The sequence below is a fragment of the Coprococcus eutactus genome (assembly GCF_025149915.1).
In the GTDB taxonomy this organism is placed as follows: domain Bacteria; phylum Bacillota; class Clostridia; order Lachnospirales; family Lachnospiraceae; genus Coprococcus; species Coprococcus eutactus.
Genome location: NZ_CP102278.1, coordinates 1,770,418 through 1,828,088 on the forward strand (window position 1 = coordinate 1,770,418; position 57,671 = coordinate 1,828,088).

The window sequence follows — 57,671 nt, forward strand, 5'->3', positions numbered from 1 at the left end:
TGAAAATGCCACACCAAATGTTTTAAACGGATAGTCCGTTACATAAAGCATATTAAAGCTATCCGGATACCTTTTGTACATCATATCGAACAGTAACAACTCTGTAACCTTGATATTACACGGAATTATCACAATAAAAGCAAACAAAAATGACCACAGGCTTTCATGCCCGGATGTAAAGCCAACCATTCCAATCATAACAAAAAACAGCAATACTCCAATTCCGCCATCGATCAGATCCCGTTGAGCAGCTCCCGTATAAAGGAAATACCCACTGTTTACACCCAATATTAATAACTTAATTATATCAAACACCATAATCATCACCCCATCAATCCGACATAAAATATGATCAAGCTCCAAAATCCTATATGCCCTATAATCTGGAGAAATACTATCAATGTACACACAAGCAAAGCGCCGACTGCATGGATTCCCCTTTGAGCCAGAAGTTCATGCCTTGTATCACTGTCACGAAACAGTCGGCCAAAATAACTCAGTCCATAGGAAATGTGATTTGCATGCATCATTGCATCTAACACTTGGATACAATCCTCATGTAAAAATGACGGAAAGAAATGTACCGCGCACCTTATAAGAATGCCAAACAACATTCCGCTGACAATCCAATAGAGAATTGTATTTTCCGTGTGAAGCAACACTCCTGACAAAATCGAAGCAATCAAGAAGTCACAATATGCGCCGGCCAGCCTGATGTGCATCCTTCGGATTGCATAATATTTCCCGATAACCACAGAGTCATCTATCAGGTACCAATCGCCATGCAGCAACGAACCATTTAAAAATCCCTTATAAATGACACGGGCTCCGAACAACCTGCCGACAGCACCATGACACAAATCCCTCGGAAACCCTTCTAAGAGGAATACAACCACAGTACATAACATCATAAGTAAAAATCCACCAAGTTCCCATTCCATGTCATTTGCAGCAGCCGAAATCAACGCCCGAGGCAACAAGGTTGCTCCAAAGGAAAATAACATTACACCCAACAGGGATAACACGACTGTCCATAACATCGGATGAGCCGACTTACTGTATGTTCTCCACTGCTCTTTATAAGCCTTTTTTGCTTCTGTAAGAGCCTCCTCACATACGAGCTCCGTTACATATTCTCCGGTCTCGTCCACCTCTGTCTTTACGTGACCTGTCACACCCTTTTCTTTATCTATGCTCTCCTGAATCGTAGCGGCAAACTCCAATATTTCATGTTCTCTTATGTCCTCTTTCTCGATATATGATTCTTTCCACAAGCTGTTGCAGATATCAGAAGAACATCTGTCCACAATCGGATCGTTGTTTCCGGTCATACTAAACAGGAGACGTGCCTCATCCTGATTCAGTTCCCTCTCTTTACCCAGGAATTCATTGTGTAGCACTACCTTTCTACCACCTTCTGATATCTCGGGAGTGACCCAGCTGGCAATACAGCCATATTCTCCGTCTACATCTAATAATCTCATACGTCATCACCCCCCTAGTCTTCCTGGTCTGGATTCAGATAATTATACACGTAATTTCTATAATATCGCGTTTCCGTTTCACCTGTTAATTCTGCAAGAAATTCAAAACTTCTCTTGTCATCATCATTTTCATAGCCAAGAAGAGGATCTCCATTCAGATAACGTATATATGCAGCGCAATTATCAAACTTCCAAAAAGCGCGTTGCGTGTCTGTAAGTGTTATATAGATATCACAAAGTTCCTGCTGATAAATGTGATACACCTGATGAATCACCGCCTGGCAAGCTGTTTCAGAATCAGACAGACATTCTGTGCTGATATACACCGTGGATTGATCCGCATTATATTCATACTTCCCATACTCATCCTCGTAAGAATCATCGCTGAATACAAATTGCATCTTACTGCCAAGTCCCTGATCATTTGCATAGGCGTAAGCTACAGCCTGTAAAGTTGCCTCCTTCTCCGCATCGGAAATCGTCGACCAAATGCTGTCATCAATATTCTTGATGGTTTCGATATTATTATCCAGAGAATACTCATCTCCATATACATATGTTGGCTCATAGGCATCATCGGCTACAGCATCATAGCCGACTTTTTCATAATATGTGCTCTTGATCTCCGCGTCATCCATACACTTCACAGAGATTGGCATAAAAATGCAAGCTGTAACAGCCGCCAGGTAGGCTCCCAGCCAAGCGATCTGCAATCCCGGAACATTACCTCTTCCATCTACCTTTAAATCTCCATTGCTTGATTCATTTTTCTTCCGTCTAAATACAGCCAAACCCATACCAACAATCGCTACACACACCGCTATCGTCAGTATCAATCGGAATCTGTCTGATGACAGATAATCCATAAATGTCCAAGCGACATAAGCTCCAAGTCCGGCAAGTACATTCACACAGATATATTGCCACTTCCTGTCACGCCATGTAATCAGAATCCCGACTGCACAACTAATCAGCAGGCAGACTGCAAGACAAACCACCGACTCATCAAAGGCTGCTATCCGAATGAACTTTGGCAGGAAATGTAGCAGATCATATCCAAGCACCGCCGCAAGTAAGATATGCTCGACGATGTAACCTAATGCTGTACTTGTAAACGGCGATTTGTCCTCCGACACGGTATTTGAATCGTTTACATCATTTGTTGTTTCATTACTCATTGACATGATGTTCATCTCCCTTGTAAATTTCGATAAGTCTTTGTATCAGAAACTCCTTGCAAATATAGCCACGTCATGACTAATCAACTGCAAGCAGATTTCACGCGCATTCTCTTTTTCGCATCCCACCTCATACGATAAAGAGAATCTGTTTTTTGCTTTCACTGCTGCCTCAACCTCACAGGATTTTGCGAGCGAAGATATAAACATGCAGCCCTGTTTCTTCCTAATATCTTCTGCCATGTCCGTCAAGCAATCTCGAAATTCCTCATCGAATTCCGTAAGGAGCTCATGGTATACGAAGAACTTCTCTTGCTGTAAATCATCCTTCTTATCCAACACAGTTCTGAAAACAAATCTCAGGTCATACCATCTTGTATAAGTCCGATTTAATTCAAATCCACCAATTACCTTATATTCGTTCCAAGCAATATTATCGGATGCAATACGAATATGTACCGTTTCCCCACCAACATCCTTTAATGTATTAAACTGTCGAAGAAACTCCGCATATGGTTTCATTTTCAGAATCTCTGCCTGTGTCTTGCTTTCGTTTCCAAACATACGACCACCTCCTGTGATTTGAAGCTATAAAATATATCCTTGCTATCCGGCAAAATGTCGCATGAGTTCAATCAGAATTTTCATCGGTATAGCATACGTCTACAACATCCCCTATATTTTGCATGTACGAAACCCATGAATAAGTCGCGTATTCCTTTGCCGCCGCTTCAATGGGTTGCGATTCATATGCTTCATAGCTTGACTTGCCGCCTATCACATACGATTCATCATTCTTTATCCATGACTCCACATCTTTAAAACACCATAAGGACTTCTGCGACTCTGTCAGCGTTTGTGAATAAAGTTCCATCATGTCGTGCTCATATGCATGGTAGACTTCCTCAGCAATCACCATGAAAACCTCATCATTATCGTAATCAAGAAGTCCATCTTTTATCGTTACCTTTCTATTATTCGAGTCATACTGAGCCCTAACCTCGTAATACAGAGAGCTGGGAAGATTATCCGAAAACTCAAGGGACACGGTTTTTACGCCAAGATACTTACATTCACAATCAAAGATTGCTTGCACTGTTTCTTTTTTCTGCTCAGTAGTAAGACTTTGCCACTCATCATTATCGTAAATCTGTTTGATTGTATCAAAGTTTTTTTCAATACCATGATCTTCATAGTAATTTGTCGCCGCATAATCAAAATCAGCATTGCTTCCCATTGATTGATTCATTTGATTGCAATAGATTTCATACAATTTCATCCAATCTGTGTGACCCACTGCAAGCGGAATCAGGATTGCACAAACTCCACAGGCAATACAAGCATTCCGTCTAATAAGATCCCTGACGCGAATTCTTCGCGCCATCGCCAATCTTTGCCTGCTCACAGTCCTTGCTTCGGTATGTCTAAGGCAAATCCTTACGATTCCAACACCGGAGCAAATAGCAGCCGCAACCATTATCGCAATCAGAGTAGCGACAGAATAACAGCCAAGTTGAAAAATTACATATAGCCCACAGCCTGCCGCTATATTACAGACCACATTACCACAAGTCCTTCGAGCAGAAAATGTAACTGCTACTCCAATCGAACAGACTAATACCATGCAACCAAACAGCCAGACAGGTGAATCATCATACAGCGATGACGGCACGCTGGTGAATAGTGAAAGCCAGAAAAAATACCAAAATCCAACAAATCCGCCCACCAAAATATGCAATATTACATATAAAGATTTGCTGAGCGTTGACTTATCTTTCAGTCTTACTTTCTTTATGTACAGCATCATTCATTCCTCCAATCCTCACTCATATCACTCGTCTTCCTCCGACATCTGATATCCCGGAGCAATCACAAAATGCTTCCTGTCGATTCCATTGTCATCGTTGCATCTGAAATAATAAACGTCGACAAACCAAGAATCTTCAAACTCTCTGACATAGACAGAACACAGATTACCCACGCCATAATCAAAAGTCAGGCTGTCAATCTCTAAGAGTTCCGTCTCACAGTTATCCAATGCCGGATAGCTATCCTTGTCGATGGTAGGATTTTTGTATATAACTCTCTCGATTGTCCGCAAGCTGTCCAACATGAATCAGTCCTTTCCCATTCTCATGAATCTTTCTCTTTGTTATCGTTCAACCAAGACAGGAGCTCTCTCCTTTTAACAAAATCCGCCACCAACCTGAACTCAATTCCGACCACACCATACTTCTTTTCTTCTTCCTCAGAGTAATATGCCAGCATATCCCGGTAATCAGCTGCGGCACGATCATCCGACTCATACCCACACTTGGACAACGGAAGATTCTCATATAATTCCTTAAACGAAGGAAATCTGTGAATCTTCAAAACCTCAACCAAAAGCTTCTGATCCGGCTCACCAACCATAAAGAAATGTATTGCATCTCCTTCCCTGATCTGCGAACGCTTTTCATCGAAGAGCCTCAGTTCGATTGTCTTTTTCCCGGATTGAATCTTGCGAAACGGTTCCTTATTCAACTTCATTTCAAAGAGCTTCGGCCTTGCCGCTCTTTCTTCTTCCGTTTCTGACGCCCTTATCTTTTCCCATGTATAATCAAACGCCTCGGAGATTTGATTTGATACGGCTTTATCGGCAAGGGAAAAGCTATTAAAAAGACACCCAGGATCCTGCGGCAGTTCATACGGTATATCACACTTTTCCGGATTCAAGACGTATACGATTGCGTCAATCAGTTCGCCCTCGCAGTAGGCATTAACCGGTTTCTTTATGTATATATCCGGAACTCTTGCAAATTTATCGAGTGCTTCCTCTGCTGCCGCATCAATCTCCCATACAGACATGGTAACCGCATGCTTCTCGCTTTCCTCGATTGTGATGACAGACCGAAAAGCATATCGGAACCCACGAAGTGTACCGTCTCCGATAAGGTTTTGGTATTGTTTGTCTGTACTCAAGTACATATACTCTGACATATCCGGATCATACACACATACGTATTTCATACTGCTTCACCCTCCTCATAATAGACATCTGTATCTACTGCCACTCTTTATGACAATGGACTGATTTATGCTGTGCGCCTCCATGAATATATCATTCAAATGGTGCTTTCAACAGCATCTCATACAGCTTGGCTCTATCAGCCTTTGTTTGTTCTGATTCTTCTGTATCTTCCGACATATCGCTAACCTCATCAGTAGCCCGACACGGAAGCGGCAGATCAAAATTCTGTTCATATTTCCTCTTCAGCATATTCTTTTCATTGTCGTTAAGAAGCGAAGCAAAATCAGTAAACAGCTTAACATACAAATCCAATATGCCATCGTAAGAACCAATGCAGTCAAGAATCTCGTCAACGGATGCTCTTACAGCAGGCATATCATCCAAATAATCCTCTATTGCGAAATCCTTACCGTCCGAATGCATAAATGACTCCGCAATCACTTCGGCCAATGTTGCCTCTTCGTTGCTTCTACGCACACACAACCGCCGGAAATCCTGCTCCAGGATTTCCATACGAACCAAGTCCTGCCAGTGTCCGTGACTCCACAGTGACTCATGATCTCGCCCACATTCCTTAAGCCCAGCCTTTTCATAGCAATGTTTAGCCCGTGAATTCTCCGAGTTGAGCGTCAGTCCCACTCGGTGACAGTTCAACTCATCGAAACAATATTCAAGCATCAGCTTGATTGTCTCCGTGCCATACCCTTTGTTCCAATGCTCTGACTCCCCAATGAGGATGCCGAGAAAAGCGTTTCTGTTATGCTGCTTAATTGTGGCGTTCCCCAGCAACAGTCCATCCTTATCCGTGATATTGAATATAAAGCCGCGCTCGCTTTTCGCCCATTTCTCTTCCTCTTCGTAGCCGGCGACCGCATTATTCTTGCCGATAAAGCAATTGAAGTCAGGATTGTTTACCCATTCCGTATACTTTAAAATCGCCTCAGTGTCACGCCTGAATGTACATAAATCAACGTGCTCGCCACGCAATCTTACCACACTACTACTACACATAGTAATCACCCTCCTTTGTCATTTCCCGCACCAACTATGGTGTCATGTCGAATTCCTACTTCCGCCTACTCATTCTCTTAAATGGCACCAAACAGCCCAAGCACATGTTGTTTTTCTGCCAGGTTATTTATAATCTCAAGCGAATCCTCTCCGCATACCCTTGCGATTCTGATCTCCAAAGGCTTGAAATTGCTCATCAGCAACAAGTATGTCTTCCCCGCATCCTCCACTTTGCCGATCCAGATGAATTCCTTCTCGTCCTCCAGCTAGATGATCTCTCCGTTTTCGATCATGTCTTCACATCCTCCCTTATCTCCGCCGCCGGCACTCATTTGAGCCGGCGACTTGCATTTACCTAATCCAATTTAGCCGACTTTATAGCTTCCATAAAGGTATCAAAATTTGCGTCTTCATGATAGTCCAGCAAATGAATCAAGGTTGCTTTCATCAACATTGCCACATTCTCCCTGTCCTCCGGGATGACATGGTTCTCAACAGCAACACTAATCATCTCCTCGACAATGCTTGCCATTTCCGCAATCTGGCTTCCGAGGTTGCTACCGTCAAGCTCGACCTCAATTTTTGTTGCTTCCTTGTTGTCAGCATCATAATGAATATCACATAACATAACCAATTCCTCCCTCTACTCGTTAAGTCCGAAAATCTTTGCAAAGCTCTCTATATCTGTCCCTTCCCGATTGCTCATCAAGCTAATCAGTACATCCTTAAATGTTGTAGATGTCTCCTCCCAGTCCCCCGGCATGCAATGCTTAATAACCACAATGTTAAGAATGCCGTCGATGAGACTTGCAATGTCAGCCAATTCATCGGCAAAATCCTTCCCGTAAAAATCGGCATCAACCTTTGTTGCATCGAGATCTTTGCTGTCATAATGAATATCACAATCCATAAGCGTGTGTCCTCCTTTGAATTGTTTTCTATTATGTATATCTGCAAGCTTTCCGATTTTGTCGCATGTGCAGACAAATCTTTCGCTTAAACCTACAATATCACAACTTCATCGCTGGTTTTTTTAGGGGAATACTTATGTATTTCTCCGTCATCGTCCTTCAGCGCGCGCACGTTATTATCTTTTTACAAATTATGGGGTTGGGCAACACCCCTACGGAGTCTAGCGTCTCGTAAGGATGCCGCTCTTCTAAACCCATTCTTACTACCAATGGTCTCTTCAAGCTTTATGCCGCATACAACTTATCCCAGATCCAAGCATCGACGCCGACATCTGCATTTGATGTAAATACATCATCCGTTGCAAAAATTACATGTCCACATCCTTCAAAGCTGATAAAAGTATGGAAAGATTTCTCACCCTTCTCACTCTTTTCATCCTTCTCACTCTGATCGTCATCCTTCTGTTTAAATGACTCTCCGTCCATCTGACTCCCACTAACATGATAATTCTTGTCCATAACGCGTCCTCCTTTGAATTGTTTTCTATTATGCATATCTACAAGCCTTCCGATTTTGTCGCATGTGCGGACAAATCTTTTGCCTAAGCCTACAATATCACAGCTTCAGCGATAATTTTTTTTGGGGAAAAGCACACTTATAAACTCTATGACTTCTCACTGTCACCACTGTCATCGTCCTTCAGCTCATGCTTGTTCTTCCTACTATTAGCATTCTTTCCTTTGCTATTGCTTTTCTTGTGAATCTGCTCCCTTTTCTTTTCTATACGTTTGTCCAACTCTATCTCAGCAATCCGCCTGTCGATAGCCTTTTCCATTTCTTCAACGGTCTTTGGTGTTTCTATGTGTCCGTCCCTGAACCTGATAAAACGATTTCCTTTTTCATCCTGCATGACTCCGTTGAAATTCAACCGCTTCATCTTCTGATCATTTTCTAAACGCTCTTCCTCTTCCAACTGTGCAATTTTGCGGTCAATCTCAGCTATCATCCTGTCAATATCTTCAGGCGGAATAATAGGTGTACCTTTCTTTTCTCTGCCATTCATCTCGTCCTTGTTCAAATCGACAACTGACAGTTCCATTTCACCCGGTTCACATCCAAATGGCAGAACCTCGTCAGATTTCGACTTACCGTTTTCCTCCGCCATCTTTTTTTCCATCAACTCACGTTTCTGTTTGTTAACAATCTCCTGAAAATCTATCGGATTCAAAGTCTGTCTCTCCCTCTCACAGACATTGACATGCTGCGTCGGCGACACCGGATACGCAGATATATCCGGTAAATATCCGACAAATGGGCGAGCCCGTTCAAGAAGCAGCAAGACCTCCCCCTTGTCCTTATTCAGATACCTCAAGTGATCCATTGACATCAACGGGTGTTTTGCACCGGTCAGTTCATCGGAATACAAGCCGCACATAGCCGATATTCTTTGCAGCAGCATAATGTCAGTCGAATACAAATACACCAGATTTGCGCAGTTTCCAAAGATAATCGATGCCCCTTTATTCTCATACAAAAGTCTCAACTGATCCATGCTCTGACAAACAATCAGCCAGCGAATATTACGGCTTCTGCCGGCTGTAATCTTCCCGGACATATTGTTTATCGCTGCAAGGTTACCGAATTCATCAAGTATGAAGTTGATTCTCCTCGGCAATCTGCCGTCATACTCCTCTTCCGCTATATCAATCAATCTCTCATACATCTGATCTATGGTCGCAGAAATAAGCTTGTTGTATACGCTGCCCTCGTCCTTGGTGATGATAAATACCGCGCACTTCTTCTCCACGAGGTCTCTCACATCAAACGTACTGTTTGCGGTTGCGTCGATAATATCCTCGTTCAAAACGAACGGTGTAAGACAAGATGTATATACCGAATATAAACCACCCTGTGTGTCACTCGGAGCGTTAATCGCAGGAGCCGCCAGCTTGTATGACGGCGCATCCTTAGCACCCGGGCGATTATAGTACTCTTTTATGTACTTCGATCTCCCATATTTCCCATCGCCTTGTATGTGAAGGTCATACAGATGATTGATGGTACACTCCTTTTCAGGGAGCAACTCTGCCTGAAGTAAGGATAATCCCGTCATATATGAAGCAGCAGTGAGATCCCAGAACCTGTCTTTCTCGCTCTTACGATCAGAAAACATTGTCTCACTAAATGCCTGAAACATCTCTGCCGCTCTTGATGTATTTCCTTCCTTATAGATCTTAGATGGATATTCAAGCGGGTTATATCTATCTCCACGAAGAGGTCTTCTGTAGTCAAGCACAATGACCTCATATCCTTTCTTCTCAAGTTCTCTGTACATGTATCTGTTAATCTCACCTTTCGGATCGTGAATAACCAGGTTCTCATTTTTCCGTATGCAGGAAAGAGTATACGGCATCAGGATCTTACGAGTTTTGCCGCTGCCCGAAGCACCCACAACAAATGTTGAAGCCTCCGAATCGTCTACATATGCAGTCCTTCCGGTGCTGATAATCGGCACGCCGGCTCCCATAACATCGCCCGACTCAAAATTCACCTCTGTATATCTGTCCTTGATTTCCTCTTCCGATTCAAAACGGACTTTCTCCGTAACATGTGTCGCATTGACCATTATCTTCCACCTCCACTAATACAAAATCCAACGCTGTTCCCCTCAGATACCTTGATATCCGGAAGTGCGCTGCTGATTGCCCTTTCAAAACATTCCACATCTACATTTCCGATTCCGACCAGAAACAGTTCATACTGAATCCGCTTGGCAATCAGTTCCAATGAACTATATCCGTCGAACTCCGTCTGCTCCCGCCACTCTGACAGTGCCGCCTTGAATTTCTTCTTGTAGGTATCCGGAAGTGAGATATCCACGTCCGCAAGTTTCTTCCACACATAATCAACTGACATCTCCAAATCCGGATGATCGAACTCAACCCTTACCATGTGAAGTATACGGTTCAGCGACATCTCCAGCTTCTCTTTCTCCGTAAACTCCGGCAACACGTGGAATATAAAGTGCATGTTATCCCTGTTCTGTTCTACAAACTCAAGCAGAGTACCAAAGTACGGATTGGTAAACAAATCCCTGCCCTCAAAACGTGAGAAAGACAACAAAAATGTGCCATAAAAATTATTCTGCGTTGAAGCCGCCACACGTGGCGACGAGAAAAACAGATTGTACTCGCGCGGTGAATCATCACATGGAAAATCCAGTTCAAGGAAAGTACTCAATCCCCGAATATCATAGATATGATTCTCATCTATAATCCGGCTGTATACTTTCCCGTACTCCGTTGTGCCTGCACCGGACGGACTCACCAGCAGCAAATTTGGAACAAGCTGCTTGCAATATGCAGCATCCGATCTGGCAATCGTCTGAATCTGATACAAGGCAGTCTTTGCCTTCGCGTCAATATTTAATTTTTCAATATTTTTTTCAATGGATTCTTGTACTTTGTTCATAAAAAATGCGCCTCCTTCATCATCTTGTTTTTTATAACGTTTCGTAATTAGAAATCTTTATCTTATTATTCCAACCAGTACAAATCCGTCTGTGTATCCCCACATTGCTTATCAAGCTGATGGGCTACTACAATCGAATAAATACACCTCCCGATTCCATACAACCAGGCAAATGCAAGCACAGCGCCAAGTCCCAGCACAAGGAATAAGAGACACACGATGGTTCCCCACAGTGGGTTCATCAGCAGACTTGTAAACTGCCCGGAAAAATATGTCTTCAGCACCCCACCGATCAATTTAAACAGTACACTTCCCGCATAAAACGTGCCCACAAAGTAAAACGGAAGCAACAACATTTCCCAACATACAGAATCAGACCTGTACGCCCAAACAAGTGCAACAATAACTCCGATTCCAGCTGCAACTAATATACGAATAACCTCTCGCTTCATCATGTGTCTCATCCTCCTATCTCATGTCCAGATATCCTTCAACGCCATTGCATAACTTCACAAAGGCAACACCTACGGGTATCGCCGTTAAGTTCTCAGGCTTCAATCTGATATCACGGCTTTGCCTTACCGTCACATTTTTATTGTGCGTCGTAGGCGATAAAAATGACCTGCTGTTCCCTGTGCTGATATCACTGTAGAGTCGGTCATACTCACCGAAGTAGTATTCAGAGATTGCCCTTGCGCTGCCATATGCCGCATGGTTAAATGCCACAACCGAACATACACGGTTTGTCAGCCTCATGTTGTCCGCGTATTGCGTAATGTCTGCTCCGCTCAATATGAGTCGGACATTTCGGAAGTTGTCCCTGATAATCGGTGCATCTACATACACATCATCCAAAACCAGTGTGAAGTTCTGACCTTCCTCTGCTTTTTCCTGAACGATGGCCAGACATTGCTTTGTGATGGCCGACTGACTTCCATAGACAGCCTTGACAACTACCCGTCCATTTTGCAGTCCCGAATCAACAGAAGTTCCATTGGCATTCCCATGGCTGCGTGTCAATCGTTCTATCCTACACATGCCACGGACGGAGCTGGCCGCCATATGCCTGTCATATCTGCTGAGAAGATCCATCGCACGCTCTCTCTGTCCCCGGACGGAAAGCAATTCCTCCTGCCAGCCAATACCCAGCCAATCGATCTGACTTAAACTTGCAAGCGTAAGTGGTTTTCCAAGCACTTCACAAACCTCAAGCGCAAACGAAAAGAAGAAGGAAAGGTCATCATCTTTTTCGTTTTCAGTCAGAAGAGATATCATCTGTGCCTTTGTCATTCCCTCATAAATGTTATCGTGCCAGTTTTCAGCGTTAATGCCATAATGCCGCAGTCTCTCAACTGTCATGTACGGATTTCCATTATGCAACATTACCGTGCACCCCGGGAAAGCACGGACGATGCCTGTAAGGAACACGCTTCGTTCCTCATCCGTGCCGCCGGAAACCAAAATAGAATCACGGCTCACTCCATTCAAAAACTCACGCATAGGTATTCTGTTCCTTACAGGAAACGTCTGCCTCTTATTTAAGCCTGAAACATGTTTCGACAAATACATCTCATTACTAGCAAATAACGTTGATAACAGGTTTGCCATTTCAACCACCTCTCAATCAATCTGAAGCAGATATGTTATACCGTCTGCATTTTTCACATAACATTGACCTAAGCCAAGCCGATTGAAGTCTGCATCCTCTATAATGTAACCTTCTCTGCGCTCGCTCATGCATCCACCCGGCGAAAGAACCATATATTCTCTTGTTGTCTTTCCAAAATCTTCCTTAATGTAATTTCTCGTGGTCGGATCGTTTGCTCTGAAATACAGCTTATTACACATACCGGCAAGCATTGCAATCGCATCGTGTTCCCCGTATATTGATTTGAGCTGCTCAATACTTTGAAGTCCGACGATGACCATCAATCCTTTGGCACGCCCGAGATTCACAGCCTGTGCGATATCTGTCTTCCCCATCGTCACGAGCTCATCACATATCAGTATGGTTTTTCCGGCATTGTTGTTCTGGGAAAGTACTTCCTTCAGCATAAGATTTACCAGAGAACCATAAATCGGAACCTGGGATGCCTTATACGCCATATCATAGTTAATAAACAGCGCCTTCTTATCCTTCGCTCTTACAAACTCCCGAATCGAGAAATCCCCGTCGTCGGCAAAAACATCAATCAAGGTCTGCAAAGCGGTCGTGACCAGTTCTCCAAAGACACCTAACGCCTGGAGATTGTCGCCGTTTCCTCTGTTGCCAAGAATCATGTTTAATACCCCCGATTCTCCACAATCCTCGATCAAACGCATATAAGAATGTTCATCAAACTGCAGGAAGAAATCTCTTAATGCCCTGTTTGACCACTGTTTTCTCGCATGTAGGTTGTTCAAGCCCCGCTTGATATATGAAATGATTACGCAAAACATGAGTTCTCTCGCTCCTTGCACAAAGAACTGCTCCTTAGAGTCCTTCTTATCTGCAAAGAGATGAGCTACAAATTCGCGTGTATTGAGCTCAATCATATTCTTGTCATAGCCATCACTGAGGATATCCCGGAATATGCTCCACCTCACACTTCTATTTGAGTTCACTCCCTGTTCTATGACCAAATCACCGGGTTTCATCAAACTGTTGAAATCATTCTTTGCCTGGATGATGATCATGGAATAGTCTTCTATCATGTTGTACCGCAGATCCTTGATCATCTTGGAAAGGCAATAGCTCTTTCCGGAACCTGTTGCGCCTATCAGAGCTGTACCTTTCACCAGATGATCGGCGGTAAACTCCATATTCGCGAATCCGGTAGGTCCTGTATCAGCAATTCCAATCCCCGAAATCTTAATAAGCGGATCGTCGTATGTAGGCGACTCTTGCAGACCACTTGTACCTAAAATTCTCCTCACACTTTGTCCATACATCATTATCACCTCCACATTGCATATCCATTACTCATATTCTTGCCGACATTACTTTCATGTGAATATTCAGCATTTGAAGCTAACTTGGAATATTCACGATTCTGCTCATTCCCATTCGGCTGGCTGTAGCTGTTTTCTGCTCCCTTATAGCATGGATTTGACAACTCGTGCGCCTCCGGAGCATGAGGTGGGTTGTTCCCAAATGAGTGCATCTCATGTGTTTCTGGATCATAGTAGCCGTTGGTAACCGAGTGATAACCGTTCTGCTCATTGACATTTCCCATGTTATGCGCCGCTAAATGATCCTCATGTGTCAGAAATTGGATATTATCGGCTGACGAAGCATATTCAGGATATTGTGAGACCGATTTCATATGCTGCCCCTCGTAGCCGGATACCCGTCCTTTTTCCATAAGTTCTCTCTGCTGTTCACTATTCCAGTTCACGGTACCCTTTCCCTGACAAACAAGCGTCTTTTCTCTACTCCATGCATCTCTCACAGCTTTCTGACGATCTCTGATCAACTGAAGCTTTTCTTCTCTTGTCATAGGAACACCCCCTAATCAAGAGCCGAAAGTTCATCGGCAAGAAAATCCACCAATGAATCCCACTCAAGCTGAACTGTGTAGCCATTTTCATGATCAAGCAAAGCAATCTTGCCATCTGCTGTAACAACAATCGGATCTCCGAATGACATAGCTCCAATTTCCAGCCACCGTGAAGATGCCGCGCTTCCATCCGTATAGCGCAGTACCTTCCTCACAGGATAAACCTCTGTTCCCGGCACACCAATCTCGACACCGTCTGTAACTCTGTAGAAATCAAGAACCTGCGAAGGAACAAACGGATAGTTTTTCTTCATTTCCGATATAGCCTTGGCATCTGCTGGCGGATGAATATCTATTCTATAGCTACTGTGCTCCTCCATCTGCATTAACAAATCTTCTACTGTCTTCATGTGCATCACTCCTTTGAAATTTTTGCTCTGCCTCTTTTTCATAGCCTACATAAGGTAAATCCGTGTAAACCTGAAAATTATCGCACAGCTGTAATTTTTTTTAGAGAGGCAGATCCATAAGATTTTGTATCTCACTTGCAGTATATGTTTCTGCCTCCCTTAATCTCTTGGCTATAGCAGCTTTCATCTTGAAGGCTCATTTGATTCTCCGTTTTCGCTGAAAATCATGCAGGCCTTCTCACTTATTCTATTAGTTGCTTGTGTAATCTGTTTAACAGACAACGTGAATCTGCATTTTCCTTTTGAGCAACCGTCATTGTCTATCGCATCCAACTTTTTGATAAGTGGCAAAAAAACTTGCATCGGAATATTTGCGTGCATCGCTGCCTTCAGATCAATCACCATGTATTCAAATATCTCATCCAGCCTTTTCCCATTCAGATATTTCCTAGTCTCACTCGGCTTTCCGCTATATCCGTTCCCCATCCACTGCGGAATAATCAACTTTGAATATGTGTAACTGATAAGCCTCTCAGGAGAGCTGTTGAGCGAATATAATTCCTTTAACTTATTCTGAAATTCAATGCTAATTTCTCTATCCATATAGATTGCTTCAGGATTTTCTTCTATGTTCGATTCACGAACAGACTTGATAAGTTCATGCGACAGCTCGCCTTCCTCATATAGTTGTTCTAAAGATACATGCCAATCTATATTCTTCACTGTCCATGATACAGATTCCCCTCTTACAATAGTGTTAAGCCAGGCTTGTCTATTCGCTTCAATCAAACTTTTCGGATTCAATATAAATGACGATAGCTGCCTGATTACTGCGCTCACAACATTCTGAAAAACATCTTCCCAGTTTGAATAGCCAACACGATTTATGATCTTATATTTCGTATCGCGTTGAAGTACAAAGTAAAGTTCGGCATAAGTCCAATCCTTGAGTTTCTCATCCTGCAAGCCATTTTTTAACCTTTCAAAAAACTCTTGTGATGCAAAACGCATACCTACCACATCTTCAAGTTTCTTCGTCTCATCCATACCTTTTTCTCCTATCAAATTTTGCCATTATTGGTTTGATGTCATCTTTGTTCTATAGATAGTTAATCACATCATTTGAGAGAAAAAGCAGGGGGGAAAATCCGCAACGCAAACCGCGCAGCGATTCGGAGAAGTAAATGTTTGCTTTCGCAAACCCAAATTGCGCGCCAAGACTCGCAGGAGCGAGTCTTGAAATATTTTCCCTATCGGATTTAACTTTTGCTATGGTGATATAACTTAGGCATAGCAATCAGACAGCTAATATTTCTAAAGGAGGATTTTGATATGCATTGGTCAGATTTGATAGCAGAGGAAATAATTAAAAGGAAGTTATCGATTTGCTTGGCAGAATAGTGCCGTGCTTATCTGATGTAAAGGCAATTTGCTGATGGATTATTTATTTAAAGCAGTTAGATCACAGAAGGAGGAAAAAAATTATGGAGAAAATCAAAGTGATTATTAAATATGACCTTTTTAAGGCAATCGGATTAACGGTCGAGAAGTGTTCGGCTTATACAGAGGATTCAGATAGTTACGTAAGAATAAATGGCGAAATAGTTTGTAATGAAAAATGGGATGAGGATTATTGCTTGAAGGTAAAAGCAAATCTTTGCAATGAAGACGACGATGTTGTTCATATCGACTATGATTACGATGTGAAAAGATTTATTAAACTCGGGTATGAAACTTTTTCAATTAGCTGTTATAAAGGCAATGTCAAAAGCATCAAATGTGTTGAGATATATCCAAAACTTATTATGACATCAGAAAGAGAGGATGATTAAGATGGATGAACTTGAGATTACGAAGGATTTAATTCGTGTACTGGCATTTTATGGAATTCTTAAAGATTGGGATATGTATGAACTGCTTGATGAATATGAGCATTTGGGAATTCCGATAGTTTTGGTCAATGAGACTCTTCGTGAGGGTGTCGAGTAAGGAGGTTTTATGGAAGATCGACTGGCCTATGAGATGATTATATGAAGGTGTAGACTTTGAACCCGGAGGAAAAGATCATGCAGCTCCCGGAGGCTCATATGACACCAGCCGAGTTATTGCAAAGGAGATTTCAAGCTGTTTTTTTATTAATCAGCAGACACTAATTACTTTGATAGCAGAGGAAAATATAAAAAATCCCGATGCAGTTGATAATCTCAACCACATCGGGATTCTTCAATTCTTATGTTTCGGGAGCATCCCAAAGTTTGTGTAAACCTCCAAACTGATGTAAGATAAAATTACTCAGTTTGGAGGTTATTTTTATGGCAAGAAGAAAAGACAGCCCACAAAAAGCAGCAATGAGAGAAATGATGCGTGATTATCTGAAGAATAATGATATCAGCATCAAAGACGGCACCGATGTAAACAGTATCATGCGTGACATGATGTCTGTCATTTTGGAAGGTGCTTTGGATGAAGAACTGGATGAAGAATTAGGATATTCCAAGTACGACTATCGAAACAAAGAAACAGACAATAGTAGAAATGGACATTCCAGCAAAACCATGCACACCAGTTATGGAGATATGGATGTGGCAATCCCAAGGGATCGTAATGGTGATTATGAACCACAGCTGATTAAAAAATATCAGAATACCGTAACTCAGGACATGGAAGAAAAAATACTTTCCATGTATGCCAAGGGAATGACAACTGGAGACATTGAATCCCACATGCGTGAATTATACGATATTGATATTTCTGACAGCACAATCAGCCGGATCACAGACAAAATCCTGCCGATTGTAAAAGAATGGCAGGAACGCCCTTTGGAAGAAGTGTATGCTGTAGTATTTATGGATGCAATCCACTATCACGTCCGCAGTGAAGGACGTATTGTAAAACGTGCGGTTTACATTGCCCTTGGTATCGATATGAATGGGAAAAAAGATGTTCTTGGAATGTATGTTGGAGAAAACGAAAGTGCGAAGTTCTGGCTTTCTATCATGAATGGATTAAAAAACAGAGGCGTTGAGGATATCCTGATTGCATGCGTTGATGGTTTAAATGGATTTCCACAGGCAATCGAGGCTGTTTATCCAAAAACAGAGATTCAGCAGTGTATCATCCATCAGATCCGTAATTCAACGAAGTTTGTTTCTTACAAAGATATCAAAAAACTGATGGCTGATCTGAAGCTTGTATATGCGGCTCCAACGGAAGAAACCGCTTTAAATGAACTGGAACTGTTCAAGGATAAATGGGATTCCAAGTACCCGAAAATCTATAAATCCTGGCATGATAACTGGGCAACACTGTCCACTTATTTCAAATATCCAGAGGCAGTAAGACGGCTGATTTATACCACAAATGCCATTGAAGGATTCAACCGCCAGCTCCGGAAAGTGACCAAAAGCAAAACGGTTTTTCCGTCGGATGACAGCCTTTTGAAAATGCTGTATCTGGCAACCATGGATATCACGAAAAAATGGACCGGACACAGGCAGGACTGGGGACAGATCCATTCCCAGCTTGAAATTTATTTTGAAGAACGTCTGGCGGGACGGAACCTGTAAAGCAGTCAATTTTAGGCAGGTTTTATTGACATGCCTAAAAACTACTGTATAATGCAGATATGGGCAGAATCCGGAAAATCGGCTCTGCCCATTTGTAACTATTCACAAATCTTATATCAGTTTTTAACGTTTACACAAAACTTGAAACGGTCTCTATGTTTCTGAATTCTTGAATGACCTTTTCAAACAGTACCACATCATAACAAATGCTATCAAGAATACCTATGCATAACTCACTTTATCTTCCGTTCTAAAAACATGATCAATCTTTGTGCTTCAGTCAAATATGCATTAACTTGCTCATCTGTTGTGGATTGCAATAATTTCTTCCATATATAACATGCTTCTTTTACATATTCCAGCGCTGTTGCATAATCACTCTGTTCCATTGAAATGATGCTCGCATTATAAAGGGTCATTGCATATGAGTTTGGAGAATAATCTTGACCGTTTGCCTGTAAACTTTCATATATTTCCAAAGCTTTCCGTGAATAAAGTGCTTTTTTTTCAGAGTTCCTCTCATATGCACACATATCCGAATAAATATCGGCATATAATGACTCTTTATCATCGTCATTATCTGCGATTTGGGTTGCTTTCTGAAGCATCTGATACGCCAAATCTTTACGGCCAACATTACCGAATAACATGTTGAGAACATAGTAGTACTTCGCCATCGCATATGTATTCTTGAAGAACTCATGTTCCGGCATACATGTCATTTTCTCAATCAATTCAACAACCTGCTGTAATGATGAAGTATCATATTCTTTACTTCTCATGTATCTGTTTAATGTTGTTTCAATCTGATTTTTATATTTGCGATACTCTTGTTCGGAGTCCTCGTCACGTTTCGGCTTTGGCAAACCATTTTTCCTGAATACCATTATTCTTTGCACGATGCCTGATTCAGAGACTGCAATTTCCGGATGTTCATTCACCAATCTCTCGACCATACATAAATATCTGTCTGCATCCACGTGGCTTTCCATTCTTGAAAGCGCTATTGTCTCCGAGTTTCAAGTTGTCCTCCGGATTCCAAACTGAAAAGTCTTTTCTCACCAACGCTTCTATCAGGGGCTGAATCTTATCCCTGTCGTGGTTGGCGTAAGAAACAAACACCTCAATATCAGCACATATTTTTCTCACCTTATCCAAAATCGAATCTATATCGGCAGTCATATCTATCTTCCAAACTTTATCTTTCCCAGAATTAATGATATAAGCTTGCTCGTCTCTAACATATGGTGACTTAGCTGCTTCTGGACTTTCACAAAATACAAACCACTCTCTTGCATCGATTTCTCTTTTAATCAAAGAATCCAACTCGTGTCTTCCTTCTTCGGTTGCTGTCGATAGACACTTTAGGTGAAAAGCAAGCGGATTGTGACCCAGACGCTCAAATTCATTACGAACAATCCGAACTTTCTCTATATCGTGGCTCGAATCAGAAAGAAAAATCCAACAACCACCTTTATGCATAATTTTATTCTCACTCTCCTTAGTCCTTAATTACAAAAACGACATTTAAGCTTTTATTAATTGTTTGTCATATCCTTCTTTTACCAGTATTTGAAACGCGTCCCACACCGTATCTGGGATCTCCTGTTTTATCTGAAATCCATTATCACCATAAACATCTATACGCTGTAGATCTCCAACCATAATATTGATAAAGTCATCAACCGTCAATTCTTCCGATTCCTGATAGTATGACAGGTATTCCTCGAATGAATATTTGGGTGATGTAACAGAAAAATTAAGTTCTGGCCACTGTTTCTTCAATGTAGCAAATAATCGTCTTTCCTTAAAAGGTTTATCGACCACAATAACACTGTCTATTGAAATAGTTTCATCTGAAATCATTTTCTTTGTGAACTGTATGTTCTCACCAGTGTTGCTGGATACATTCTCTATAAAAATCACATCTCTTGGAACACCTTTTTCAATGGCAACCTCGGCAAATTTGTTTGCTTCGGGTTTATGCCAGATTTTTTGAGTAATTCTACCTAACCCTCCTGTAAAAATAATATATCTCCCATGACCTGATAAATAAAGCTCTGCAGCCCTTTCGGCCACATGAAGATCATGACTTCCAAAAGCTATAATTCCATCAGCAGGCACAACATCTTGATCTAGATGATGATAATCCCATATAACTTTTGCACTTTTAATATCAAACATATTAATCACCCTCACTCAAATACTTGTTTTAGATTTTCTAATTTCTTTTCCTTGCCCTTCCAATAGTTTCTTTTAGCATTTTCTAATGCCATGCGATAGTATTTTTCGGCTGATTGTTTGTCTCCTACATAACTATAATATTCAAACAAATTCTGATATAAACCTACATGGTATATTTCATCAACAAAACTTTTGCACCTATCGAACGAAGATAGGAGTTCGGGAAGAATTCCTTTTGCCTTTTCAAAATCATTATTCAGAATATATAGTTCTAACAAACGCCTTTGAGTATAAAAGAGTTCCTTGGGATTCATGCTAATATCATCCATATGAATTAGCAGAAAATCGCTCATTATCTCTTCTTTATTAATCACTATTAATTCTCTCTGAGGCAAGAGCAACGAATCTGTATATGGAACTTCAAATATTTGATTTTCATCGTTTATGCAGTCTATCAAATCTTCACAAAGTTCATTTGCATATCCAAAATTTCTTTCCTGCTTATAAGTTACGGCAATAAGCCACTTTGAATAGACAATTCTCTTAAAAGCCACATCATCATACACAGATTGATTAAGATACGTCTTAATGGCAGAATTCAGAAGATTGCGTGCATCTTTAATGTATTTTTTAACCCCAGAATGAATATAAATCACTGCCAACTGTATTTTCGTTTCAGCAACTCCTGTCAAATAAATAGAGCATTTATCAAGTGATTCCATCACTGTCCTAATAGTATACTGTTCTACCGCATACTTATCGACCCAAGTTTCAATCATTTCAGCATTTGGATTATCTTTGTACATCTTTTTCAATTTAGTTAAAAAAATACTAAATTCCCTATTTAGCGCATTTCTTTCTTTGCTAATTAACCACGTCTCAATATCTGATATCTTATCAATACTAAAGGAGCTTACAGTTTCACTTTCCTTGTTACATTCAAATTTTATTCGTTCAATTAGTTCTCTAAGCGAATCAGATTGTAGCTCAAATGCATAATACCTTTGTACGTCCGTTAAGAAAAAATTAAACATATCTGTCAAAATGCAATCTTCAATTACAAACGGGATTACACACTTGGTTTCAGATAATGCGAGACTAACCTCTTTTGGCACCCATTGAGATTCCTGCGATTTTGATGTTAGCATTAAAAGAAACACCTTGCAATTTTTTATTGCCATTGGTATTTCTTTTGCATAACTTGATCCAGGTGGGATACATTGTGGAGCCATCCAACATGAAATTCCATTGATTTCGAGGATGTTCTTCACACTATTTACTTTATCAAAATCCTTAGAACTATAACTTATGAAAACATCCTTCTTCATAAAAAACACCTAATCTCTATTACTCTTTATCTCATAGCCCAACTTTACAATTAACTTCAGAGTCTCTAAGGCAGTATTTCTGTCATATTCCTTTTCGCTCTCAGGAAGTTCATCATACGGAACTAGAGTTGGATTTGTTTTTTTTAATATCATCTCTAAACTCCCCATACACCCAGCCTTCTTCAATTCTAGATTTAACGAAGACATCGTGTACGTTTTTGGCAATTCTCTCCGTAAGTTTTAGTAACTTCTCTGGCAGAACTACATCGCTAGCAAAACAATTTATAGCCTGAATTCTTCCAATTGATAAATCCAATTCATCAGGAAGCGGAATGTTCTCAATATAACAAGGAATCATTTTTATTTTCCCTTTTTGGCGTTGTTAGAGCCCGGGGAAATTAACACCACATACTGCATTTTCAACTTTTCTATCTCTATGATAGCAACTTTTTGCAACTTTTCCAACTTATTTTCGGTAGTTTTTGCAACTTTGCGAGCTTTATGCTTCAGAGGTATGTATCACCTCTATGTTTAGTATTTTACAGTACGCTTTTCATTCAATACTTATGGGGAATTTAAAAAATGCCGAGAGGATAGTTAGTTATCCTCCCGGCATCTGAATTAACATATGCGTATTATAGATACACTACAAGTAATTACTGCTTGTCGCATGTTATTTTGTATCCCAGCTTAACAATGAGCTTCAATGTCTCAAGCGCTGTATTCCTGTCATACATTTTCTCGCTCTCAGGCAGTTCTTCGTATGGCACAAGCAACGGAGTTGTCTTCTTCTCCAGATTCTTTATCTCGCCCAATGTCCAGCCTTCTGATATTCGCCCTACCGCCCATACATCATGAACATTTGAGGCTATCTGCTCTGTTAATGCGAGTAAGTCCTCCGATAGTATTACATCATCTGTGTCAACCGGTTGTGGTTTGTACATCATTCATATCCTCCTTAATTCATTATTGGTTGTTTTCTCTTAACTTCTCATTTAACGTGTCTCCGATGCAGGCTAATTGCTCATCACTCCATTCACCCATATCTGTGATTTTAATATGGCGAAATCCTTTCGTAATAAAAAGTGCATCGCTCTCATCTTGATTACCGATCTTGCTTCCATATACCACATCATCAAAATATGCGATCCTATTGGGTTCATGATATCCATACTTTAGCGTCTCATAATAAGCCCGAAGTAGCAGCACCCTGTTGGTCTTCATCATTACTCTCTTAATTCTCGGAGAGGTAAATGCAAAGCTCACCTTATCGGAAGAATCCTCTCTTCTCAAACCATTGATAAAATGCTTGTCCTGTAGTTTCTCAAGCATTCTATATGAGTTTTCTTCGATGCGGCTGATATCCACCACTTCCAGATTGTTATAACCCACCCTCACATATTTGCTTTCATTATATGCTCTAACTCCATAATAGTCCAACAAGATTCTCGGATCAGCAAACAACGTGTCAAACGCATGTCTATATTTTTTAGATACGGAGAATTTTACTATGTAGCTTTCACTTGTATAATTCTCTATAATATCATCCCTTAAAATATCTCGCTCTGATAATTCTCTAAGCAATCGACGCACAGTTTTCTCCGTGTATTCCGGCAATACAAAGGATAATTTCTCGGTGTATTCATTACACTCATTGCCAAGTATCTCAAATTGTGCCAGCGGCTTATTTCTCAGCTCATATTCATCAATACAACTACATAGTGCCCTCCACGCATTTTTGTCTGATTCGTAAATCTGCCACAATGCTTCGTAATCTTTTTGATACTCCGGAATATCAGAAATAGCACTATCCGTTCCTTTAAGCGCAGCTATGTTTTCCATTGTTAAGAAAGAGGCATCATGAATATATTGCAGATAATCACAGCCATTATGTTTCGTAAAGTGTTTATTTCTCCAGTCAAAACTATAATATGCTATGCCGGCAGACTTTATGACACTTTTAAAAGCCTCGTACTTTTTCCCATCGTGGAATAATAAATTGCTGCACTCATATATACAGTTATCGCTTTGTAAGTACTGCACTATTTCATTATACGCCGCATCCTGTGACGGATTGCAATATAACAGTGTGCAACCTTCAAATCTGACATTTTGATACTTTCCGCTTTCTATTCCGCTTAACCCTTTCTCAAGCATATTCGTGGTGCCACATTCACGAGAACCTGCAATCACAAACCTTACTTGGCAATGTATCTCTCTGCTGTCCAGATATCCAAGCACTGCCTTTAAGCCAGTCATAACCTTATCTACATCTGAATGCTCATCGCAATAATATATATAATCTATTTTTTTCGGACACAACACAGTAACTGCCGCTACATTGTTCAGTCTGCCATTAAATTCTTCACTTTCATCAAACGCCACTACTACATGTTCTATAAAACTGTACGTCAGTATAAATGGTATCTTCCCAACCAACACGTCATCATACGACTTATAGTCACGATACAAGTTTGCTTCCATAACAGGAAAGAACGCTTTTTTTATCAGGGCAATCCTTGTCTCGGCATCTTTTAACACGGCTTCCGAGGCACTACTCTCAAATATTTTTTTAAGTCTTTTCTCATAATTACTATATTGACGAGTATAATTTTCCACTCCCTCCAAAATGTTTTCCAAGCAGAAACAGTATTGTCTGAAGGCACCAGAAACATCTTCTCCACATTCTTCAGCCAATTTACGAAGTTTTTCTATATCACTTTCTCTTTGCATAGGGTTATTTTTCTTATATTCATTGGCTCGCTTTCTGAAGCATCGATGAAGTTTAATTGACATTAGATCCAATTCATCGAGATCTGGATCTATATCCGCAACATCCCACTTCTCACGTCCCGATTCGCTGTATTTGTTGTATTCCTCGGTACTCAGCGGAGTCTCTTCCGTTCCATACACTATGCATGGATGAGTGGATTCCAACTCATTCTTTACTTTTCCCTTTTGAACACACTGTTCAAGATCAAGGTTTCCGTTCTTGTCCCGTGGCGCTCTCCAACCGGCGGTCACTTTCTCCAATACCCACCTTCTATGCTCCAGCGCAACTACAGCATCAAATTTTTCCTTTGCGCACTTTCCTGCCTCTGAATCAATGTCTTTCTTTTGAAGAATTTCTTCAAAGAAAACATTCGCCGCCTCAGAAAGGTTTTTTACCACTATAGCATTTTCATTACAAGTTCCGGCGTCTTTCTCCAGAACAAGCCCTATGCTGTACAGCTTATATCGTATAGATAAGGCAAATGCCAATGATGATTCATATCTATATCTGTCATTTAAAAATTTGTCTCTTGCCTCGTCCATATCTTTATTGAGCGAATTATCCCAAGATATATCGGCATTAAACGCCATTTGAACCAAATCTATATCTGAACTGAATGTCTCCGGCGTAATTCGCTCGTTAATACATACCGGGTATACATTTGATGTTCCGTCATCATCAACGCTAAACTCGCTAATATAACAAACAGGGCACAGTTTATCGTTCTCTTTTAGCATTTCGATTGCAATCGTCTCTGCAATAAATCTATTCGTTTCGGTATTTCCTGCTGCTACAAATACATAGTCATATTCTTTTAGCATCGGCTCGAGACATTCATTTATAATAACAGCATTTTTATGTTTTATGCTATCTATATTCTCATCTGAGGCTCCATCCTGTATTACCGTGAACCTGACAGTATCATCATTGTCTTTTAAATCTCGGAATACAAGATCCGCATACATGCAATCGTGTCTGCTTTTCTCAATAGAACCATTTACATTTACGAATCTTGTAAGCTCCGGTCTAAATTGTAAATATCTCTCCTTATCCTTGTCTGCTTTATCTGATATCGACGTAATGTGTAACTTATACCCTTTGATCTGACCCGCCTGCAGACACTGGTCAATAAATATATGTCCATATGTCCCCGAACCTATAACTAAAATTTTTGGTTCTGTATTTCCGAATTTCAAGCTCTCGTATATAGGATGGTCATACAACATTTTTTGTATTGCAATAACCGGATCAGATATACCTGCCTCATTGAGCTTAACTACCTGCAATGTTTCATTCTGTCCGATTCTATTGCAGTTTATTCGGGTTATAATCTCCAATGCCTTTTCTAAGTCGTCGAGGAGGTCTTCGCAAGCTTCATATCTTCCTCCCCTATAAGGTGCCAAGCACTTTTCAAGTATAGTTACAATTAGTGACATAAACTCTTCATTTGTGCCAGCCTCTCCACTTGTAAAAAGTTTTGAAGATTTTACAAGTTGTCTTATTTCTCCATAAGTTTCATCTACGTAAAGTTCATTCCCTATACCATCTTTTACAATTATTGCATTAAATAGCACAGCTCCGATGGAATAAATATCTGCTCTATTATCTGGTTGATCTTCCATTTCTACAATTTCCGGAGCACAAAATCCATCTGTCCCCATTGGATTTAAATACTCTCCTCCCACCATATATAACGTGTTTACATCATACATGGATATCGTGTGCTCGTTAACAATCTGCCCCTCTCTATATGGCAACATGAAGTTTGATGGTTTTATGTCCAAATGTAATAACCCCGCCACATGAATTGACATTACTCCCTCTGTAAGAGCTATCACAGTTTGGATAACTTGCAGAAGTTTAAAGTCTGAATTACTTTCTGAATTCCGCTTTATCTCCTTAATAAACTCACCATAGCTCTGTCCTACAACACCTCTCGTCCATATATATCCGGATGTTGGCACAGCACCATCTATTGCTTCACTCAGAGCTTTAATGTCTACCTCATCATATACAGCAGGACTTTCTACATCTTCATCAAAGCATCCATATAATAATTCCGGAATCTGAATAAAGTTACCCATTAGTCGGTTATCCTCAGATTCTAACATCTTGTCATTCAGCAAATTATATGCGTCCATATATTCATCACGCATTTTTACAAATCTGTCCAGAGTTCCCGCACCGGGAACTATTTGACCATTTTTCAACCTGAAAATAGAATAAACTATATTATTCTCAATATCGTCGGCAGGATAAAATTCCTTTAACAACCCTGTTTCCAAATGTCCGTTTCGATTTCGAACAGCCTCATAACATATAGCAGACCCTCCTTCGCCAACACGACCTGTAATCTGATATACTTCTTGATCATTTCCAGCCTTATTCCTTGATAACAATATGCGTTCACCGATTTTTAAATACGCTCTATTATCTATGCTCACTTTCCATCTCCCCCCTTCACCTCTGCCATAACAAGGTTATTGTCTTCATAATCATCCAGGCTAACAGCTATATAGCCGCAATCGTCTGTGAATTTAAAACTATCCAACAGTTGATTCAAATTTTTGAATTTACATCGTTCAAGATTATCGTTTATCCTTGCATCTGTATTAACATTTTTCCAAAAGCCATCTGTACACATAAATAGAGTTGTGCCTCTCTGCAATCCGAACTTCTTTACATCCATCACTTTCCACGCACTATCTGTTGTCACAAGGCACGGCTGTCCGGAAAACACTTTTGGATTCAATACTTTAATCATCTTCTTATCTGATCTTATCAATTCAATTGCAGAATCCCCAAGATTCACTGCTATCATTTCCCTGTTGTCCTTGTCAATAAATACTGTGCTCACAGTTGCAGCATACTCATATCTATCTTTCTTTTCCGTAATGTTATTTTTTCGTTCAATGAAACTCAATATATGCTCTGTGATTAGGTAAGCCAATTTCCTTGAATCATAGGAAAATACACGTCTTCTCTCAATCTTAAAAAAATTTATAACTGCTTCACATGCCAGCTTCGCTCCTTCAGCACCATACTTACATTCCGTGACCCCATCTGAAATTACTGATGTTATATATCGTTCATCCTCATAGTACTGCACATAATCTTGACAAGCTTCTCCCTTTTCCAAATGATACATTCCTGTCTTTACATATTGATTAACAATCATAAGCTATCCTCCTTCCATTTGTGACTGATTATCGCATATGGAAAGAGAATAGTTTATATGGGGAATCCAATATCTATCCTGAACTAAAGCGAAAAACTGCGGTATTTCTGGTCACTCAGACTGTAAAACATCGTTTTCAACTACAAATACACATAATGAAATTAAAACATACAAATCCAATATATTTTTTTCACTCATTCGTTGGAATCGAGCTTTTTCAAGCTCAATATCTATTTTATTTTTAAAATCGTCATATATATCCTTGAATGTTTCTACCCCACTTATTTTATCTAGTTCAAAACATAAATAATAATTATAATATACTGCAATAAATGTAGATCTGGAAATATCTTGTTTTTTTACAATTCTCTCCAGTAAAATTTCCCAAAGCAATGTCTTATCCAGTTTTATATTAAGGCTCTTTATTATAGCATCTAATTCGCTATCATTTTGATACTCTCTTCCGCAAAGAGCATATACTTTTTCTTCTTCGGTAATGTCTTCTGCGGCTTTCTTTGGCTTCTTTATTTTTTTCCATTTGATATCCAAGCCTATACTTTTAAGCATCTCAACGTCATCTTGAAATAAATAGCCATTGTATAATCCTCCGGTTTTTTTTCTAATCATTGCTTGCATTTCTTTCCCACTAATAAATGTATCGCTATTTGAATCTTCATATAATATTGTAAGAAGCTCCGCCAATTCGTTAATTTTTCTACTGCTTAACCATACGAATCTTTTATTTAATCGTTGTTCTATTAAGTCTATGATTAAGAAGAATTCTTTGTCATTTGAGCCTGTATATTTTTTTCTCAATTTTTCAGATAAACTCCATTTAACTATAGAATTTTCCTTGAAATATTTAATATTAGATAACTCTAATACCCTGTCTGCAACTTCATCTGACTCAGCTGCCTCCTTTATATCTTTTATTTCTCGCTTTAATGTGCTACTATCAACATTCTTTACATACTCTTCTTCTAAGCTTCCTGACCATATTTCCATTGCATCACGTGCGTAAACCTCTTCGGACGATATAGCCGTTATAGATTTACCCTCATTGAACATAAAATCATACTCAGTACTCATTAAATAACTTCCAACCTCCGATGGTTCACGATCCAAAACACTTTCCATATATGAATTCTTATACCCGACAGTATCATTAGTCTCTCCACCTTTTATCGGATGAGTTATCTTCTCTTTGCTATTACTGCATTTAGCTATTATCTTCTCAGCCATATCTATTCTTTCTCCGGGAGTCAAGTTCAAATCCTTCCTATATAAGAAGTACAAATATATCATTTCAGCATAATTTTTATAATTAATACCATCTCCTCTTGGTTCCGTCTCATAATCATTGCCTTCTCCTTTTCCGTTTCCTTGCAAACTTTTAATGTGTTTTTCCCTTTCATAACGATTTAATAAAAACTTCATAATGTTGTCACTGTAATAGTCTTCAAAAAGATACGCCTGCATGTCAGCACGTTTTCCAAACTCAGTTTCCACTTCCTTTGTATCTTCATTATAATGATCGTTCTTTTTTAAGGCCTCTGACATGTCAAACATAATGGCAAAATAATACAAATATTTTCTTGTGTTACCCCCATTACTCTTAAAATCTCCATTTGCCAAATCTTCACATAAATTCAATAACTTCATTTTACGGTTACGTTTCTTTAAAACATCACAATATCTTTCCTCTAATGTTTTCTTTTTACCCTCTCTGCTTATATAGCATAATGAATGCAACTGTTTCTTGAAATCTACATTAAGAGCAGCAACAAAATCTATAAATTCTACAACTGTATTTGCCGGATAGTCGTTATTAAATATGTTATATAGTAATTTAATATTTTCTATTACACTCACATTTGTAAATTCAAATCTCAGTTTACACATAAGATTTTTCAGCTTAATGGTCGTTATTTCCTTCAAAATTATGTCCGAAATTATAATTGTTTCATTAGAATTAGAATCAACTATTTTCCCTTCTTTGGACATTAATACATATTTGTCAAAATTCTCAATAAGGCATTTTGTTTGTTTCAATGCTTGAGTTAAACTTCTATCAAAAATAGAATTATCTATTCTGGATACAGCTAACTCAAGTTTCTTTTGACTGTCTGACTGTAAATCATACTGTTCCTTTTCGCTAGCATTCATTTTTTCTTCTGCCCATTCAATAATCTCTCCTGTATTAAGTGTTTTGAAACCTTTACCGCCTCCCATAACAAACTTTTTCAATATAATTGTTCTGTTTTCATCATCTTTTTTTATATAAGTATCCGATTTTGTCAGGCGATGTATTATTCTGTTCATATAGTCACTTGTCATGGGAGTGTTTTTATATTCTTTATACAATATTGGCAAAAATTGATCACTTATTATTTCTGATCTGGTATGTATTGTTTTAATTACAGAATCATCTTTAATCAATTCATCAGGTGTTTTCTCAATTCCTACAGACTTACAAGCGCTTTCAAGTTCTATTCTTGCAGATGGAAGTCCACTATATCCACTTCTTCCCTTTTTGCGTGCTATATCATCTTTATCTTTTGCTTTCTTGTAAGCATTAAATCTATAAACTACATCCTCTCTGCCATATAATGACCTTATTTTTGACAGTTCTAAATTGATTTTTTCTCTGCGATTTTTCGTAAAATCATACATTTCCTCTGCTGCTGTGTTTTCCATATCTTCGTTTCCTCCTTATAAATAGTTTTTTTTACCAACAACTCTTCCCCTGCGTTGCCTCTAATACTGAGCTACTGTAGTTTCTTCAGGCTTGATTAATTTACTACTTTCTTACAGCTGTACAAGACTATGTAGCACATACAAGTCTTTGTTAATTTTATTACTCAAACTTCGCACATTAAAATGTGCCTATGCACCTTGAAAATTCAATAATAACTGGCATAAAAATAGCATGAAACCAATGGTTTTGGTATAATTGAGTTGTCAAAAAACAATTACAAACCAGAAGCTCATGCTATGAATAAAAGTATAACACAAGTGACTCAAAATGATAAGCAGATTTCTAAATCTATCAAACCAATCTATCAAACCAGATAAATTTTCATTTTTTAAGCTGACAACCGTTTTCTCATCTTAAATCAAACAACGCAGTATGAGCAAACCTATTATAGTGGTTCATATCAAAATTCCCCCTTCGGATCATGGAGCTTATAAGGTTCATAATGTCAATATAAATAAACCACACCTACTGCTGAACAAAAATAATCATCAGTGTAGGTTCAAAAAGAAAGCGAGGTATACCTTATGAAGAAACACACGAAGATTAAGTATCGAAACTATTTATCCGAGTTAAGGGTAGACAGGAAGCCTATATCACCGGATCTCCCTAGTTACAACCCGGAGTTTATTAACAGGGTATATAACCCAAAGCCTCCTTTTATCACACATGAAGAATTCACAGCAGCTCTTAATGACAGGCTCGCAGCTGAGAACAGCTCATACGCAGAGAAGGAGATTGAAGAGATTAGACTTCAGAAACAAATTTCATCTGAGCTAGAGACAATCGAAAAGGAAAAGAACAAAATTGTAGATTTCATTGAGTATTTGTCTATCAAAAGCAAAGAAAAGGAGGACTGAACATGAATAATCTTACGTCATCCCTAATCCTTGCTATTGCAATTGCAGTTGTATTTATCGTAATTTCTGCTGTTGCATATAAGCTACGTTTAAAAAACAAAAATACCCGGATCCTTAAGAAGATCCACAATAATGAATACAGTCTAGATGAATTGAAGGAGTATTATTATCAGTCACTCTCACGTATTAAAAAGACAGGAGCCAAAGCATATCTGGCAATGCCTATAGTATACGTATTATCTGATAGCAGCAACTACTTTGTCTCTCTAAACTCAATCTACCGCGAGAACGTTGCTATGTTGCTGATACTGACATTAACACTCAGTATCATCCTTGATCATACCCCGACTGCTATATCAGAGTACATATTCTCAAAAGAAAAGGAAAGCACAATATCAAAAAAAAATCAAAAATATATAGGAATTGCAATCGGTCTTCTGGTTGCTGTCATGTTTAGTTTTATAGTGATGCTTTTTCTAATAAGAGTGAACACCACAGATCTCGTATTTGAAGGCAGTAACGCAGACAAAACAGCCCAGACATCAATGATGATATTATGGACTGAGGTCGCTATCGGAACCACTATCTCATCGTTTATATATAAGGCTATCCGGGATTTGATTCTGGTCCCTCGTTTGCTTAAGGCATTGAATTGCGAAACGGAAGTATTAGCAAATGCGCAGTTATCAAATGTGGAAGCACAGAAAACAGAGTTGGAAAAGTATGCAAATCAAGAAGTATCAGAGTCCGATAAGGTACACGAATCAAATATTCAGAAGATTTTGTCCGACGGTGCTCTCTTAGAAGCAATGTATCTCGCCAGAATACAAAATATATCGTCAAATAAGAATGCCAGATCCAGCAATAAAAGTGTTTCTTTGCCATCTGATGTCAATGCATCCCAAAAGGAACACTCTATATCATAAGTCAATTTAACCAACAGAAGGAGGAAATTCACCATGATGAACACAAACAAGGAATCCAACAAAACAAGAGCTCTCGTAGCCGCCATTATCCTGTGCATCTCACTTCTTTTCACAACAGGATGCAGCAGTGCCGATGTAACCAATGACGTCAAATCAGCGCTCGGCATGGAAGTAGCCGCAGTCTCACATACCGTATATGTCGTGGACCAGACGAAGTATAGTGCCAAATACGACCTGAACCAGCTTCTCAGCAAAACAATCTCAGAAAATTACGCCGCATATGACTCGACATCAACAATCATAAGACTTGACGGTGATGCCAAGGTCGTAGATCATCTGACTTATACGAACAATGGCAAAGGAGGCGGCGCTACTTGGAAGGAGAAAGACAAGCTGGAAGCTACTAATAGTGTCATAAAAAGCATCATCAACAATACATCTCCTGTTGCAGACGAAGTCAACGTATTGAAAGCTATTCGGCTGGCTTGTGACGAACTCCAAACGTACGACGATGGTATAAAACGAATCGTGATTGTCTCTAGCATGATACAGACCGTGGACCCCCTTAATATGGCAGGCGGCCTTGACGCATATTCTGATTCCGATACCATTAACGAAACCGTTGCTGACCTTAGTAATATTCATGAGCTGCCTGATATGAGAAGCATAGAGTCAGTAACGGTGTATGGCCTCGGTCATGTAGATACCACCAGCGGAGAACAAGCTGAACTTTCACAACTTGACTCTACAAACCTCCAAGCGCTGTGGCTAGCTATATTTGAATCCTGCGGATGCGGATGCTCTGACGTGACCTTCAAGACTAACACACCGGATGGTGCACCCCTAGACATAGACTATCCCTCTGTGACTCCGGTTACAGCAAGCGATATAGGCAATCATTTTGTTTATGCTGATACTACAACAAACGAATCCATAAACCTCAAGGATGATGTACTGTGTTTTAACGATGTGTCATTATCGTTTCAGCCTGACTCTGCGGAACTGATTACTTCTGAAAACGAGGCGTTGAAAGTCTTGTCACCGGTGATCAGCTATGCAACCAGTCAGGATGTAACAATCGCCGTATTTGCGTCAACTGCATGGTCAGACGATAAAGAAGCCTTATATGACTTATCATCCGCTCGTGCAAACACAGTAAAAACGTTGCTGATCAAAGCCGGTGTACAAGAAGAATCTATACGCTGTTATCCTCTCGGTTATGATTTGAACCCTTTTAAATGTGACTGCTTCAATTCATCCGGAAAATGGGATGAAGACAACGCAAAGAAAAACAGAGTCGTTTATATAACCGATGCAAGTTCAGCTGTTGCAAATGTCTTCTATCAAAATCTTGACTAGTTACATCCACTAAAACATATGTGTAAAAAAGGCGGCATAGCACAACAGAAGCTATAACGTGCATGCCGCCTAGAATGGAGGAACTATGAACAAACGACGTATCTCATCAAATGTGTTGAATTGGCTTAATACATTCAAACGTAACAGAAAAATCAGTTCTGGCAAAAAGATTACGAATATAGAATTGAGATATTATGCTGAAATGTTATTTCCGGCACTCATATCTGTGATTGCAGGATATTATCTCTGGAGGTATAAGCTGGCATCACTGTATTCAACCGAGATTCCAAACTTTCTACTTGTAAGCGCGCTCTTTTTTGCAATTACAGCTGTTTACACCATGCTGATCGGTATAACGGAGATTCTCAGAGGTCGTATATATTCTCAATCAGATTGTCTGTCATTCAAGAAGGTGTTAATAATTGTTGTGGTTGGAAGCATCTGCACCGGAATTATTGCCGGAGTCTGTGAAATACTATATGAGCTTAACGGAACAGACTACGATGTTGATATTGCTCAAGAAACCATGCTCGTGATAGATGATAGCAGTTCTATGAAAACTTCCGATAAAAATGATAGAAGATTGACTGCTGCAAACGAGCTTCTTGAACATATAGACGGGAATCGCAAAGTGGGCCTAATACGTTTTTCAAAAGATATTCATTGCTATATTCCAATGGACTATCTTAAAGTGAACAAAAGCACATTAAATCATGAGTTGGAAAACAAAGCCAAAGAAGGAGGCACCGATATTAATGACGCATTATATGCGGTTCTGAATGCCTTTGACAAAGTCGGTACAGCTACAGGAAGCCGAAGTGTCATACTCCTGACCGATGGGAAATCCACAACCAATGTTGATGAAGAATACTTGATAAATAGAGCCAACAGCATGAACATACAAATAAACGTAATTTCATTGGGAAATCACACAGATAAAGCCTTTATTAAACGGATAACCTCGAGTACCGGTGGCAAAGCAGCCAAGACCTCTAGTGACTTCTATCTAGATGCAGCGTATGGAGTATTTCTTGGTTCCCATATAGAGAGATGTCTCTTGGTTCCATTGATCGTCGGTTATCACACGGCAGGTCAGATTTTACTCCAAATACTTCTGATCGCCATAATCTGCATTGCTTCACAGGCGGTACCAACAATATTGCTCCGATATCATTCGTATATTAACTGGCATATAAAGTTGTCACCTGTCATGATATTGATCGGAGCAGCGTCATTAGCCATCCGAGATGCATCATTTTCAGCAATCTGCTTTTTGCTTGTACTCTATCTCATGCCATTTTTCAAAGGAAGAGTAAAAGCACGGAAGTTGAAAATACGGCACAAAAAAAAGCCGCATAAATCAAGAAGTATTCCACGTTACACACGAGATAAAGGGTATGAAATGATGGAATATTATGAATCGCATAACATCTACGATAAGAACATAGGTGCCTTTGAAAACCGCAATCACTACACACGGTAATTTGAAATTTGTCCGCTTTAGACATTGTTGTTGTCTCTTCTACAACCTTTCAAAATATGGTGCTGTCGCTTTTAACGAATGAACTTTCGTGAAGCGGCAGCCCCTTGTTTTAATCCTAATACCATACGCTCTCTTCCACTCACATGATTCTTTTAAGTTGTCATTAATCATACAGTGACTGTTTCTCCAGGATTTACCATAAGTATTTTCTGTACTTTATCCTTTTCTTCTTTATATTTTCGGTTATTCGGATACCAATTGGTAAGTTCGCTCCACACTTCATACGATTTTTGAAGTAATTCCTTGTTTACATTTGCCTTGAGAATAGGACGATTGTCTTCAGTTTCATCAACAGCTTCAATAACCATCGCTGCCTGGAAATAGCATATTGCCACTTTAACATAGTCCTGTTCTTCATGAGTAAGAAACCCAGCATCTCTATATAATCTTGCGGCCTTATAGAAATATGTTCTCTTATCATCATATTTTTTTGCTTTTTCCATAAGCGCACCAATTCTCATATAAGCCCGGGCTAAGTCACGCTTTACCGCTACCCAATCTGTCCTTAATGCTTCTTCTAGTAATTCGTTGCTTATTTTGCATGAATCTTCATAATAATCTAATGCCTTTTTCATATCTTGCTTTTCCAAAATAACGCCAAGCCAATAATAACTGTCAGACATATCTCTCCTATCCAATATTGTATTTGTTTCATAAGCCAACTCTTCTCTGATCCTAAGTGATTCTTCAAGGAAATCCTTTGCATCAGATATATTGTCATTTGCTGTAATTCTCCCCAGCCGAACATAACATGAAGCTAAATCTCTTTTAGCCTCGATTGTTTGTATTTCCTCCGCTATTTTTTCAAAAATATCCAATGATGCTTCATAAAATTCTTTCGCTTTGTTAAGCACTCCTACTTTGCTTAAAACGTCTCCCATATTGCTACTGCTTATGGCAACCTCTCTCCTTATACTTGCCTCTACTACATTTGTCTCACCAACAAGCTCTTTAAGAATTTTATCTCTTTCAATATAATAAAGTGACGCTTTATCTGTATTGCCTGACATATAAAATATATTACCAACCGAAGAATAATTTCTACACAAATCCAGCCTTGTTTTCATACTGCTATCCTCGGTTAATAATGCTTGTCTAACCTCCAGTGATTTAATATACCATTTTAATGACTCGGAGAACCTCCCTGCAATCTCTAATTCACGGGCATGACTATAGTAAATGTCTCCAATTAGAGATTTATACTTGTGCATCCCTGAGTCATTATAAATTTCCTCACAACTTTTTTTCAGCATATCATAATGAAATGTTGATAAAATTATATATCCCGACTCTGACAAATAATTTGCATAAACCAATGATGCATTTATATACAATTCTGCAACATCTTCAACTGTTCCATCATCATTCGTATACAAAACTGATTCATTTTTATCTTTTGTTTTTTTATACTGTTTTTTCCAATAACCCACTAATTTCCCTTGCCACTTGATAGCCTCCTCATAATTTCTCTCTACACCTTCACCCGTACGATACATCGAAACCAATTTTTCCATAGCCTCCGCCAATCCGCAATTCGCTGCATCCTCTATCAGGGTAACTGCACGTTCACGGTCCACTTCAACATCAATTCCACCCAAGTACGCCAGTCCTATAAGAAAACTATGCTCCGCAGAATTATCAATTTCTCTGACTCCCATATCCCAAATCGCGGAAATCAAAAATCTTCTCATCATATCATCATTGTTGGGATCGACACATAAAGGAATATCCGGATATAGTTTTTCCAATTCAGATCGATTTGTCTTTTCCATTTCTACAGGTAAAATATTTACATCAGTTTTTTTTGCCGTAGGATATTCTTCTTTCATTACATAATTCACCCCACCAAAACTACCCGGTAACAAAAGATTTGGAGTTACAACCAAAACAAACAGACCACTATTTTGTAATGTCTCTTTGATATTCTCCCTGTAATCTTCACCTATAGTCAAAAATTCATCGTACCAAATTGCTACATCCCTGTAATATTTGTTTTTATGTATCAGGCGCATTAATTCCTGAGCACATTTTCTGTCTGCTTTTCTGTAAGAAAGAAATATATAAGCGTCAAATTCATTTTTAATTTTCTTCGTCATTTCATCACCGAGTAAAATATCAGACAGATGCTTTTCAAGCTTTTCTTCATAACTGATGGCAGTTGTATCTCTTTGTGTTTTATCCAAATACTGCATATCTCCGAATTTTCTTGCAAACAATCCCTCCAAGCCTCGCTCTTGAATTAAAGGAAGTACAGGGATCTTATTCTTTAATGCAAGTGGAAAATCTTTATCCATAGCAATTGATGGTTTTGTCAGCAGATTTGTAGTTACCGGTATAACAAAAAGCTGCATAGATAAAAGATCAGTTTCACGCTCCTGTTCCGGAATAGATGAAGCATTATCATAAAAATAAACTGCACAGTTTTGCTTATCCAGAATTTCATTTCTTACGGGCTCAAAATACATATCAAAATCATCTGGATGACAGCAAAAATATACTCTTGGTTTCCCTTGATTTGTTGAGTCCCCTCTGGTCTTAAATTGTATATGGTTTTCCTTCTCCATTTTTTATCCTCGTCTTATATCAAAAAATCTTTTTCATATATGTTTTTAAGTTTCCCCTTTTCAATCAATTCATCCAATGTATACATTTGATAAAATCCAACGCACCCTTCTCCTGACCTATCAACAAACATCACTTCGTGCGATTCTAAATCTACAATAGAATTTCTAAAATTTAAAAATGCCACCTCATTGTTGTATAAATAACATATATCTCCAATCCAGCCAACAGGATACCATTCATTAAAATCACTTACTTGTTCTAATTTTTCTTGCAAGATGATTGCTCTTGTACTTATGAATCATACAACTTTCTTCTTTTTCTTGAGTGACTTAACAATGATTTTAAATAGGTGATTTCTCATATTCTCTCTTTTTCTGCCTATCAATTAAAAAATCTATCAGCACAGCAGAAAATGCAACTATTATTCCAATGAGAATATAATAAAATCCTTCTGCCCTAACAACATCAATCCAAGGTTCATCACTATATGCCATAAACGCGACTGCAACAATGGCAGCTGAAAAAGGGAAAAAAAAGAAAGATATTGCTGAAAACAATATCAATTGGATCCTTGCCCTTGCAATTGCTATTAAAACTGCGGTAATTATAAAAATAATATATATACATCGTATAAATGAATCACTATTTATACATAAAGAATAATCTACATTTCCAGCTTCATCTAAAAAAGATATTACCGGCGTATCCATAAATGCAAACAAAGACAATGACACGATAATTACTAATCCTAAATAGACCGTAAAACTCCTATTTTTGTATGGCGTACGCTCTATGCAATCTTTTCCTCCAATAAATGTATGATCCTTTATCTTCTGATTACTTTCCGAATACTTATTATTTTTGAATCCTCCAACATTCATATCTTTAATCTGTGAAATTTTTTCCTCTGTCCAAACGACACCCTCACAAATAATACACTTTCCGTTTCCCATTCTGTTCAAGCTCCCACATCGCTCGCATCTAATCATTAACGTCATCCCCTTGTATATCTATTTGTAACATATAATCTAAATGCTTGTTATATTTTTTTACTATCAAAAATTTTAAAATATATCCGATAACCAAATTGATTACCAATAGACAAATAGCGAACAATGCTACTGTTCCTATTAAATCATTCATTCTTATTATACTGCTTGTAATTTCTTTTGCTCCCAATACAGCTGTACGCCTATGATTAACGTAATAATAATTAATTATACTGTATAATATCAATAATACGGATGCAACATAAAACATACCTCTACTAACAATAGAGCTTGTTTTATATATTTTATCTTTTTTTTGCCTTTTCATGTTATGCTCAGCAACTATCTCCTTGTACACTTTATCTCCATCAGAATTCATATGAAAAATCAACTCCCTCGTAATTATTATTTATCCATTGGCTTATATTAGATATTTTTTCCTTCAATTCTATAATTTGTTCTGTTAATGAACCGTTATCATTTAACCTTTTATATATTTGAGCCAAATTCCCATAAGCTCTCATCAAGATCATATAATTATTCAGCGATGGGATGTCGGTCGACAATTTAACGCAATAATTCACATTGTCTGCAGCAGTTCTACCAGCTTGCTCTAATTCTCCTTTTTCCTCATATGCCTTCACTATAACAAAGTAAGAACGAAACAAATCATAGTAGTTTGATAAATGATTTATGTATATTTCTTTTGCCTTTAAACCAATTTTTATTATTCTGTCAAAATCCGGTTGATCATGTTGAAGCATCAGCTTACACATGGATACATAGTTTTCATACAACCTATGATATATATCTTCCTTATTATCGTCCAATCCATTCTTTATTTTATCGAAATTTTCAATTACAGCCTTTTTTATAAAGTTCTCTGCATTCCTATAATCTTCTACTTTCATATATAAGTTACCAAGAATATCGTACAATTCTGCGATATATGCTTTATTTGTTTTCTCAGAGTACATTGCAGCTATTCTTGTTTCATAAAAAAAGCTATTGTTCTTTCCTAATTTCTCAAATAAGCTTAAAGCCAATTCAGCATAATAAATCCCTTGCCACAATTCCTTCTTATTCTTACAATAATTTAGGTAACATCGTGCCAAAACCATGTAGCTTATAGAAATAGCTCTTATACCCGTCTCGATTAACATATCTTTATGCCATATTTCCTTATAGGAAAACATACCTAGCAACCGATAAATATAATAAATTATACGCATATTATTTCTGAAAAATAGTGTACTTCCTTCAAGTCCAAAGTAATCATACACATCCTTTATTAGGAGTTGATAAAAACGATTTATCTTTTTCAAACTAAAAGCATTCATCTTCCTGCTTTTTATAACCTGTTGATTCAAATATCTCAAAAAATCGTCCGTATTTTCATAATTCTTTATTTCATATTCAACTATCTGTAGCATAAGCGAATCGTCATCTGCTAATACTATATCGTTAAGTTGAGAAAACAGCTCCTGCGCAGTTCTGTACATACTTTCAGAGACTTGTTCGTCTTTCTGATATACGGCATCTATAGTTTTATTTATGTACTCACAAATCATCTCTGCGTTTTCACATTCTTCAGCTATTGAGATTGTATCAGCAACACGAACTGTATCATCCAAGGGTAATGTTTCAAAATATTCAATCATCTCTATACGCAATTTCTCCGCGCGATTACACTTTTCTCGTACCTCTGTCCGAAAACTCTTATGCATAAAATCATATCGTCCATCTTCTCTTATCAGGATATACGGTTTTGCAAGCTTTACAAATCTGGACATATCCAATTCAGACCATTTAATATTCTCATGGTATATGCTAACTAAATTCTCAATATCCGAAGTCCTTAGCCCTCCGGATGAAAGTGCAATATAATCTATAGCAAGCTGTATAAAGTCTTCATTTATTCTCATTGCTATATTGGAGAGCAAATACGCGCCCACATTTTGTGGCAAACTTCTTATATATGCAATTTGGTATTCGTTAATAGCCGCCATGCCATTATCCAATTTGTCTATTGCTCTTATCTGTTCAAAATCACTATGCCCAAGCATCATCATTATATTGTACACAATGCTTAAGTATAATGGCTCATTGGAACGATTCTGATTTAATATCTCCTGGATTACTTTGTCACTTAATCTATTCGAAACACTTTCTCTTATTTTATCTATTACATTCTTTTTTTCAGATTCTTTCATACCTTTCAACATAATTTGTTTAATCGGGCGACCTGGTATATATTTCGGTGTATATGACAGAACAAATTTTATGTTTGAAGGTATATATCTAAACGCGCTAACCATGTCCTGTCCAAGCTGTAGAAGTTGATCTGCACCATCTATGAAAATAAGCAGTCTTCGTTTTTCAAATCCAAATCTAAACAAATACGAATTAAGAACACTTATACTGTCTCTTTCTTGAATATCCGGCATATATCCAAAATTGGTCTCAAAAAAAGCATTTAAATAATATATGACTCCATATACAGTAGAACTATTCTTTGTAATGCCGCAAAAAACAGGAATAACTATAGTGCTATTTCCTCCATAGTTGTAAGCGAGTTGGCTGATAAATGTACTCTTTCCCATTCCTGGTTCTCCTACAATCCCCAGTATTCTATGATTTGAATTTAATCCATTATTTACCAGTTTTTCCAAATCTGGTCTTGCCCCGTATTGTATATACTTTTGCCTTGCATAATTCCAATGTTGCCTTTGCTCCCGATCAAACAATGACAATCCTTTATATTGGGATAATCTATCACTTATTTTTTCTTTTATATCAAAAAGAACCTTCTCTTTGAACGCATCAAATTTCAATCCTGATCCCGTCCAATGTGCCTGATACGTATATGTCTGATTTGGAAATAATTCTTTTATTCTTTGTTTCAAACGTTTAAGCTTGCTAGCACTGTCTGTATCTTCGCTTTCATATTCCGGTGGAATTATGCCATCCAACTCCCTAAAATAGAATAATGCATTAGGATTATTTCTTGCCAATGCCCCATACTGTATCTCAAGCTCAGTAACACTTTTATCATAGTACTCCGCCTGTAAATCTATATCGCTTACATACTTTTTGTCCGGTACCCAACCATATCTATTTCCAAGAAGGACAACCATATATGGATTACAACGCTCAATTTCATCCAAACATACAGACAAAATTTTCTTTGAACCTTCTACTTCATCATATCCTGTAGTGTCAATGCCCCAGCGTAAGTCACACAATTCTACTTGCTCACCATATTGAGACGCATACTCATTCAACTCAGGAACTATTTCGTCATGAAGAATATCGCGTTCATAATCCATATCTTTAAATGTACTTGACACGAAAATTTTTATCATATGTATCCCCCACATCTTAAGCAATCCATTAATTGCCGAATCGGCAATTAATATATCACTAATATTTTGCACTTTCCCAGAATTACTTCCCTCTATCCAAGTATTCCTCCCGATTCTGGTGGAATGCTACCTATTGTATTCATTATTTGCCGATATATATTTTTTAACATGTACATTTGTTTCTACCTTGTATATCTGTACTTGCCAGGGAAATATCGCATGAAAGATAATATTTTCGCATTGATATCCTTGTGAAAGAATATCCTTCCGCAGAAAATCCACTTTGATATTCATAAGAGACATAATAGACAATCTTTGTAGTTTTTATTCAAAATCCAGTCGCTCCCCAGCATATTCTGTCGTTTTTTGACAAATAAATTATAACATTTTGCCTACTTATTGACAATAAATATATCTGCTTAACTCATCGCCTAACTCATCGCAACCTTGGTGCCATGCACTGAATATTTATTTTCCATCAAAATATTGACATTAAATACTAAAAATATCATTTTCAATTTTTTATTCCACGTTTTACCATAAATCAATCAACGGTCCACACATCTTCTTATAGTAACTGCGACTTCCCGGCTCCTTATCTTCATCCAATACTCTCATCTTGCGAATACGTCGATTGGTAATTCTGCCAGTATCTTTATACATGGTTTTACTTGTTGAAATAGCACATCCGCATTTGCAATACTTAATGCTCCCATGATATACACGGATGTCGCCACAAGCAGAGCGATAGGTATGCGTATATGGATTAAACCAATATCTATCAATGTACGAAACAAACGTCCCAAAATAATCAAAGTCAAATCCATGATAATCAATATATGACGCATTCATCACCCTTGCCCCATAAACCTTTGATAAATCAAGTCGCGGATTCCACGACAAAAACTGTCTATACATTTTCTTTTTATGCAATCTCTTTCTAACCCATGCATTCTCCCGTGACTTCCTTATAAGACAATCTTCTTCATGCAAAACGTGACCAAATGCCTCTATGTCATCGGACATATACTTCTCAATGAAATCAGTATTGCTCTCCATATCAATAAGTGCCTCTTCCATCTCCCAGTTGTAGCAATCGTTCATGTAAATCACCTTCCTCGTTATCATCTAAGTAAAGTATAGACTGTGTATTAATGAATTTTTTCAGGGGAAAAGAAATCTCAAACATAGATTTTAACAACTGCAAATAAAGAATTCTCAAAAAGCACATGTTTTCTACATTTTCCTGTTGAACCTTCTGAGCCTGTTGTCCGGATTCTCCTGAAGCTCCAAATCCCTCAAAATGTCCTTCTGCGTCAGTTCCTCCGCTTCGTGCTGCGCCTGCTTCTGTGCCAGATTGTTCAGCTACACAGCTTTCTCCGCCAGATACGCCTCCGCTGTCGGCAGATAGGTTTCAAGCGTTCCGGTCTTTCCATCCGTGATTGCGTTGATGTCAATCTTCGTTGGCGGAAAGAAGGCTGCTCTCGGAATAACGCTTCGGCGGTTTGGTGAAATGCTCCGTAAGTATCTGCCGTGTCAGGCTTTGTCTTAAAATAATCGCAGAGATTATTCTCATAAACCTTGTATCCCTCACTTATCACGTGCTTTCCGCCTGCTGTGAAATCCCCGCCTCCGCAGGACAAAATAACCTTTGCCGAACCGTATTCCATCGGTGCTGTTGTCGCTACAAGGGGCCTCGCCGCAACAAGATAAAGTATTTTGTATAAAATAAAAGGACTCTATCTCTTAGTTAGAGATAGAATCCTTAGAAAACCCAATAAAAAAGGGGAAAACCCAATATTTGGAATTTTCCCCTAACTATCAAAGATAGATTTTATAAACGAAATCCTTAAAACGGTTCGCTTTCGTGTACTCCGGACGATGTGTCATGAAATCATTAACATCAGCTCTGGTAATCAGAAATTCCGTGAAGTACATATAGTTGTAATCTACTTTTCTACTTGTTAGCGATTGCAGCCTGAGCAGCAGCAAGTCTAGCAATAGGTACTCTGAATGGTGAACATGATACATAATCAAGACCAATCTTGTGGCAGAACTCAACTGATGAAGGATCTCCACCGTGCTCACCACAGATACCGATGTGAAGCTTTGGATTAACTGGCTTACCAAGCTTAACTGCCATATCCATGAGCTTACCAACACCTGTCTGATCAAGCTTAGCAAATGGATCGTTCTCGAAGATCTTAGCATCATAGTAAGCATTTAAGAACTTACCAGCATCATCTCTTGAGAATCCGAATGTCATCTGTGTAAGGTCGTTTGTACCGAAGCAGAAGAAGTCAGCTTCCTTAGCGATCTCATCAGCTGTAAGAGCTGCTCTTGGGATCTCGATCATTGTACCAACCTCATACTTAAGATCTACGCCAGCAGCAGCGATCTCAGCGTCAGCTGTCTCAACAACTACCTTCTTAACGTACTTAAGCTCCTTAACCTCACATACAAGTGGGATCATGATCTCTGGCTCAACTGTCCAATCTGGATGCTCCTTCTGAACCTCGATTGCTGCACGGATAACAGCCTTTGTCTGCATCTTAGCGATCTCTGGATATGTTACAGCAAGACGGCATCCTCTGTGACCCATCATAGGGTTGAACTCATGGAGTGAGTTGCAAAGTGCCTTAATCTCCTCAACGCTCTTGTTCTTAGCAGCAGCAAGCTTCTCAATGTCAGCCTCCTCTGTTGGAACGAACTCATGAAGAGGTGGATCCAGGAATCTGATAGTAACTGGGTTACCCTCAAGTGCCTCATAAAGAGCCTTGAAGTCTCCCTGCTGATATGGAAGGATCTTATTAAGAGCTTCCTCTCTCTCTTCTACTGTATCAGAGCAGATCATCTCACGGAATGCTGCGATTCTCTCTGGATCAAAGAACATATGCTCTGTACGGCAAAGACCGATACCCTCTGCACCAAGCTCACGTGCCTTCTTAGCATCTGCTGGTGTATCTGCATTTGTTCTAACCTTAAGTGTTCTATACTTATCAGCCCATGCCATAACACGGCCGAATGTTCCTGCGATCTGAGCATCAACTGTCTTGATAACTCCATCGTAAATGTTACCTGTTGTACCATCGATTGAGATGTAATCTCCCTCATGGAATTCCTTGCCAGCGAGTGTGAACTTCTTGTTCTCCTCGTCCATAACGATATCGCCACAACCTGATACACAGCATGTACCCATACCACGGGCAACAACTGCAGCGTGTGATGTCATACCACCACGAACTGTAAGAATACCCTGTGCTGACTTCATACCTGTGATATCCTCTGGTGAAGTCTCAAGACGTACAAGAACTACCTTCTCGCCTCTAGCTGCCCATGCCTCAGCATCGTCAGCTGTGAATACAACCTTACCACAAGCAGCACCTGGTGAAGCGCCAAGTCCCTTGCCCATTGGTGTAGCTGCCTTAAGAGCTGCTGCATCAAACTGTGGGTGAAGAAGTGTATCAAGGTTACGAGGATCGATCATTGCAACTGCCTCTTCCTCTGTCTTATGTCCCTCATCAACAAGGTCACAAGCGATCTGAAGAGCTGCCTGAGCTGTTCTCTTACCATTTCTACACTGAAGCATGTAAAGCTTCTTGTTCTCAACTGTGAACTCCATATCCTGCATATCATGGTAGTGATTCTCAAGAGTCTCACAAACCTTAATGAACTCTGCATAAGCATCTGGGAACTCCTGCTCCATCTGAGCGATTGGCATTGGTGTACGAACACCGGCAACAACGTCCTCGCCCTGTGCATTGATAAGGAACTCACCCATAAGCTTCTTCTCACCTGTTGCAGGGTCACGAGTAAATGCAACACCTGTACCAGACTCATTGTTCAAGTTACCGAATACCATAGGCATTACGTTAACTGCTGTACCCCATGAATAAGGGATATCGTTGTCTCTTCTGTATACGTTCGCACGTGGGTTATCCCATGAACGGAATACAGCCTCGATAGCTAACTTTAACTGCTCAACTGGGTCTGAAGGGAAATCTGTTCCTAACTGGTTCTTGTACTCTGCCTTGAACTGCTCAGCAAGTGTCTTGAGATCCTGTGCTGTAAGCTCTACATCGAACTTAACACCCTTCTCTTCCTTCATCTTGTCGATGAGCTGCTCGAAGTACTTCTTACCAACTTCCATAACAACGTCTGAGAACATCTGGATGAAACGTCTGTATGAATCGTATACGAAACGCTCGAATGCTGGATCTGGGTTGTGTGCTATCATAGCAGCAACAACGTCATCGTTAAGACCAAGGTTAAGGATTGTATCCATCATACCTGGCATAGATGCTCTTGCACCTGAACGAACTGATACAAGTAATGGATTCTCAAGATCTCCGAACTTCTTGCCGTTGATCTCCTCCATCTTCTTAACGCCATCCATAGCCTGAGCCATGATCTCGTCATTGATCTTACGGCCATCCTCATAGTACTGAGTACAAGCCTCTGTTGTAATTGTGAAACCCTGTGGAACTGGAAGACCAATTGCTGTCATCTCAGCAAGGTTTGCACCCTTACCACCGAGAAGATTACGCATGGTCATGTCGCCTTCGCTAAACATATAAACCCACTTGTTTGCCATTTGTTTGTTACCTCCTACGTAAACTTTATATTTCATGGTGTGAAGTCCCCGTGAAGTCTCCACACACGCTAGACTGATTATAACATATATGTCAACATTAGCAAACTCTTTTTTCTATATTTTGTGGCAACTGTTCAGAGCCAAGCAAAATTTCATAAAACAGGTGTAAAATGCTTGCATTTTTAAGACTGTTTTTGAAATTTTATTTAGCGGATACGCCACACCGACGAAATGCGTAGCATTTTGGAGGTTGGCTCTGAACAGTTACATTTAGTGTATCTTTTTTGTTTTTTACGCCTATATTGCCACAAAATTATCTCCTTTTGAGCAAATTTATTCGTAAAGATACAATTTCCAAATTGGCAAACCGCCCGCACAACCATATCCACCCACAAAAAACATAGGCTGCGGAATGCCGCAGCCTATGTTTAACTTTATATCATGTCGCCTATCGGCTTCATGTGGGTATTCACATTATATCAGTCTTGCGCAATTACAACTGTCACAATGCTCATTAAATTACAAATCACTCGCCGTCAATAGCTGCCTTGAGAATATCAAGACCAGCGATAAGATCCTCATCAGAGATGATAAGTGGTGGCATGATCTTGATGACTGCATTGTCACGACCTGCTCTCTCTATTACAAGGCCCTTCTTGAAAGCTCTTGCCGTGATGGCACCAGCTGTTGCATCGTCCTTAACCTCTACGCCCCAGAGGAGTCCGATACCACGTGTTGCAATTACATTTGGATCGCCGTCTATATTCTTCTCAAGATACTCTCTAACTATCTCGCCCTTACGTCTTGTCTCTGCCTCGATGTTGTTGTCAAGCATGAACTCAAGTCCTGCCTTTGCAGCTACCATTGAGAGCTGGATTCCACGGAATGTACCAGAATGCTCACCCGGCTTCCAGAGATCATACTCCGGCTTGAACATTGCAAGTCCCATAGGGAATGGGTATCCGCCGATTGACTTTGAAAGTGAGAACATATCAGGCTTGATTCCTGCTCTCTCAAATGAGAAGAATGTACCTGTTCTTGCACAGCCAACCTGTACGTCATCAACAACCATAAGGATGTCGTTCTTATCACAGAACTCACGGAGTGCCTTGAGGTACTCTACTGAGAATACATTTACACCGCCATCTGCCTGTACTGTCTCGATAAAGATTGCTGCAGGCTTCTCAACACCTGAGTGATCGTCATCAAGAAGTGTCTGCATGAACTTGATCGTATCAAGCTCTGGGAACATGTAAGGAGCTGGAATGTGGTATACGTTGTCAAGTCCAACGCCTGCTCCTGCACGGCTTGCAGCATCACTTGTAAGTGATATTGAACCAAGTGTCATACCATGGAAACAACCCATATATGCCCAGATCATCTCTCTCTTCTTAACCTTACGCGCAAGCTTTAAGAGTGACTCAACGGCATTTGTTCCTGTAGGACCTGCAAACATGATCTTGTAATCAAGTCCTCTAGGCTCAAGAACCTTTTTCTCAAAAAACTCGATGAATTCAGCTTTTGGTGCTGTCATCATGTCAAGAGAATGCATGATTCCATCGCTCTGGATGTAATCAATAACCTTCTCCTTTATATAATCATTGTTATGACCATAGTTCAGCGCGCCTGCTCCTGCGAAGAAGTCTATATACTCCCTTCCATTCTCATCATACATCTTGGCTCCCTTGGCCTTTGTGAATATCTCTGGGAAACTTCTGCTGTATGATCTTACATTTGCCTCGTATTCTGAAAATAACTCTTTACTATGCATCTTAATGCCTCCTGTAAATTCAGTGTCCCGTATTATCTCCGGTCACACCATCAATTAATATTCAAATTTCTTCTCAAAGTAAGCCTTCAGATCTTCAATCTTGACTCTCTCCTGCTCCATGGTATCTCTGTCACGAACTGTGACTGCTCCATCCTCAACAGAATCGAAATCATATGTTACACAGAACGGTGTTCCTATCTCATCCTGTCTTCTATATCTCTTACCTATGTTGCCTCTGTCATCGAACTCACAGTTATAGTACTTTGAAAGCTCTGCATAAATCTTCTCTGCACCCTCGTTGAGCTTCTTGGAAAGTGGAAGCACACCAATCTTAACTGGTGCAAGCTGTGGATGGAAATGAAGGACTGTACGGATGTCTGGCTTCTCCTCTGTTCCGATGTTCTCCTCGTCATATGCAGCACACAGGAATGCCAGTGTAACACGGTCAGCACCAAGTGATGGCTCGATTACATATGGAATGTACTTCTCCTTTGTCTCGTCATCGAAGTACTCCATGGACTCTCCTGATGTATTCTGGTGCTGTGTCAGATCGTAATCTGTTCTGTCAGCGATTCCCCAGAGCTCTCCCCATCCAAATGGGAATAAATACTCGATATCAGTTGTTCCCTTGGAGTAGAAACACAGCTCCTCATGTGAATGGTCACGGGCTCTCATCTCATCATCCTTGATTCCGAGATCCTTGAGCCAGTTGATACAGAAGCTTCTCCAGTACTCAAACCACTCCATATCTGTACCCGGCTTACAGAAGAACTCAAGCTCCATCTGCTCGAACTCTCTTGTTCTGAATGTGAAGTTACCAGGTGTTATCTCATTTCTAAATGACTTTCCTATCTGACCGATTCCAAATGGAACCTTCTTTCTTGAAGTTCTCTGTACATTCTTGAAGTTGACAAATATACCCTGTGCTGTCTCCGGTCTCAGGTATACAGTGTTCTTGGCATCCTCTGTTACACCCTGGAATGTCTTGAACATAAGGTTGAACTGTCTGATACCTGTGAAGTTGTGCTTTCCACATGTCGGACAGCAGATATTGTTCTTCTCAACGTACTCTTCCATCTGCTCGTTGCTCCATCCGTCTACCGCGCCCTCTGGAACAACTCCGTTTTCAGCCATAAAGTCCTCTATAAGTTTATCTGCACGGAATCTCTCATGACACTCTTTGCAATCCATAAGAGGATCAGCAAATCCTCCAAGGTGGCCTGAAGCAACCCATGTCTGTGGGTTCATAAGGATAGCACAGTCAACTCCTACATTGTAAGGGTTCTCCTGGATGAATTTCTTCCACCATGCTCTCTTAACGTTGTTCTTGAGTTCAACTCCGAGATTACCATAGTCCCATGTATTTGCGAGACCACCGTAAATCTCTGAACCTGGATAAACAAATCCTCTGCTCTTTGCCAATGCAACGATTTTGTCTAATGTCTTTTCCATTGTAATCCTCCAAATCATATTCGAATTTGCATTTTTTTCGCTCTATCCGCCTTATTTTATACTCATTCAAATATTTTTGCAAGGTTCACGGCATATTTTGTAATATTATTTATACAAAGCTACTATAATTTGTGCCGTCAGACATCACCTTATGACTTCTTCTTATTGCTTACTCGTTATGACTCTTGTATAATAGCACCGGATTGGTTCTTTCTAAAGCTCCAATTTTAAGTATTTTTATAGTACCAATTTGTAGTATTGGAATATGAATAAATCAAGTCACACGCAAATATCCAATGATACAACGTATTTTTAACGCTTATAATATGCAGGAAAGGAACACGGAAATGATATCAATAGACAAGACCTCCGATAAGTCTCTATACGAACAATTATATGAACAGATGAAATCTGAGATACTTAATGAGCACTATGCTGCAGGCGAAAAGCTACCTGCAACAAGACAACTCGCCGCCGAACATAAGCTGAGCCGCAACACAGTAGTATCTGCTTACAACCAGCTTGAACTTGAAGGATATATACGCTCCGTGACAGGCTCAGGCTACTATGTTGAGAACATCTCCGCATTTTCTCCAGACAAAAAGTCAAGACAAAGCCACAATATACAGCATTCTTCCAGGCAATCAGGAAAGACCTTTGACTACACGTTCAGCTACGGCAATCTGGACTACAACTGCTATCACTCCAGGGCCTGGCGCAAATGTCTCACGAACGCCTGGGACATGATATCCATGGCCGATACCGCCTCCTACCAGATGTCGCAGGGAAGCTACACCCTCCGCAGTCTTATCACCGAATATCTGTACATGTCCAGAGGTGTAAACTGCACACCGGAGCAGATCATCCTCACGAGCGGTCACCAGAGATCAATAGACATAATCACGCATATATTCAGTTCATCTGATTATTCATTTGCCATGGAGGATCCTGGCTACAACGGAACATGGGAGATCGTCAGCCAGAGTCCGTTCAGGATCATTCCAATACCGCTTGAGGACGACGGTGTGTCCATAGAACATATCCAGCGTCTCAGGGACACTCTGCTGTATGTAACGCCATCCCACCAGTTTCCTATGGGAAGTATACTGCCTATAAGCAAGAGGCTGGAGCTCATAGAGTGGGCTGTCCAGTCAGGAAGTTATATAATCGAGGATGATTACGACAGTGAACTCAGATACCAGAGCAGACCGATCCCATCCTTGCAGTCCATCGATAACAGCGGCCGCACTATATATCTTGGAACTTTCTCCAAGTCCATGTCGCCGGATCTTAGGATATCATATATGGTACTCCCTGAGAATCTGATGAAAGACTACAGCTCCAGATATTCACATACCAACTGTACAGTTCCTACCGTTCTGCAGCTTGCCCTTATTGAATTTATTCAGAGTGGAAATTATCAGCGCCACATAGGCGCAATGAAGAATCACTATAAGAAAAAACATGATTATATACTTAATTATGTGAAACAGAATCTGGAAGATGATGTCATCATGTACGGCGCTGGAGCGGGTCTGCACTTTGTAGCAGAGATAAAGAACTCCTATCTCACCCAGTCCGAACTCATATCTGCCTTTGAGCAGAAAGGCATACGAATCTTCTCCACAGAGCCATTCTGGATAAGAAAGAATCTCTGTCCTGAGAACCAGCTTCTGTTTGGTTTCAGCGCCATACCATATGAAAAACTTCCCGGCGCGATGAAGACGTTCTCTAAAATAATACACTCTCTATGATTTGTATTTTAGACAGGTAATATACAAAAAGAAGGGAATCTCACGTCATGTAGGATTCTCTTCTTTTTTTTCACGGCAGTGAGTCTATGATCTCCACTGACTTGAACTTTCTGTCCACGTACATATCCATAAACTGCTTCGATACTAGCTGTATCTCGGAAAGCACTGCATCGGACACATTGAAGTTATACATCTTACCAAGTTGTGCTCCATTTATGTATTGTATCGTGTACACCGCATCGTCAGATAGATGCAGCGGGTGTTTTGCCCTTCCTCTGCATCCATCGCAGAGCAGTCCGCCTGATGCGGCATCAAATACATTTGAAACCTCTGTCTTGCCACATATAGGGCAGTGGAAACTCTGTATTCCCTGACCGAACACATCCATAAGCTTTATCTCATACACACACCTGATGAGTTTTGCAGGCATCTGCCCCTTCTCGAGAGCCTTAAGGCTCACATACAGAAGATTGAGATAATCCGCCGCCCTGTCCCCTTCATGTGTCATGAAACTCATGACCTCACAGAAGTATGATGCATAGCAATATGCATCTATGTCCATGGTGAGTTGGTGGAAATATTCATCAACATCTATATTCACAAGCCGATATGAGTCACGTCCAGGGATCAGAGTAAAGCTCCCCATGACAAACATCTGTGTCTTAGACTGAAGGGGATTTGTTCCCCGCCTCACACCGGTAGCAAATACCGTGATCCTGCCACGTTCCTTTGTCAGAGCCACCATCCTCCTGTCATACTCACCCTGGAGGCTGCTGGACAATACAATTCCGTGCAGTGTAACTTCTTCTCTCATGATTGTATGTCCACCTCCATAACCAAAATCCTACTCGTCCTTGAATCCAAAGTTTCTCAGCAGTGTATCAGTATCTCTCCAGTCCTTCTTGACCTTGACCCACAGCTTCAGGTTGACCTTGGTATCAAGAAGTCTCTCTATTCCGTATCTTGCATGGGTTCCTATCTTCTTCAGCATAGCTCCCTGCTTCCCTATGATGATTCCCTTATGTGAATCCCTCTCACATATAATCGTAGCATCTATATCTATGATACCACCGTTTGGTCTTTCCTTCATTGAGTCTATGACAACTGCTATACCATGCGGTACCTCCTTGTCAAGCTGGCGTAGAGCCTGCTCCCTTATGAGTTCGGCAACGATCTGTCTCTCTGGCTGATCGGTCACAGTATCCTCATCGTAGTACTGAGGTCCATACGGCAGGTATTTCATAATGGTATCTATAAGTTCATCTGTATTCTTTCCCTTGAGTGCAGATACGGGTACTATCTCCGCAAAATCACAGGCATCCTTATAGGTGTTTATCGCCTCAAACACCTTGCCCTCCTCAACGTTGTCAATCTTATTCACAACAACGATTATAGGAGTCTTTACGTGCTGCAACTGCTCTATGATGTAACGCTCTCCTGCACCGATAAAGGTTGTGGCCTCAACTATCCAGAGAACCACATCAACCTCATCCAGTGTACTCTCGGCAACCTTGAGCATGTACTCTCCAAGCTTGTTCTTTGCCCTGTTGATACCCGGTGTATCAAGGAATATGATCTGTCCCTTATCGCTGGTGTATACTGTCTGTATCCTGTTTCTTGTGGTCTGTGCCTTATTGCTGGTTATCGCTATCTTCTGACCTATCAGTCTGTTCATAAGTGTCGACTTTCCAACATTAGGTCTGCCTATGATAGACACAAAACCCGACTTGTATTCCTTATTCATATATCTCCTTTATCTCGTGGCCATGATCATAGATCATGCCTACGTATCCAGCCTAAAATTCATTTTGGTTTTTCACGAAAATTTTTATCACGTCTGCCTTCTCTCATCCTTAGAAGATTGCCAGCACTTCCTTGAAGCTGTCCTTATTCTCCTCTATCTTGCTCTCTCCGCCGATGGCACAGATGATTCCGGAATCTGTAACAGCCTTCACAAGTGGAGCAAGGGCTCTGATGGCATCTCTGTCAGTGGAGAGGATCTTATCACGCTCTCTCTGGATCTGTTCATCTGTAACTCCCATAAAGTATCTCGCCATATGGCTTATGCCCTCAGCAACAGGAGTCGTTGGCGCATCTATCTGAGCCATAGTTCCGATGATATACTTAGTCATATCCCTGTCTGAGCACTCAAAGTTTTCCACGAACTTATATGCATTCTTGAATATGTCATATGTCTCCATGAGGTTCGGATCTCTGTATGAACTCATATAGCATGTTCCATTCCTGAGAAATGAGCACATGGCGCCATACGCACCGCCCTTCACACGGACATTCTCCCACAGATAACCATATGAGAATATGATCTTAAGAACACTCAGTGAGCTGTCGTACTTGTATCCTGCATCCTCAAAATTACCTGCTATGGCAACGTACTGAACCTGGCTGGCAGTCTTGAATCCCTCATTCTGAAGATTCTTCTCAAACGGCTTCACGTCCTTATGTGCTGGTCTTGTGGAAAGCGCTTTACCAAAGTCCGCAAATGACTCCTCAAGCAGATCTGTCACATCCTGATCTCCTGTATAAGAAACAGTAAGTGCCCCCTTTCTGAGAACCTCTGCAAGAGCATACTGAAGCTTCTCAATGATATTGTCATACTTCTCATCGAAGTGGTCCACTATGTCACACAGGAATTCATAATAAGCAATTCCGCATGTCTCATCCGTGAATCTTGCACCCTCATCTATATATGACATGGCTCTGGTGTATGCGGTCACATGTCCCGATGCAGCCATGCCATTCTTCATGCTGGACTTCTCCTCCGTCAGGAGTTCCTTCAATCTCTTCCTGTCATCTATCTTTGATGAGAACAGTATCTCCTTCATAAGCTCTACCGCATATGGAAGTTTCTCATAGAGAGCTTTCATAGATACATAGAAGAACTTCTTGATATCCGTGTCACTGGCATATCCAACCATATCAAACTCTATTCCACCTATATTGCTGTCTATCTCATTTGACAGCTGTCCATAGGTGTGCTTCTCCGTGTCAATATATTTAAACAGGCATGACAGCACAGCAAGATATGGCACAAGGTCATTATCTATATCATTTATATTGAAATAGAACCTCAGATATCCTATACCGTTTGTAAATATATCGTGGCTTACAACTGAAAGTCCGCCGATCTCAGATTCAACATTCTTAAGCTTTTCAGCCTCTTTGTCAATGTCATCTATCGACAGAAGTGGAACCTTGGCAAGATCTTCGGCTGATGAAGGGGTTGCCTGATACTCCTTGAGCGCCTTTGTATCCTCCACGATCTTCTCAAGCTCCTCACGACTGAGTGTAGCCTTGTATGCAGCCAGCTCATCAGCGATCTTCTTCTCGTTCTCCTGGTCAAGCCCCTTCTTTGGATTCATAGTGAGATACAGGCCAAATGTATTGTCAATGAAACATTCCTTTATGATCTGTTCAAAATAACCATTCTGAAGATCCTCTCTCAGCTCCTTATACACATCATTCATCTCAAAAAACATGAGTGCCTTGGTATCGTCATACAGCCAGCTGTTAAATGCATCCAGTCCGTACATAAGCCCCTTAGGAAACCTTCCAAAATTGGCCTCCTTGTGCTTGAACTCAAACTTGTTGATTGCAGCCTCAACCGCATCCTTATCTATACCATGGCTGAGTTCTTCAAACGTGTCATCTATTATCTTTATGAATCTGTCCTTATCGTTCTTATCCGCGCCTCTTGCTATGATAGAGAATGTGGTCTGCTGGCATCCATTGTCAAATGAGCTGTAGACCTCCTCGCCTATACCCGCATCAGTCAGAGCTTTCTTCAGGACAGCTCCCGGCGCATCCATGAGCACGTACTCAAGTATTTCAAGGGCTGTAACCTTCTTCTTTTCGGTGCTGAGCCCTGTTATCTTGCTGTATGTGAGTATGGAATTGTTCTCCTCTGGATCAGTATCAGCTATGGAGTACTCCATAGTGATATCCTTCATCTCGTCAAATGGCTTCTGAAGAGGGATCGCTGAATCTATCTCCTTGTAATCGTAATGTGACAGATACTCCTCATCTATAAATTCCAGCTCCTTCGCCATATCACAATCACCATACAGATAAATATAACTGTTCGATGGATGATAATATGTCCTGTGGAAATCTCTGAATCTCTCAAGGGTGAGTGTAGGTATGGATACCGGATCACCGCCTGAATCATTGCCATATGGAGTGTCCGGCATGAGTGATGACTCTATCTCTCTGTACATAATCGACTCAGGACTTGAGTACACGCCCTTCATCTCATTGTACACAACTCCGTTGTACTTCAGGTCTCCGTCCACAGAGTCAAGCTCATAGTGCCAGCCCTCCTGCTTCATGATCTCATCATGTATATAGATATCCGGATAGAACACTGCATCCAGATACACACTCATGATGTTCTCAAAGTCCTTCTGATTGAAGCTAGCTATAGGATATACCGTCTTGTCTGAATAAGTCATGGCGTTCAGAAAGGTGTTCAGAGAACCTTTTGCCAGCTCAACAAATGGATCCTTTACCGGATATTTCTTTGAACCACAAAGCACTGAGTGCTCAATTATATGCGGTATTCCTGAATCATCATATGGAGGTGTCCTGAAGCCTATATTAAACACCTTATTCACATCGTCATTCTCAATGATGAGGACCCTTGCCTTTGTCTTTATATGCTCCAGCACATAGCCCTTGCCATGTACCTCTGGAAGATCCTTCTCCTCAACTATTCTGTAAGCCTTTACATCCTTGATATTTCCCAATTCATGTTCTCCTTCTATATTTTTTATTGTCCTTTTATATGTTGCCAAACAGCTTATCTGGCCATTGTTGTAACAGACTATTTCGCTATTCCATCTGTCCGGCACCAAACGAAGCCGGAAGAAACTCTGACAATCTTCTCATGTCGTAATCATCCTCTGAACGTGCTGCGATAACATACATATCCGCAGAAAATTCCGAAAGCACCTGTCTGCATATCCCACATGGATATGTTATTCCATTTATCCCTGTACTATTCAGGCCACCGACAATAGCAATCGCTTTGAAATCTTTATAGCCACTGCTCACTGCATTACACACCGCTGCACGTTCTGCGCATATAGTTGCACCATACGAGGAATTTTCTATATTACAGCCCGTGAACACTCTGTATTCATTTGTATTTCTATCGTGACTGTCTGTCTCTCCGCCAACGACTTCAGCTGCATCCGAAGAATTCTCCCGGCTCGCCAGGAGTGCTGCCCCAACCTTAAACTGTGAGTACCTGGCATATGCCATATCTCTCGCCTCTACTGCTTTCACAATAAGACGCCTGATGTCTGTATCTTCAATAATATAATCACTCTCCATAATACAGGACCTCCTTTCTGATACCTTCTACGCACTTCCATAATAATAACACTAATCCACCTTTAGATTCAATCACCCACACAGTATTAAACGTTCAAATATTATCAGCTTGGCGCACATAACAAGAGGCCGCCCTAAGTCCGGCGGCCTCTCGATCACTTCTCTTTATTCAATTTATTACATTTTTAATAGCTTCCTGACTGTATCTGTCTGAGTATTTCGTCCACCATATCCTGATATGTGTCCGATGTAAGAACCAGGATAATACAGAACACCAGGAACACAAGTGCTATTGCGCTCATTATAATACCTGCGATAGCCATTCCCTTGCCAGGCTTCTTATTCTTAAGACTGATTATACCTGTGATTATACCTGCAATAGCTGAAGCAATTCCAACATAC

General features: G+C 39.9%; 51 protein-coding genes and 1 pseudogene (2 of these 52 only partly in view). 9 read left to right on the forward strand and 43 right to left on the reverse strand.

Features of this window, described 5'->3' with window-relative positions; translation table 11 throughout:
* The 19 genes from NQ536_RS07630 to NQ536_RS07720 form a co-directional block, all read right to left on the reverse strand.
* Positions 1 to 363: the 5' portion of a hypothetical protein gene (locus NQ536_RS07630; protein ID WP_252199603.1), read on the reverse strand. The gene continues 354 nt to the left of window position 1, outside the view; only the first 363 of its 717 coding nucleotides appear in the window; the start codon lies at positions 361 to 363; its stop codon lies off the left edge, out of view.
* On the reverse strand, positions 324 to 1,484 hold the full coding sequence (locus NQ536_RS07635) for a hypothetical protein (protein ID WP_004854062.1): 1,161 nt from the start codon (positions 1,482 to 1,484) through the stop codon (positions 324 to 326). Before NQ536_RS07635 ends, NQ536_RS07630 begins: the two co-directional genes overlap by 40 nt.
* 14 nt (positions 1,485 to 1,498) lie before the next feature.
* Positions 1,499 to 2,668: a hypothetical protein gene (locus NQ536_RS07640; protein ID WP_118484219.1), complete on the reverse strand. Its 1,170-nt coding sequence runs from the start codon at positions 2,666 to 2,668 to the stop codon at positions 1,499 to 1,501.
* Positions 2,669 to 2,707: 39 nt separating this feature from the next.
* Entirely contained in the window at positions 2,708 to 3,226 is a 519-nt protein-coding gene (locus tag NQ536_RS07645; RefSeq protein WP_004854058.1) for a hypothetical protein, read from the reverse strand.
* 67 nt (positions 3,227 to 3,293) lie between these two features.
* Positions 3,294 to 4,469 carry a hypothetical protein gene (locus tag NQ536_RS07650; RefSeq protein WP_004854057.1) on the reverse strand — a complete coding sequence of 392 codons (1,176 nt, stop codon included), beginning with the start codon at positions 4,467 to 4,469 and terminating at the stop codon, positions 3,294 to 3,296.
* 24 nt (positions 4,470 to 4,493) lie between these two features.
* Positions 4,494 to 4,775, reverse strand: a complete 282-nt coding sequence (locus tag NQ536_RS07655) for a hypothetical protein (RefSeq protein ID WP_004854055.1) — start codon at positions 4,773 to 4,775, stop codon at positions 4,494 to 4,496.
* A gap of 20 nt (positions 4,776 to 4,795) precedes the next feature.
* Positions 4,796 to 5,671, reverse strand: a complete 876-nt coding sequence (locus tag NQ536_RS07660; protein WP_004854052.1) for an ASCH domain-containing protein — start codon at positions 5,669 to 5,671, stop codon at positions 4,796 to 4,798.
* 91 nt (positions 5,672 to 5,762) lie between these two features.
* Positions 5,763 to 6,683 (reverse strand): GNAT family N-acetyltransferase, encoded by a 921-nt coding sequence (locus NQ536_RS07665; RefSeq protein WP_004854051.1) that lies wholly within the window; start codon positions 6,681 to 6,683, stop codon positions 5,763 to 5,765.
* 355 nt (positions 6,684 to 7,038) lie between these two features.
* On the reverse strand, positions 7,039 to 7,311 hold the full coding sequence (locus NQ536_RS07670; RefSeq protein WP_004854047.1) for a hypothetical protein: 273 nt from the start codon (positions 7,309 to 7,311) through the stop codon (positions 7,039 to 7,041).
* A 15-nt stretch (positions 7,312 to 7,326) separates the two neighbouring features.
* Complete coding sequence (locus NQ536_RS07675) at positions 7,327 to 7,593, reverse strand: hypothetical protein (RefSeq protein ID WP_004854046.1); 267 nt, start codon at positions 7,591 to 7,593, stop codon at positions 7,327 to 7,329.
* 286 nt (positions 7,594 to 7,879) lie between these two features.
* Complete coding sequence (locus NQ536_RS07680) at positions 7,880 to 8,113, reverse strand: hypothetical protein (protein ID WP_044998409.1); 234 nt, start codon at positions 8,111 to 8,113, stop codon at positions 7,880 to 7,882.
* Positions 8,114 to 8,259: 146 nt separating this feature from the next.
* Complete coding sequence (locus tag NQ536_RS07685; RefSeq protein WP_004854042.1) at positions 8,260 to 10,221, reverse strand: type IV secretory system conjugative DNA transfer family protein; 1,962 nt, start codon at positions 10,219 to 10,221, stop codon at positions 8,260 to 8,262.
* A complete protein-coding gene (locus NQ536_RS07690) occupies positions 10,221 to 11,066 on the reverse strand; it encodes a hypothetical protein (RefSeq protein ID WP_004854040.1) in 846 nt (281 codons plus the stop codon). The genes NQ536_RS07685 and NQ536_RS07690 overlap by 1 nt, the downstream gene beginning before the upstream one ends.
* A 65-nt stretch (positions 11,067 to 11,131) precedes the next feature.
* Positions 11,132 to 11,521 (reverse strand): hypothetical protein, encoded by a 390-nt coding sequence (locus NQ536_RS07695; RefSeq protein WP_044998408.1) that lies wholly within the window; start codon positions 11,519 to 11,521, stop codon positions 11,132 to 11,134.
* A gap of 13 nt (positions 11,522 to 11,534) precedes the next feature.
* Positions 11,535 to 12,566: a hypothetical protein gene (locus NQ536_RS07700; RefSeq protein WP_187116346.1), complete on the reverse strand. Its 1,032-nt coding sequence runs from the start codon at positions 12,564 to 12,566 to the stop codon at positions 11,535 to 11,537.
* Between the two features lie 120 nt (positions 12,567 to 12,686).
* The gene (locus tag NQ536_RS07705) at positions 12,687 to 14,000 is read right to left on the reverse strand and encodes a type IV secretory system conjugative DNA transfer family protein (protein ID WP_004854034.1); all 1,314 of its coding nucleotides are present in this window, start codon (positions 13,998 to 14,000) and stop codon (positions 12,687 to 12,689) included.
* A gap of 2 nt (positions 14,001 to 14,002) precedes the next feature.
* The gene (locus NQ536_RS07710; protein WP_004854032.1) at positions 14,003 to 14,545 is read right to left on the reverse strand and encodes a hypothetical protein; all 543 of its coding nucleotides are present in this window, start codon (positions 14,543 to 14,545) and stop codon (positions 14,003 to 14,005) included.
* Positions 14,546 to 14,556: 11 nt separating this feature from the next.
* Complete coding sequence (locus NQ536_RS07715) at positions 14,557 to 14,955, reverse strand: SMI1/KNR4 family protein (protein ID WP_044998407.1); 399 nt, start codon at positions 14,953 to 14,955, stop codon at positions 14,557 to 14,559.
* A 183-nt stretch (positions 14,956 to 15,138) separates the two neighbouring features.
* Positions 15,139 to 16,002 carry a hypothetical protein gene (locus tag NQ536_RS07720; protein ID WP_004854028.1) on the reverse strand — a complete coding sequence of 288 codons (864 nt, stop codon included), beginning with the start codon at positions 16,000 to 16,002 and terminating at the stop codon, positions 15,139 to 15,141.
* Positions 16,003 to 16,439: 437 nt separating this feature from the next.
* Here NQ536_RS07720 and NQ536_RS07725 point away from each other — a divergent pair, with 437 nt between their 5' ends.
* The 4 genes and pseudogenes from NQ536_RS07725 (at position 16,440) to NQ536_RS07740 (ending at position 18,521) form a co-directional block, all read left to right on the forward strand.
* Entirely contained in the window at positions 16,440 to 16,787 is a 348-nt protein-coding gene (locus tag NQ536_RS07725; RefSeq protein WP_004854027.1) for a hypothetical protein, read from the forward strand.
* Complete coding sequence (locus tag NQ536_RS07730; RefSeq protein ID WP_004854025.1) at positions 16,780 to 16,944, forward strand: hypothetical protein; 165 nt, start codon at positions 16,780 to 16,782, stop codon at positions 16,942 to 16,944. The genes NQ536_RS07725 and NQ536_RS07730 overlap by 8 nt, the downstream gene beginning before the upstream one ends.
* Positions 16,945 to 17,026: 82 nt before the next feature.
* Positions 17,027 to 17,218 (forward strand): annotated as a pseudogene (locus tag NQ536_RS13940) (hypothetical protein); the annotation flags it as partial.
* A gap of 85 nt (positions 17,219 to 17,303) precedes the next feature.
* Positions 17,304 to 18,521 carry an IS256 family transposase gene (locus tag NQ536_RS07740; RefSeq protein WP_167530854.1) on the forward strand — a complete coding sequence of 406 codons (1,218 nt, stop codon included), beginning with the start codon at positions 17,304 to 17,306 and terminating at the stop codon, positions 18,519 to 18,521.
* Positions 18,522 to 18,754: 233 nt separating this feature from the next.
* Here NQ536_RS07740 and NQ536_RS07745 read toward each other — a convergent pair whose 3' ends face one another.
* From NQ536_RS07745 to NQ536_RS07785, 10 genes are all read right to left on the reverse strand, one after another.
* Entirely contained in the window at positions 18,755 to 19,477 is a 723-nt protein-coding gene (locus tag NQ536_RS07745) for a hypothetical protein (RefSeq protein ID WP_004854021.1), read from the reverse strand.
* Positions 19,455 to 20,003, reverse strand: a complete 549-nt coding sequence (locus NQ536_RS07750; protein WP_004854017.1) for a TIR domain-containing protein — start codon at positions 20,001 to 20,003, stop codon at positions 19,455 to 19,457. The genes NQ536_RS07745 and NQ536_RS07750 overlap by 23 nt, the downstream gene beginning before the upstream one ends.
* Positions 20,004 to 20,048: 45 nt before the next feature.
* Entirely contained in the window at positions 20,049 to 20,705 is a 657-nt protein-coding gene (locus NQ536_RS07755) for a YdcF family protein (protein WP_004854015.1), read from the reverse strand.
* A gap of 11 nt (positions 20,706 to 20,716) precedes the next feature.
* Complete coding sequence (locus NQ536_RS07760) at positions 20,717 to 22,033, reverse strand: toll/interleukin-1 receptor domain-containing protein (protein ID WP_004854014.1); 1,317 nt, start codon at positions 22,031 to 22,033, stop codon at positions 20,717 to 20,719.
* 9 nt (positions 22,034 to 22,042) lie between these two features.
* Positions 22,043 to 22,201, reverse strand: a complete 159-nt coding sequence (locus NQ536_RS07765; RefSeq protein WP_243135049.1) for a RyR domain-containing protein — start codon at positions 22,199 to 22,201, stop codon at positions 22,043 to 22,045.
* Positions 22,146 to 22,391, reverse strand: a complete 246-nt coding sequence (locus tag NQ536_RS14015) for a RyR domain-containing protein (RefSeq protein WP_004854010.1) — start codon at positions 22,389 to 22,391, stop codon at positions 22,146 to 22,148. Before NQ536_RS14015 ends, NQ536_RS07765 begins: the two co-directional genes overlap by 56 nt.
* A gap of 298 nt (positions 22,392 to 22,689) precedes the next feature.
* The gene (locus NQ536_RS07770; protein WP_004854008.1) at positions 22,690 to 22,980 is read right to left on the reverse strand and encodes a RyR domain-containing protein; all 291 of its coding nucleotides are present in this window, start codon (positions 22,978 to 22,980) and stop codon (positions 22,690 to 22,692) included.
* A gap of 19 nt (positions 22,981 to 22,999) precedes the next feature.
* On the reverse strand, positions 23,000 to 27,250 hold the full coding sequence (locus tag NQ536_RS07775) for a protein kinase domain-containing protein (RefSeq protein WP_004854006.1): 4,251 nt from the start codon (positions 27,248 to 27,250) through the stop codon (positions 23,000 to 23,002).
* The gene (locus NQ536_RS07780) at positions 27,247 to 27,984 is read right to left on the reverse strand and encodes a protein phosphatase 2C domain-containing protein (protein WP_004854003.1); all 738 of its coding nucleotides are present in this window, start codon (positions 27,982 to 27,984) and stop codon (positions 27,247 to 27,249) included. The genes NQ536_RS07775 and NQ536_RS07780 overlap by 4 nt, the downstream gene beginning before the upstream one ends.
* Before the next feature lie 111 nt (positions 27,985 to 28,095).
* Positions 28,096 to 30,681, reverse strand: a complete 2,586-nt coding sequence (locus tag NQ536_RS07785) for a hypothetical protein (protein ID WP_004854001.1) — start codon at positions 30,679 to 30,681, stop codon at positions 28,096 to 28,098.
* 585 nt (positions 30,682 to 31,266) lie between these two features.
* Here NQ536_RS07785 and NQ536_RS07790 point away from each other — a divergent pair.
* The 4 genes from NQ536_RS07790 to NQ536_RS07805 all read left to right on the forward strand — a co-directional run bounded on the left by NQ536_RS07790 (position 31,267) and on the right by NQ536_RS07805 (position 35,367).
* A complete protein-coding gene (locus NQ536_RS07790; protein ID WP_004853998.1) occupies positions 31,267 to 31,599 on the forward strand; it encodes a hypothetical protein in 333 nt (110 codons plus the stop codon).
* A gap of 2 nt (positions 31,600 to 31,601) precedes the next feature.
* Positions 31,602 to 32,525 carry a hypothetical protein gene (locus NQ536_RS07795; protein WP_004853995.1) on the forward strand — a complete coding sequence of 308 codons (924 nt, stop codon included), beginning with the start codon at positions 31,602 to 31,604 and terminating at the stop codon, positions 32,523 to 32,525.
* 33 nt (positions 32,526 to 32,558) lie between these two features.
* Positions 32,559 to 33,884 (forward strand): OmpA family protein, encoded by a 1,326-nt coding sequence (locus tag NQ536_RS07800; RefSeq protein ID WP_004853994.1) that lies wholly within the window; start codon positions 32,559 to 32,561, stop codon positions 33,882 to 33,884.
* An 85-nt stretch (positions 33,885 to 33,969) separates the two neighbouring features.
* Positions 33,970 to 35,367, forward strand: coding sequence for a VWA domain-containing protein (locus NQ536_RS07805; RefSeq protein WP_004853992.1), 1,398 nt, complete (start codon positions 33,970 to 33,972; stop codon positions 35,365 to 35,367).
* A 167-nt stretch (positions 35,368 to 35,534) separates the two neighbouring features.
* On the opposite strand, the gene NQ536_RS07810 is transcribed toward NQ536_RS07805, so the two are convergent.
* The 9 genes from NQ536_RS07810 to NQ536_RS07850 form a co-directional block, all read right to left on the reverse strand.
* Positions 35,535 to 37,991 (reverse strand): TIR domain-containing protein, encoded by a 2,457-nt coding sequence (locus tag NQ536_RS07810; protein WP_004853989.1) that lies wholly within the window; start codon positions 37,989 to 37,991, stop codon positions 35,535 to 35,537.
* Between the two features lie 14 nt (positions 37,992 to 38,005).
* A complete protein-coding gene (locus NQ536_RS07815; protein ID WP_004853988.1) occupies positions 38,006 to 38,266 on the reverse strand; it encodes a hypothetical protein in 261 nt (86 codons plus the stop codon).
* A 67-nt stretch (positions 38,267 to 38,333) separates the two neighbouring features.
* The gene (locus tag NQ536_RS07820) at positions 38,334 to 38,945 is read right to left on the reverse strand and encodes a hypothetical protein (protein ID WP_004853987.1); all 612 of its coding nucleotides are present in this window, start codon (positions 38,943 to 38,945) and stop codon (positions 38,334 to 38,336) included.
* 28 nt (positions 38,946 to 38,973) lie between these two features.
* The gene (locus NQ536_RS07825; protein ID WP_004853985.1) at positions 38,974 to 39,360 is read right to left on the reverse strand and encodes a hypothetical protein; all 387 of its coding nucleotides are present in this window, start codon (positions 39,358 to 39,360) and stop codon (positions 38,974 to 38,976) included.
* A complete protein-coding gene (locus NQ536_RS07830; protein ID WP_004853984.1) occupies positions 39,350 to 42,418 on the reverse strand; it encodes a DUF4062 domain-containing protein in 3,069 nt (1,022 codons plus the stop codon). Before NQ536_RS07830 ends, NQ536_RS07825 begins: the two co-directional genes overlap by 11 nt.
* Before the next feature lie 462 nt (positions 42,419 to 42,880).
* Complete coding sequence (locus NQ536_RS07835) at positions 42,881 to 43,450, reverse strand: hypothetical protein (protein WP_044998405.1); 570 nt, start codon at positions 43,448 to 43,450, stop codon at positions 42,881 to 42,883.
* Between the two features lie 853 nt (positions 43,451 to 44,303).
* On the reverse strand, positions 44,304 to 46,940 hold the full coding sequence (ppdK, locus tag NQ536_RS07840; RefSeq protein ID WP_044998404.1) for a pyruvate, phosphate dikinase: 2,637 nt from the start codon (positions 46,938 to 46,940) through the stop codon (positions 44,304 to 44,306).
* Positions 46,941 to 47,466: 526 nt separating this feature from the next.
* A complete protein-coding gene (locus NQ536_RS07845) occupies positions 47,467 to 48,711 on the reverse strand; it encodes an aspartate aminotransferase family protein (RefSeq protein WP_004853973.1) in 1,245 nt (414 codons plus the stop codon).
* Positions 48,712 to 48,765: 54 nt separating this feature from the next.
* Positions 48,766 to 50,163: a glycine--tRNA ligase gene (locus NQ536_RS07850; RefSeq protein WP_044998403.1), complete on the reverse strand. Its 1,398-nt coding sequence runs from the start codon at positions 50,161 to 50,163 to the stop codon at positions 48,766 to 48,768.
* A gap of 347 nt (positions 50,164 to 50,510) precedes the next feature.
* Here NQ536_RS07850 and pdxR point away from each other — a divergent pair, with 347 nt between their 5' ends.
* Complete coding sequence (gene pdxR, locus NQ536_RS07855) at positions 50,511 to 51,917, forward strand: MocR-like pyridoxine biosynthesis transcription factor PdxR (protein WP_044998402.1); 1,407 nt, start codon at positions 50,511 to 50,513, stop codon at positions 51,915 to 51,917.
* Between the two features lie 70 nt (positions 51,918 to 51,987).
* Here pdxR and recO read toward each other — a convergent pair whose 3' ends face one another.
* From recO to NQ536_RS07880, 5 genes are all read right to left on the reverse strand, one after another.
* A complete protein-coding gene (recO, locus tag NQ536_RS07860) occupies positions 51,988 to 52,731 on the reverse strand; it encodes a DNA repair protein RecO (protein ID WP_004853969.1) in 744 nt (247 codons plus the stop codon).
* A 30-nt stretch (positions 52,732 to 52,761) separates the two neighbouring features.
* Positions 52,762 to 53,661, reverse strand: a complete 900-nt coding sequence (gene era, locus NQ536_RS07865; protein WP_004853967.1) for a GTPase Era — start codon at positions 53,659 to 53,661, stop codon at positions 52,762 to 52,764.
* A gap of 109 nt (positions 53,662 to 53,770) precedes the next feature.
* Positions 53,771 to 56,680, reverse strand: a complete 2,910-nt coding sequence (locus NQ536_RS07870; protein WP_044998401.1) for an insulinase family protein — start codon at positions 56,678 to 56,680, stop codon at positions 53,771 to 53,773.
* Positions 56,681 to 56,765: 85 nt separating this feature from the next.
* Positions 56,766 to 57,269 (reverse strand): cytidine deaminase, encoded by a 504-nt coding sequence (locus tag NQ536_RS07875; protein ID WP_004853963.1) that lies wholly within the window; start codon positions 57,267 to 57,269, stop codon positions 56,766 to 56,768.
* A gap of 185 nt (positions 57,270 to 57,454) precedes the next feature.
* A protein-coding gene (locus tag NQ536_RS07880; RefSeq protein WP_147566364.1) for a DUF4190 domain-containing protein crosses the window boundary here: on the reverse strand, positions 57,455 to 57,671 show its end. Its footprint extends 476 nt past the window's final position; 217 of the gene's 693 nt are visible here — the last part of the coding sequence; the start codon falls outside the window, past its right edge; the stop codon is at positions 57,455 to 57,457.

Bases quoted from the DNA above. Each gene is read 5' to 3' on its own strand.
- NQ536_RS07675 (WP_004854046.1), bottom strand. From the start codon at position 7,593: ATGGATTGTGATATTCATTATGACAGCAAAGATCTCGATGCAACAAAG.
- NQ536_RS07690 (WP_004854040.1), bottom strand. From the start codon at position 11,066: ATGAACAAAGTACAAGAATCCATTGAAAAAAATATTGAAAAATTAAAT.
- NQ536_RS07655 (WP_004854055.1), bottom strand. From the start codon at position 4,775: ATGTTGGACAGCTTGCGGACAATCGAGAGAGTTATATACAAAAATCCT.
- NQ536_RS07725 (WP_004854027.1), top strand. From the start codon at position 16,440: ATGGAGAAAATCAAAGTGATTATTAAATATGACCTTTTTAAGGCAATC.
- NQ536_RS07820 (WP_004853987.1), bottom strand. From the start codon at position 38,945: ATGGGAAACGGAAAGTGTATTATTTGTGAGGGTGTCGTTTGGACAGAG.
- NQ536_RS07710 (WP_004854032.1), bottom strand. From the start codon at position 14,545: ATGACAAGAGAAGAAAAGCTTCAGTTGATCAGAGATCGTCAGAAAGCT.
- NQ536_RS14015 (WP_004854010.1), bottom strand. From the start codon at position 22,391: ATGATTCCTTGTTATATTGAGAACATTCCGCTTCCTGATGAATTGGAT.
- NQ536_RS07685 (WP_004854042.1), bottom strand. From the start codon at position 10,221: ATGGTCAATGCGACACATGTTACGGAGAAAGTCCGTTTTGAATCGGAA.
- NQ536_RS07700 (WP_187116346.1), bottom strand. From the start codon at position 12,566: ATGCGTGAGTTTTTGAATGGAGTGAGCCGTGATTCTATTTTGGTTTCC.
- NQ536_RS07810 (WP_004853989.1), bottom strand. From the start codon at position 37,991: ATGGAGAAGGAAAACCATATACAATTTAAGACCAGAGGGGACTCAACA.
- NQ536_RS07875 (WP_004853963.1), bottom strand. From the start codon at position 57,269: ATGGAGAGTGATTATATTATTGAAGATACAGACATCAGGCGTCTTATT.
- recO (WP_004853969.1), bottom strand. From the start codon at position 52,731: ATGAGAGAAGAAGTTACACTGCACGGAATTGTATTGTCCAGCAGCCTC.
- NQ536_RS07670 (WP_004854047.1), bottom strand. From the start codon at position 7,311: ATGTTATGTGATATTCATTATGATGCTGACAACAAGGAAGCAACAAAA.
- NQ536_RS07790 (WP_004853998.1), top strand. From the start codon at position 31,267: ATGAAGAAACACACGAAGATTAAGTATCGAAACTATTTATCCGAGTTA.
- NQ536_RS07640 (WP_118484219.1), bottom strand. From the start codon at position 2,668: ATGTCAATGAGTAATGAAACAACAAATGATGTAAACGATTCAAATACC.
- pdxR (WP_044998402.1), top strand. From the start codon at position 50,511: ATGATATCAATAGACAAGACCTCCGATAAGTCTCTATACGAACAATTA.
- NQ536_RS07835 (WP_044998405.1), bottom strand. From the start codon at position 43,450: ATGAACGATTGCTACAACTGGGAGATGGAAGAGGCACTTATTGATATG.
- NQ536_RS07805 (WP_004853992.1), top strand. From the start codon at position 33,970: ATGAACAAACGACGTATCTCATCAAATGTGTTGAATTGGCTTAATACA.
- era (WP_004853967.1), bottom strand. From the start codon at position 53,661: ATGAATAAGGAATACAAGTCGGGTTTTGTGTCTATCATAGGCAGACCT.
- NQ536_RS07650 (WP_004854057.1), bottom strand. From the start codon at position 4,469: ATGATGCTGTACATAAAGAAAGTAAGACTGAAAGATAAGTCAACGCTC.
- NQ536_RS07780 (WP_004854003.1), bottom strand. From the start codon at position 27,984: ATGATTGTTAATCAATATGTAAAGACAGGAATGTATCATTTGGAAAAG.
- NQ536_RS07785 (WP_004854001.1), bottom strand. From the start codon at position 30,681: ATGGAAAACACAGCAGCAGAGGAAATGTATGATTTTACGAAAAATCGC.
- NQ536_RS07795 (WP_004853995.1), top strand. From the start codon at position 31,602: ATGAATAATCTTACGTCATCCCTAATCCTTGCTATTGCAATTGCAGTT.
- NQ536_RS07730 (WP_004854025.1), top strand. From the start codon at position 16,780: ATGATTAAGATGGATGAACTTGAGATTACGAAGGATTTAATTCGTGTA.
- NQ536_RS07770 (WP_004854008.1), bottom strand. From the start codon at position 22,980: ATGATGTACAAACCACAACCGGTTGACACAGATGATGTAATACTATCG.
- NQ536_RS07715 (WP_044998407.1), bottom strand. From the start codon at position 14,955: ATGAAGACAGTAGAAGATTTGTTAATGCAGATGGAGGAGCACAGTAGC.
- ppdK (WP_044998404.1), bottom strand. From the start codon at position 46,940: ATGGCAAACAAGTGGGTTTATATGTTTAGCGAAGGCGACATGACCATG.
- NQ536_RS07720 (WP_004854028.1), bottom strand. From the start codon at position 16,002: ATGGATGAGACGAAGAAACTTGAAGATGTGGTAGGTATGCGTTTTGCA.
- NQ536_RS07660 (WP_004854052.1), bottom strand. From the start codon at position 5,671: ATGAAATACGTATGTGTGTATGATCCGGATATGTCAGAGTATATGTAC.
- NQ536_RS07845 (WP_004853973.1), bottom strand. From the start codon at position 48,711: ATGCATAGTAAAGAGTTATTTTCAGAATACGAGGCAAATGTAAGATCA.
- NQ536_RS07825 (WP_004853985.1), bottom strand. From the start codon at position 39,360: ATGAATTCTGATGGAGATAAAGTGTACAAGGAGATAGTTGCTGAGCAT.
- NQ536_RS07850 (WP_044998403.1), bottom strand. From the start codon at position 50,163: ATGGAAAAGACATTAGACAAAATCGTTGCATTGGCAAAGAGCAGAGGA.
- NQ536_RS07745 (WP_004854021.1), bottom strand. From the start codon at position 19,477: ATGGTCGAGAGATTGGTGAATGAACATCCGGAAATTGCAGTCTCTGAA.
- NQ536_RS07740 (WP_167530854.1), top strand. From the start codon at position 17,304: ATGAGAGAAATGATGCGTGATTATCTGAAGAATAATGATATCAGCATC.
- NQ536_RS07705 (WP_004854034.1), bottom strand. From the start codon at position 14,000: ATGATGTATGGACAAAGTGTGAGGAGAATTTTAGGTACAAGTGGTCTG.
- NQ536_RS07765 (WP_243135049.1), bottom strand. From the start codon at position 22,201: ATGGGGAGTTTAGAGATGATATTAAAAAAAACAAATCCAACTCTAGTT.
- NQ536_RS07755 (WP_004854015.1), bottom strand. From the start codon at position 20,705: ATGTTTGATATTAAAAGTGCAAAAGTTATATGGGATTATCATCATCTA.
- NQ536_RS07750 (WP_004854017.1), bottom strand. From the start codon at position 20,003: ATGCATAAAGGTGGTTGTTGGATTTTTCTTTCTGATTCGAGCCACGAT.
- NQ536_RS07760 (WP_004854014.1), bottom strand. From the start codon at position 22,033: ATGAAGAAGGATGTTTTCATAAGTTATAGTTCTAAGGATTTTGATAAA.
- NQ536_RS07645 (WP_004854058.1), bottom strand. From the start codon at position 3,226: ATGTTTGGAAACGAAAGCAAGACACAGGCAGAGATTCTGAAAATGAAA.
- NQ536_RS07695 (WP_044998408.1), bottom strand. From the start codon at position 11,521: ATGATGAAGCGAGAGGTTATTCGTATATTAGTTGCAGCTGGAATCGGA.
- NQ536_RS07800 (WP_004853994.1), top strand. From the start codon at position 32,559: ATGATGAACACAAACAAGGAATCCAACAAAACAAGAGCTCTCGTAGCC.
- NQ536_RS07665 (WP_004854051.1), bottom strand. From the start codon at position 6,683: ATGTGTAGTAGTAGTGTGGTAAGATTGCGTGGCGAGCACGTTGATTTA.
- NQ536_RS07680 (WP_044998409.1), bottom strand. From the start codon at position 8,113: ATGGACAAGAATTATCATGTTAGTGGGAGTCAGATGGACGGAGAGTCA.
- NQ536_RS07635 (WP_004854062.1), bottom strand. From the start codon at position 1,484: ATGAGATTATTAGATGTAGACGGAGAATATGGCTGTATTGCCAGCTGG.